We start from the raw sequence: 48,515 nt of genomic DNA, 5'->3' as shown, positions 1-48,515 counted from the left end.
GCTAGGTGTAAAGGGCGTCGTCGATCGCCGCAAGGCTGGACGGCTTCTTCGCAACGATAGCGCGCGACCTCGTGGACAAGGGCGTGAAGCGCCTCGTGGTAGCAGGCGGCGAGACCTCAGGTGCGGTTGTCTCTGCCCTGCAACTAAATGCGTTGACGATTGGCCCGGAAATTGCGGCCGGAGTGCCTGTTGTCACTGGCACCAAATCGTTGGGGCTGGCACTAAAGTCCGGCAATTTCGGCCAGCGGGACTTCTTCGAGCGTGCACTTGCCATCATGGAAGGAAAGCAGCCGGATGGACCTCAGCCATGAACGAAGCAACGATCGGGGGGACCTCGTGATGCTGTCGAGGTCGCTCTTCGAGCGCGGCTATTCGGTCGGATCAGCCAGCGATATCAGCGTCGCCGTCGCCGACGGCATCCTCATTACGCCAACTAATTCATGCCTCGGCTTTATCGATCCTGGCAGGATCGCCAAGCTTGATGCCAACGGGAACCACCTCTCTAGCGATAAGCCATCGAAGGAGGTGTTTCTGCATCGAGCCTTCTATGAGACGCGCGCGCATACCGGAGCGGTCGTGCATCTGCATTCAACCTATGCAACCTCTATATCCTGCCTTTCGGACGTTGATCCAGACGACTGCATCGCACCAATCACTCCTTATGTCGTAATCCGGGTCGGCAAGGTGAAACTGTTGCCTTATGTCAGGTCGGGCGATCCTGCCGTAACCCAAAGATCCTCGAAATCCCCTATTCCCCAGTTGTGTGAGGAGCGCAGTTCATAAAGCTGCAGGCTGATCCCCCAGACACGGTTCGATACGTACATTTTTGAAGCTGCCTGGTGGCAGGATTATCTGGTCCCACTGTGGCGGCAGCAGTGGGGAGGGCATTGCCGCACTATCCCGCGATGTTTCAGATCGCGTAATCTACATTATGGAACTCACCCTAGAGTCATGACCTCCACGTAAACCTGATAGCATGCAAGGAACCTTGCAGCTCTTCCGTACCCAGCAACAACTCGATGCCTCCGCGAAGGATGTCAAAGCCTTGGCCGTGGACGGTATTCCCTATGAAGTGCTTGACCGTGTTGGCTACGGGCCCTGTTCGCAGGCAATAAAGGTTGGCGATCTGCTGTTCGTTTCCGGACAATTGCCGATGGACCCCGCCATCCGTGAGTTCAACTCTGCCGACGCGGTTGAGCACCCGAACAAGGCCCCAAAACCTTGCCGCGGTCGCAAGGGCTGCGGGGTCTGACCCGTCGAAAATTGTCAAGACGGCCGTGCTCCTGGCAGACCTCGGCTTTGCAGGCGTCAATCGCATCTATGCTGGTTTCTTCACAGCACGGTATCCTGCACGCGCATGCTACGAGGTGAACGCCTTGCCGAAGGGCGCGAAAGTAGAAATCGAGGCGGTTATTGCTCTTTGATTAAACGGAGAGCCGCTGCTCAGGGTCGGGTCCGGATTGGGCGATGTTGGCCGGCGCCGATGTGCTCTTTCCAAGTAATTTGTAGATTGCGTCTCGTTCCATTGCGCGAGACACTATTTTCGACTCGGCTACGCGTAGAGGATCACGATGAACGACCAAGGACCTTCACAGACATCCGGCGGGATCGCCGCAATCATCGGCCAGCCAGTAGACCCTCAGACGGTTCTTCATTGGTACGATTTCATCTGTCCTTTTTGTTACATCGGGCAGACGCGCGACGCGATTTTCGAGGATCATGGATTCGCAGTCGTCGATCTCGCATTTGAAATCCATCCGGAAATCCCGATTGGCGGAAAACTCGTGGGTCCGCGGAGCGGAGAGATGTACGAAAGGCTCGAGAAAGAAGCCGACGAGGCGGGCCTGCCGCTAAATTGGCCCGAGCGCCTGCCCAATAGCCGCCTGGCCCTGGCCGTTGCGGAATGGGTCAGGCGGAACCAGCCGACCGCGTTCCGCGATTTTTCAAAATCGCTCTTTGCTGCCCATTTCGCCGAAAGAGAAGATATCGGCAGTCAGGACGTCGTGAGCGCGCGCGCGCGTAGAGCCGGCGTGAGTGTCGATGACATGAGCCGAGCATTGGACGACCAGACCGCCTATCTGTTGGTGAACGAAACGGAGATGCTCGGTAGGCGGGCGGGTGTTCACGGCACTCCGGCATGGCTGGTGGGCGGAAAGATCGTCCCCGGTCTCCTCCCGCGGAACACCTTTGTTCAGATCGCCGAGGAGAACCTGCCTGCCGGTAAACGCTAGAGCGGATATCGCCCAAGACTGCGCACGCTTTTCGGCATGCCGCTCTAGCATCATCGACCAGACCAACCGCTCCTTGATTCACATGGCATTCTTCCTTTCGCGATCCTTTTAGCTCGATCCCGTCCAAGGCGGGACTCGCCGAATTCAAGAGGCTTCCTCTCGCATTCTCGCTCTACCGGATGGGTCGGTGATGTTCGATTTTGGCGGAAAGCAACATGCTGTTCGTCGAAATCGAAGGAATGCTCAAATGCCGACGGAATTGATCACGAACTTGCTGACGGCGGCTGTGGTGTTCAGCACCTCGACATCGCCGGGACATGCCGCGTCTTCCAGCCAAAAGGCCGAAATTGGCTTCGTGGAGGTCACCAAGGACATCACGCTGAGAAGGATGGTCGTCCACTCGGTGAACCCGAAAGGAACAGTGCTCTTTCTTCACGGCTTCCCCGAAACCTTATTCGTCTGGAAGGGCATCTCCATGGCGCTGGGCGACGAATTTGAAGTCCACGCCTTCGACTGGCCGGGATTTGGACAGTCCACAAGACCTGCGGTCGAAAAATTCTCCTATGCGCCGACGGACTACGCGGACGTTCTGAAGGCCTACATCGAGAGGGCCGGCATCGATCGGTCGAAGCTGACGATCTACGCGACGGACATCGGTGCCCTGCCCGCGCTGCTTCTTGCGATTGAAGAGCCGGATATCGCCAAGAACATCGTCGTCGGCGACTTCGCGCCATTCAACCGGCCGGAATACATGTACGAGAGCCTGCAGAACCTGAAGACGGAGCCGTCCGCCTCACAGACCCGTGCCGACATGAACAAGACCAGCGCGGAGATATTGACGAACGCCTACAGGCGAGGCCTGTCGAAGGAGGAGCAGTTTGATCTTCCGGCAGACATCCAGGAAGATATGAACCGTGGGTGGTCCCATGGCGACCTGACTTCAGCCGACGCCTTCTACCACTACTATGCCAAGTTCACACGCGATCAGGACTTCCTCGAGGCCAACCTCGACAAGCTGAAGACTCCGATCAAGGTAGTCTGGGGCGAGAAGGATCTGTACATCGACAAGGGCATGGGCGTCGAGCTCGCCAAGAGAATTGAAGCAAGGCTCGATGTTCTTACAGACACGGGACATTACCCGCATCTTCAGAAGCCGGCGCGGACTGTCGACGAGGTGCGCGCATCAGCCAGATGAGCGCATTGCGTCCGATCGGCCGGCGTTCCCGTAGCTGCCGCTGGTTTCACGAAGCCGCGGCAGCGCCCAGTCGATGAAGGACCGCACCTTCAAGGCGAGCGGGCCCTGTCGGGAGTAGACGATGTGGATTGGTCGGGGCGGCCCGTCATATTCCGTCAGGATCGGTACAAGGTCACCAGATCGTAAGTGTTCCGGGATCTGGTAGTCAAAGAGGCGCGCTACGCCCGCCCCACCCAGCGCTGCGGCGACACAGTTGGCCGCCGTATTGACCTCGAGACGCGTCCGCGGCTGGGCCTCGACAGGAGCCCCGTCAACCTGGAACGTCCAAAAGAACGTGCGGTTGTTGAAGATGATCCCGTCGTGTCCCGGCAGATCGCCAGGATGTGCGGGAATCCCACGCTTCGCTAGGTATCCGGGGCTGGCGCAGGTGAGCAGGCGGAACTCGCCCGCCTTGACAGCATACAAGGAACTGTCCTCAAGGTCGCCGAGACGAATGGCGATGTCGACCTGCTCGTTGACCAGATGAACCGAGCGGTCGAGAGACAACAGGTTCAATGACACCTCCGCGTGCCTCTCCATGTAGCTCAGGACGATCGGGAGGACATATCGGTTTCCGAACTCGAGCGGCATGGTGATCGTCAAGGTTCCACGCGGCGTCTGATATTCCCCTGACGCGCGCCTTTCCGCCTCCTCGAGGTCAGCCATGATCTTTCGTGCAGCGTCGACATATTCGCGCCCGGCGTCGGTAAGCTGCAGGTTCCGGCTTGTACGAACGATGAGGTTTGCGCCGAGGAACCGCTCCAAGTCGGCCACCTTGCGGCTGACGCTGGGCAACGGAGCATTGAGCCTTCTGCTTCCAGCGGAGATGCTCCCGGCGTCCACGACGGCAAGCAGCATCCGCATCGCATCAAGTCTATCCATGACAGCCACCAAGACGATGGATCTGGTTGTAATACAGTTTCGTTTCACTGCAAAGAACGCGGATTCTACGTTACGCCAACTGCTCCGACCCCCCTGCAGCCTAGGCTCGGCGAAGTGCAGGGATATTTACGTCGGAGGAAAATCCGGGGATGAGTAGTTCGCAAGTCAGCGTCTGCGGAGCTCGGAAATGGATCGTATCGATGCAATGAAAGTGTTTGTCACCGCGGTGGACGAGGGTAGCCTTGCAGGCGCCGCTCGCAAGCTGAGACGTTCTCCGACCGCGATCAGCCGGGCATTGAGCTCGCTGGAGGCGCATGTCGGCGTCGAGCTGCTGCATCGTACCACCCGAAGTCTCAAGCTCAGCGAAGCCGGGCAGCGCTATGCTGCTGCCTGCCGGCGCGTGCTCGTCGACCTCGAGGAAGCCGACATGGTTGCCGGAGGGGAGCGCGCGTCGCCCCGGGGCACGTTGACCATCTCCGCGCCCCCAATTCTGGGCGAGGAAGTCCTGCGGCCCATTCTGGACGACTTTCTCGATCTCCATCCCACCGTCTCCGTTCGGTTTTTGATGCTGGATCGGTTCGTAAACCTCGTCGACGAGGGTGTGGACCTTGCGCTTCGCATCGGCAACCTAACCGACTCGTCTCATATTTCGACCCGGATCGGCGGTGACGTCAGGCGTGTGATCGTGGCGTCGCCACGCTACCTCGCCAGCAATCCGAGCATCGGGGAGCCGGCCGACCTTGCCAAGCACCAGATCGTCGCGTTCAGCAACTTCGGGCTGGAGTCCTGGAGCTTCACTCCAGCGAAGGGATCTTCGATTCCGAGAACGGTCCATTTCACGCCGCGCTATGTCGTGAACAGCGTGCGCGCCGCCGCAGCGTCGGCCGCGGCGGGCGCTGGCCTGACGAGGCTATATTCCTATCACGTCGCGAAGTACGTTCGGGACGGCCAGTTGAAGATCGTGCTTGCGGACGACGAGTTTCCTGCGCTTCCTGTCCATCTGCTCACGCCACAGGGCCGCACATCCGTGCCGAAGGTGCGAGCCTTCATAGATTTTGCGGTTCCCCGCCTCCGCGTTGAACTCGCCCGCATAGCGGCCGAAGCAGGTTCAATGCTGTGATTATGCCGAAAATCGGTTGATTGTCTGCCAATCGCCAGCAATTCTCCCGAACATCGTATGCATCTAAATCAGTAGCACCGACGCCGAGGGCGTAGGGCGGCTCCGAAATTTGAGCCGCTGTACTTGAAAGGATGCACATCATGAGCAGTCAACAGAAGGTCGCCATCATCACCGGTGCTTCCCAGGGCATTGGGGAAGGACTGGTTCGGGCATATCGCGAGCGTGCCTATCGTGTCGTTGCGACGGCGCGGTCGATCAAGCAGAGTTCCGACGAAGGCGTTCACACGGTCGTCGGGGATATCGTGAACCCGGAAACGGCGGAGCGCGTCGTTAGCGAAGCGCTGGAGCGCTTCGGACGCGTCGATACGCTTGTCAACAACGCCGGCGTCTTCCTCGCGAAACCCTTTGTCGAGTTCACGCAGGAGGATTTCGACCACAACATCGGCGTCAATGTCGCCGGCTTCTTCCATATCACGCAGCGTGCCGCCAGGGAGATGTTGAAACAGGGCTCCGGCCATATCGTCAACATCACGACGAGCCTCGTCAACCAGCCGATCGCCGGCGTTCCGGCCGCGCTCGCCTCGCTTACCAAGGGCGGTCTGAATGCGGTAACGCAGGGGCTTGCAATCGAGTTCGCGAAGACGGGTGTACGTGTCAACGCTGTTTCGCCCGGCATCATCAAGACGCCGATGCACGCGCCTGAAAAGCACGAATTCCTCTCTGCACTGAATCCGGTCGGCCGTATGGGCGAAATTCGCGACATCGTCGATGCAGTCCTCTACCTCGAGAACGCGAACTTCATCACGGGCGAGATCCTTCATATCGACGGCGGCTCGAACGCCGGCCGCTGGTAGGCTGAACAAGGTGGTGGCCCAGCCTCTGTCCGGACCACCACCACGTGCGGCGCAAGGCGCTTGCGCCAACGCATCACGCTATCAAACCAAAGCTTTCGAAAGGAGAAAGCCATGCCGATCGTCACTGTACAGGTCACCCGCGAGGGAACGACCTCAGACCGAAATTCAGTCACCGCGGAAGAAAAAGCCGCCATCATCGCAGGCGTCAGCCAGGTTCTGCTCGACGTCCTCAACAAGCCTTTGGAATCGACCTATGTCGTGATCGAGGAGATTGATCTCGACAACTGGGGCTGGGGCGGGTTGCCGACCGTGCAGTACCGGAAGCAGCGCGCCGAGGCCTCTGGAACGTAAGACGGTTGTCGCGAAGGATTGATACGGACGAGGTCGCGGCTGAGCCTGCCGCGACCTCGACCGGAAAACGGCAGACGTCGGTATTGGATCTGACGATTGAAGGAAGCCACAAACGGGACGTTGAATTCAACCGGTGCCTTCTTGCCCCCGGAGGAGGATACGAGGGCCGATGCCATGATGACTAGACTGCCTCCTCGTCATTTAACAATTAGGTTATTCGGCGCTACGGTGTAATGGACACGGTTCCGCCTTCTCCGCCTCCCCCGCTGCGCCAGGTATTGCCGAAAGCATCAGCCGCTGAACCATAGCGGGCTGCTGAGGCATGGCTCGGATTTCTAAATGTGGATCGACGGCGGGGTGTGTCCCATTCGCAAAGCGAACGCCAGTGCGGTCATCGCTACGACCAAACCCACAATATAAAACGCAACTTGGACCGAACTTTTGTGCATGACCAAAAGATAGTGATGGGTCTGGAAGTTATCGAAGCGACAGTTTGTCGCCGTCTCCGTGGGATGCATTGGCCAGATGCTGGTTGCCAGGGAGGCGGCGTGCTCAGCCGGGACACTCCGGTTCCTAAACGTTCTCTCAGCCCCATCTTGTCCGCTTACACCGATCAGCGGCCGATATTTTGCTTCAGATATGCCGTATATTCCGCGGGCGCGCGCTTTAGGAAGATAGCCTGGTTACGCACCGAAACCCTGCTTAAGCTATCGCCGGACCTTGCGATCTTGCGCATCTTCCTGAGGACGGTGCCTTGCTGAAATCCCATTCAACACTGGAAAGCTAAGTCGATGAAAAGGACCAGCTTTATACTCTTTGCGGTCATGTTCGCAGTCGAACCCTCGTTCGCAGTCGAGCGATTAAATGCCGGCTCAACGACCTGCGCTACCGCTCAGCAGGTGATCGCTCGCGATGGAGCGGCCATCCTGCGTTATCCATCTCAGAGAGTACCTGGTCTGACGCTTTACAAACGTTATGTTCGCAATAAGTTCCAGTGTGACAGCGATGATCAAACCGTGCTGACGTCAGTCAAGACCGCTGACGAGCCACAATGCCGGTTGGCGCTCTGCAGATCATCTTCACACAATCAATCGCGAACGTCAGGTTCCCGATGACAAATATCTCCTTCTTTGAACGGATCCTGCAATCACCGGACCCACCGTAAATGGCGTTGATGCCAGTATCGAGTCCCATTGAGGCACTTGACGCCGGAGGATCAGGGGGAGCCGCATGAGCCTGGGTGGGCAACGTGGCTGCTGATGGACGGGCTACGCTCGGACCGATTGCCGGGGTCATCGGCAGCTTGGCGTCGCTGTTCGGGCTTGGCCGCTAAACTGGACAGCAGTTTGGCGTCAAGCCATCAATTGCTCGGCGCGGGCTGCAATTCTCTCATAAGCGCGATCGATTGGTTCGCGGGCGTCAGGTATTGGCTCAAGTCCGGGGAGAACCGAACGCATCCCCAGCCGCAGAAGAGCCTTCAGGTGATCCCGTCCGGACTCGAAGCCGGCGACCCGTGCGAATGGCTCCATCGCAAAACCGGCAGGATAGAGGCGTCTGAATTCGGGAAAGTTCGTGAAGCCTTCGTGATTGTTGCCCCAAAGAAGGAAGCTCTCGGCGGGCGCGCCTTCGGCGAGGATCACTTCATGGGTTTCGAGCACCACGTGGAAATATTCAATCACCTCCCCGTCGGCAGGAGGGGCCGGCGCAACGGAGCTCCCATTGACGAGATCCTTCACTGTGATGAGGACGCCATCGATGAACAGAGCATGGCCAGGGGAGAGATAGAGATCCCTGTGAGGGGTCCGATCATCCAGCGCATACCGCGAAATGCGGATCGGCACGACATCGGGATTCCAGGATGGGCCGCTTCGCTTGTAGAGACTACGACCGACCCATTTCACCGGTATGGCTTGGCCGCGCACGGTTTCGACAAGATCGCCGATCTGAAGGTTTTCGACGCAAACCTCGCCTGTTGGTGTCAGAACAGAGGTGCCTCGGAGAAAGCAATTGGACCCGTTTCCGCTACCGCTGCCCTGCTGGGCCAATACCGTCGCCCCAAGGGCACCAATCCCCGCTACTGCACCTATCGCCGCTACTCTAGCACCCGTTGCGGCAGCGAGACCGAGGACTTGACGCCGCGCGTTGTTGACCTGGCTTGACGACATAGCTCTCTCCTTTCGATTGGCGCTGGAGACGAAATGCTACCCGTCATTCTGCATCAGCTTTCCATATTAGAAAATCTGCACATTTTCATGCTCTACGTAGCCATAGGCGCAGCAGCTATACCCAAAGATGAAGGCTGCTCCGCCTTTTGAATGAGGGCATAAGCTTATCCGAGTCAGGCGCCGGACCGGGGTTTCGGGAGAGCATCAAAACGCCGCCTACCATCACAAAGCACCGATGTTGAGCGGATCGACGTTTGGCGACCCGGTAGCTTGTTGAACTAGCCTTTGGGATCGATGGGTACCGGCATAGGGTGCGCGTTCTCGATCACCTCTCCAATTGCGAAGCATAGATCCTCTCGGAATCGCCGTGAAACTATTTGAACGCCGGTCGGTACACTCTCCAGCACCCCAGTCGGAACTGAAAGTCCCGGCACACCCAATACCGCAGGAAGCAGCATCGGGGACTGTGCGTGGAGGATTTCTCGCACCGCCTCCGGCCCACCCTGATCGCGATCGTTCAGGAATGGTGGCTCCCAAGAATTTGGCATGACAACCGCCGCATATTCCTCAAATAGAAGGTCCCAGGCTGCGGCAATCGCAGCACGGCGTTTCATCGCTTGTGAGAAGTCGTAGATGTCAGCTTCCGGCGTGACCTTCAGCCATGCTCCAACGAAATTCCGGAGACGATCGTCTCCAAATTTCTCCATGCCAACGCTCAGCTCTTGCCGACGCTCGTTGATCACGAGGCGAGACCAGAGCTGTGCACCTTCCGCGAAGTGCGGCGGTTCCTTTTCTTCGACGATGTAGCCTGCAGCCATGAGGGCTTTGGCTGCGCTTTCGAGTGCAGCAACGACAGATGGGGCCGGCTTGTAGCCTTCCGCATGCGAGAAGAGTGCGACTTTCAGCTTGCTCGCCGAGCCGGGCCAGTGAAGGGGAGCAGGCGCCCACCAGGGGTCTCCAGGATCATGTGCGGAGAGAGCTTCGAGCCCAAGTCGAAGGTCCGTGATGTTCCTGCCAAGCACACCTTGGACGGCCATCAGCGCTGCACTGATAGGCCCCCCTTGAAGGTTGCGGGAAGGAGTCCTGCCAAATGATGGTCGGATTCCGCAGACGCCACACGCATATGCAGGGTAACGCACAGAGCCGGCGATGTCCGTTCCGTGGGCAAGCGCGCCCATTCCGACCGCGACTGCCGAACCGGCGCCGCCGCTGGAACCACCTGGCGTAAGACGACGATCCCAAGGATTGTACGTTCGGCCATGGAGGTCATTCTCAGTGAACCAACGGAATGACATCGCCGGTGTGTTCGTACGGCCGATGATCACGGCTCCCGCCTTGCGCCAGTTTCGAACCGCGGAACTGTCATCCTCCGCAATTCTGTCCCTATGCGCCACAACGCCTTCGGTCGTCGGGCGTCCCTTGACGTCGACGTTGATCTTTATGGTCACCGGCACGCCATGCAAGCTGCCAACGGCCCTTCCCTCCTTGATGGCAAGATCGGCAATATCGGCTGCAGCCAACGCCTCATCTGCAAGGAGATCGACAATTGCATTGACCTTTGGATTGACGGAAGCGACCCGCTCAAGAGCACTGAGCGTGGCCTCACGGCTACTGATCTCGCGCTCACGTATTGCCGTTGCGAGCTTCGCCGCACTCCAGCTCCAGAGCGCTGCCTCGGAGGCGCCCCTGTCAGTTGATACTCCACTCAGCTCTCGACGATCCGACGACTCACCAGTATCCATGTCTGATCTCCTGCTTAGGCAGGCGGTGTCGAAGCCGCCCTCGCTTACTCAAATCTTTCGGGGCATTTTGTTTGGCAGGTGGCGACCACTCGAGACGCGACACGTGCGCTTGAGACAAAAACAAAACGCTTTCCCTTGGGAGAAGAACACTAGCTCTCGCGTTAAATCCGGTCCAAAACTATAATGGTCGATTTCCATACCGAGGAGGTATAGTAGCGTGGATCTGCGCCAGCTTCGATATTTCGTTGCAGTCGCCCGCGAGCAGAATTTTTCGCGCGCGGCGGACAAACTGCATATTGCCCAGCCACCACTTAGCCGTCAGATTCAGCAGCTGGAGGAAGAGCTTGGCGTCAATCTCCTCGATAGGTCGAAACGACCTCTCTCTCTCACTGAAGCAGGACGATTTCTCTATCAACAAGCGACGAGGACGCTTGTCAATATCGATCATATCAAGGAACAAACCCAGCGGATTGGCCGGTCGCAACGTGAACGGTTCGTCATCGGCTGCGTCGGCTCGACGCTCTATGGTGGTATTCCGGACCTTGTCCGACGCATGCGCGCTCAGTGGCCGGAACTGGACATAGAGATCAGCGAAATGATGTCGACGGAACAGGTCACCGCATTGAAGGATGGGCGAATCGACGTTGGTTTCGGCCGGGTTCGCTTCAACGATCGCGAGGTGGAGCGACTGACGCTTCGTGAAGAGCGACTGGTCGTAGCTTTGCCGAAAGGACATGCAAAATCACTACCGAAGGACCCGATCGCGCTCATCGAGCTGCAGGATGAACCTTTGATTGTCTATCCTTCGACACCCCGGCCAAGCTTTGCCGATGAAATCTTGAACCTCCTTGGCGAGTTGGATGTCGTTCCCGCTTCGGTGGAGGAAGTTCGAGAAATCCAGGCCGCGTTGGGCATGGTCGCGGCGGGCATGGGACTCTGCATCATTCCCGCCGCCTCGCAAAGGCAGAGGCCGGATGATGTCTGCTACAGGATGATCGCGGATGAAAACGCAACGTCCCCGATCATCATGAGCTACCGGCGCGCCGACGCGAATGGAAGGATCAAGCAAGTCAAGCAGCTAATCAGTGAGATGTACGCCGCTAACCCGCCATGGCTGCAACTATCAAATATTCGCTTACCGTCGTCACACTGAGGATGATCTCGCACCGATCACAGCAAGGTGGAGGACAAGCAATCGGATGGCGAACCTATCAGATCTTCTCCCTGTCCACTGCAGCGATCTACTTTGTTTCAAGGGCGCTTTCTTGCCTCGTCTCCAGGTGCCCACAGAGGAAGTTCTGGATCAATTTTGTAACGTCTTGCGAACGTTCGAACGTCGGTATGTGGGAAGCGTTTTTTATCAGCCTGAACTGCGCCCCAGGAATGCTGTCGGCGAGCTGCTTCGCACTCGATATCGGGGTTGCGGTATCCTGGTCACCGACGAGGATCAACGCCGGAATTCGCAACCCTTGAATTTTTGTTGAAAGGTCCGCATCGGCGATTGCTTCGGCCGCCGCTGCATATCCTTCTGGTGCCGTATTCAAGAGCATTGACCTGAGCCGCCGGGTTTCCGGAGCATCGAGGAAAGCCGGCGTTACCCAATGGGCAAGAACGGCATCAACGATCGCAGTCATGCCCGACAGACGGACAGTCCTGGCCCGATCTCGCCAGAGACTAGCAGGGGGAATTGAAGTGGCGGTGTCAGAAAGCACAAGCGAAGCGACAACGTCAGGTGCAGCCGCTGCCAGAGCCTGAGCGACCATGCCTCCGATGGACAGGCCGACGACATGCGCACGCCTGATACCCAGCCGATGCATCGCGGACAATATATCCAGAGCCAGACCCTCGATGCTGTAGGGGCCTGGGGTAGCGGAGGACCTGCCATGGCCACGCAGATCGGGGCGGAGGACGCGGAAATATTGAGAAAGCACCTCTGCCTGCGGATCCCAGACCCCATGATCTGTTCCAAGCGAGTGTAGCATCAAGAGAACCGGTGCCTCCTGCGGGCCATCTGCCCGCAGGTACATGGTGAGATCGTCGAGGTCGATGAGCATGTCGTTCATTCGGCTCTCGACGGCGAAGTTTGGGCGGCTGTGCGGGTAGACCGCGGCGCCTTTGCAAGCATTGCCAATGCAGCGACCAGGGCCGGTAGCGCAGCAACGGCGAAGACCGTGGAAAGGTCCCAGCCAAGCGACAGTAGGACGCCTCCAGTCACCGATCCCAAAATGGACCCTGTACGACCCACCGCATGCGCCCAACTGACACCGGTACCGCGGCTTTCGGTCGGGTAATAGCCGGCAGCGAGCGCGTTGATTCCGACCTGTGCTCCCGCGACCCCGAAACCGGCGCCGAAGATCGCGACGACGAGGAGCCACGGCACCGTCGCGGCGTGGCCGAGGATGACAACAAAAAGACTAGCCACGATGTAGGCTCCGGCCAACACCTTGTGGGGCTCGAAGGCATCCATCATTCTCCCGATCACGATGGCGCCGATGGTACCACCCATCGCAAGCATCGCACCCATTGCAGAAGCGCTTCCCATGGAGAAGCCGGCGGACGTGATCAGAAGCGGCAACCAACTCGATAGCAAATAAAAGACCAGCAGGCTCATGAAGAAGGTCACCCAGATCAGGAAGGTGCCCATGGCCAATCCCTGTCCGAACAACTGCCGGACGGGCGATCCGGGGGCACGAACGGGAACGGCAAACTCCGTCTGTTCAAGATTGGCTGCTGGCACCAGGCGCTTCAGCAATGCGGCGATCCTGTCGGGCGCAGCACCGTGACGTGCGAGATAGCGTGGCGATTCAGGCAGCAATGCCCACAGGAGAAGGAAATGCAGGAGGGGCAGCACGCCGCCAAGGGCAAGAAGCCCCTGCCAGCCCCAAACGGCCATGATATGCGAAGCGGCCAGTCCCGCCGCAGCCGACCCAATGGTGAAGCCGCAGAACATCATTGTCACGAGGGTGGCTCGCCTTGCCTGAGGGCTGATTTCAGCGGTGACTGTCACCGATGCCGGCATCGCCCCGCCAAGACCAAGTCCGGTGATGAAGCGCATGGCCGTCAGCATCTGGATATCTGTGGCAAAGGTCGATGCACAGGTGGCGAGGCCGAAGAACACGGTGGTTACCAAGAGTACCGGCTTTCTGCCGATCCGGTCAGAAAGCGGTCCGAAGATAAATGCCCCCGTCATGAGGCCGAACAGGCCTGCGGCGAAAAGGGGGGCCAATTCAACCGGCGACACGCCCCATTCAGCCTTCAGCATGGGCGCGATAAATCCCACGGCTGCCGTATCAAAGCCGTCTAGAGCGGCAACAAGAAAGCACAGTACAATCACGATCTTCTGGTAGTTCGATAAGGGGTGCGCATCGAACACCTCCTGAACATCGACAATTCTCCGCTGCATAATAGTTCCTCCCTTGGATTGGCTTGCCGTTCACCGATTTTCCTCGGCCAACGAAGTTTCCATTCAGGCATTTATCCGGTATCGCCGCCGCCGACTGGAAGGATGGTTCCAGTCACGTAGGACGCCTCCTCCGATGCCAAAAACAAGATCGCATTCGCCTGCTCTTCAAGCGTACCGTACCGCTTCATCAGGCTGGATTGCGTCGTCTGCTGCACGACCTCTTCCATCCAACGCCGATCGTCTTCCGTCTGGTCATCGCTGTTGCGAGGTATGACGCGTTGCGGCGCTACGGTGCCGCCTGGTGCGATCGCGTTCACCCGGATTCCGCGCTCTGCATTCTCCATGGCAAGCGCAACGGTCAGGGCGTTAACGGCTCCCTTTGCCGCTGAATATGGCGCGCGATTGATCCCGCGTGTGGCAATCGACGAGACGTTTACGATGACACCGCGGCCCGACTTGATCATCGACGGCAGAACGGCGCGACAGCACCATAGCGTCGGAAACAGCGAACGCCTGATTTCCGCCTCGATCTGCCGCTCGTCAAAGTACTCGAATGGCCGCATCCATATCGCCCCACCGACATTGTTCACGAGAACGTCGATGCGGCCGAAGTGTTGCTCTGCATGGGCAATGGCCCGTTGGGCGCCATCCCAATTCTCCAGGTTGCCCAGAATGGCGGTCGCGGTGCCACCGGCGGCCTCGATGCGCCCTGCAACCTTGTGAACGTGATCAGACCGGTCGATAAGTGCGAGGCGCGCGCCCTCGGCCGCGGCGCGGACCGCCACCTCGCGCCCGATGCCCTGGGCTGCACCGGTCACAACCATCACCTTCTCGGCAAAGCGGTCCGACCTCATCACGCTGCCTCGGAAGCATTGAACTTTTCATAATGGAAGGACGCCGGCTTGATGCCGATTATGTCGAAGTGCTTTCGCACGGCTTCGACCATAGGCGGCGGGCCGCACAGATAAACATCGCTGTCGCCACCATGAAAATCTTCCGGTCCGAGATGGTCGGTAACGAAGCCTTTGCGGTCGGCGGTGCTCGCGGCATCGGCGACGCAGACATCGAAGGTGAAGTTGGGGAGTGCCGCGGCGAACTCCTCGAGCCTGCCGACCTCGACCATGTCGGCATCCCTGGTGACGCCGTAGAGCAATCGGATGGGCGGCGTTGAATCGCCCTTGTCGTGCAGGTGGTCGAGCATGGCGAGGAATGGCGCCAGGCCAGTCCCCCCGGCAAGGAACATCGCCGGGCGATTGAGGTCGCGAAGATAAAAGGCGCCGGACGGCCCGTGTATCGTCAGTTGGTCGCCAGGTGTGGCCTGCTCCGAAAGATAGGTGGACATCAGCCCCCCTGGAATATTGCGAACCAGGAAATCGACACGACCGTCACTGAGCCGGGAGGAGAAGGAATATGCCCGGCTTTGCTCCGTGCCCGGAACCGAGACCTTCACGTATTGTCCCGGCAGAAACGAAAGGCTGTCAGGCTCCTCAAGCGCGAGTGTGAAGCCGATCGTTGTATCGGAAAGCCGGCGGACGTCGGCGAGTTGGGTTGCGAAGGTCAGGGCCCCGCTCTTGCATAGCGCCGATGTCGCTGGAATGTTGACGACGCAATCGCTGCGCGGCCGCATCTGGCAGGCAAGCACAAAACCCTGCGCCGCTTCGTCGTCCGTGAGCGCTTCATCAATATAGGAATCCATGTCATAGCTGCCGGATTCGCAGTGGCATTTACAGGTTCCGCAGACGCCATCGCGACAATCCATCGGAATATTGAGCCGCGCGCGGTACGCTGCGTCGACCAGGCGTTCGTTCGTGACGCATTCGACGAAACGTGTAACGCCGTCTTCGAAATTAAGGGCAATCCTGGGCATCGTCGGAACCTCCTCGGACTTCAGACGTGATAGATGTCGATGACGTGATGGATGTAATCGTTGACGAGGACGATCTTCTTTCGGGCGATCTTCATCTCTTCGCCCGCGACTTCGAGCGTATAGAAAGTAGTGCCAAAGTGTGTGTCGGTCGTCTTGTAGCGGAAGCTCTGCGTCATCCAGTTGAAGCGGATCTCAACGCGATCTTCGGTCTGAGACAGGATCTCGACATTTGAGATGTGATGCACCGTGCGGGGTTCCGGCAGGCTTGTGGCGCTCGACCGATCCGTTCGGATCCGAAACACCCTATCTTCAAGCCCCTGCTTGCTGGCGTAATACATCAGCGAGATTTCGGACTCCGGATCCTCGGTCAGCTTGTCGTCATCGTCCCATGCCGGCATCCAGAATTCGACATGCGGTGCATAAAGGGCGAGCCAGTTGTCCCAGTCGCGGTCGTCAAGATAACGGGCCTCGCGATAGAGGAATTCCTCGACCTTCTGGCGTGAAATAGTCATGACATCTCCTCCGGCGGACCGCTCCTCAGCCCGCTCAATCTGGATATTTCGAAATGACGGCGAGGAGCGGCTCTGCTGGCCTCGCAACATTCAGCGCGACGGGTCGCGCCCGATCGCCTTCGCCAATGCGTCTCTCCAGTAGCCATGCTGGATAACGAAGAGACCTTCGTCTTCGGTTTTGGCGCCGGACAGCAATGGCTTCAAGCCGATGGAAGCCGCGCCTTCGTCGGCGCCGTCAATCCAATGTGTCGCACCTCGGCTAAGATCATTCCAAGCCGCATGACGCGCCTGATATCCAATCTGGCAGGATCGGAATTCCTCCAGGTCATCGGGAGTTGCCATGCCACTTGCGTTGAAGAAATCCTCATACTGACGAATGCGGCGCGCACGCGCATCTGCACTTTCACCCTTCGGGGCAATGCAGTAGATCGTCACCTCTGTTTTATCGACGGCGATCGGGCGATACATCCGGATCTGTGAGGAGAATTGGTCCATCAGATAGACGTTTGGATAGAGGCAGAGATTTCGCGATCGGTCGATCATCCAGTCCGCCCAGGCTTGGCCGAAGCGCCCCGTAAGTTCATCACGCTTCTCTGCCAGCGGCCGATCCTCAGGGTTGCTCCAGCGTGTCCAGAGCAAGAGATGGCCATGCTCGAAGGAATAAAAACCACCGCCCTGCTTCGCCCAGTTTCCGGCATCCATCGCGCGGGTAACATCCTGGCCCGCGGCAGCGGCGATCGCATCCTTGCGGTGGTTGGTGGTTGCGGCGTAGTTCCAATGCACAGATGAAACATGGTAACCATCGGCACCGTTTTCGGTCTGCAACTTCCAATTCCCGTCATAGACATAGGTGGAACTGCCGCGCAGCACCTCGAGGCCGTCGGGCGATTGGTCTACGATCATATCGATGATTTTCCGCGCCTCGCCGAGATGCGTTTCGAGGGGCAAGACGTCAGCGTTGAGACTTCCGAACAGGAAGCCGCGGTAGTTCTCGAACCGGGCAACCTTGGTCAGGTCGTGGGAGCCGTTCTTGTTAAACTGTTCGGGATATCCCGCGCCATCCTGGTCCTTTGCCTTCAGTAGCCTGCCGGTGTTGGAGAAGGACCATCCGTGGAACGGACAAGTATACGTCGCCTTGTTGCCACGCTTGTGGCGGCAGATCTGGGCGCCCCGATGCGAACAGGCATTCAGGAAGCAGTGCAGTATGCCGCCGCGATCCCGAGAAATCACAATTGGCTGACGCCCGATATAGCCGGTTAGATAGTCGTTTGGGTTCGGAATCTGGCTCTCGTGAGCAAGATAAATCCAGTTTCCCTCCCAGATATGCTCCATTTCGAGCTCGAATAGATCGGGGTCCGTGAAGATGTCGCGGCGGCACCGATACGTGCCCGCATCTGCATCGTCGACAACAGCGTTGTAGAGTTTTTCCTCAATGCGATCATTCGCGTTCGTGTCGAGCATGGCTCTCCTCCTTTGGCGTCTGGCAAGGCGCCTCCTCAGACGCCTCCCATGGATATTGATCTGACGTTAGGCCACTACGCGTTCGCGTTCGACGATCGTATCGACCAGGCCTTCCGCAGCTGGCGTCAGCACGAAATCGAAGTCGATCGACGCATAGGGGTTCTGCACCTGCTTTTCGGCCATCAGCTTCGGATCGCTGATGCGGGCGACTGGGGGGATCAAGTCGTCACGTGTACCAAAAGCGAAGTCGTCGAAGAGGTAGGGATCGTCTTCGATGTTGATCTGCGTCGTGAGCTGGCGGAAACTTGGGGCTTCAACGAAGAAGTGGATGTGCGCCGGGCGGTTCCCATGGCGGCCGATCGCGGACAGAAGCTGCTCGGTCGAGCCACCCGGAGGCGTGGAATACCCGCTCGGCATGATCGTACGGAATTGATAGCGGCCCTGGGTATCGGTCTCGATGCGGCGACGAAGATTGTACGGCGCTTGCTGCGGGTCAAAATGCGAGTAGTTCCCGCGGGTATTGGCGTGCCAGACGTCGACGATCGCGCCTGGAACCGGCTTGCCGTTCTGGTCGCGCACCTGACCCTGCATGAACAGGACTTCGCCCTCGTCCGATCCGTCGTCGAGGCGCCCGGTTCCGTGACAGATCGGGGCGCCGGCAATATAAAGCGGACCTTCGATCGTCCGCGGCGTACCACCGGCAAGCCCGGCTCGGCGCTCGGCTTCGTCGAGTCGGAGATCGAGGAAGTGTTCAAGTCCGATACCCGGCGCAATGAGCCCGAGTTCGTTGTTCCGGCCGGCCGCACCGAGGTAGCCAACGGCACTCCAGACTTCATTCATGCTGATGTCGAGGTCATCGATGGCCTGGAACAGATCGACGAGAAGCCGATTCATGATCTCCTTGAGGCGCCGGTCACCGCCCTGGATGTCGAGCCCGCTGGCACGACTTGCCAGATCCTCGATAACACGTCTTTCGATGATACCTTTTGCCATTTTCTCCTCCTGTGGCTGGGTAGCCTGACAAAATGTTGGGGCCACCGTGTATTCATTCAGGCTGGCAACCCTGGGGCTGACGGCCGTCGTCTCGATCAGTTTGAATCTTCTGCGATCGCCGATGGGTGCCTGCACAATGGTGTGACCTCGATGGCCATGAACGGAAACAGCGGCAGTGTGGAAAGAATGTCGTGCAGCTCGGCGGTGTCGCTGACGTCGAAGACGCTGACATTCGCGTATCGGCCGGCGATCCGCCAAAGGTGACGCCACTTGCCCGACCGCTGCAGTTCTTGCGCCCGCGCCTTCTCTGTTGCCTTGAGGTTGTCGGCCACATCCTTGGGAAGGTCGTGCGGGAGATTGACAGTCATTTCAACATGGAACAGCATCGCGTTCACCTCGCCATACGCAGATTGGGGACCGGCTGGGCATCGCGCCTGAACCGATCTATTGCTGCTTCGTTCAGGGTGACGCCCAGACCGGGGCCGTCAGGCAACTCAAGCTCGAAGTCGCGATAAACGAGCGGCTCGGTCAGAATTTCCTCGGTTAGAAGTAGCGGTCCGAAGAGTTCCGTGCCCCATTGCAAGTCTTCGACGCCCGCAAACAGATGTGCCGCTGCGATTGTCCCGATGGGTCCCTCGAGCATGGTGCCACCATAAATGCCGATCCCGGCCGCCGCGGCGACTGCGATCACCTGCCATGCCGCAAACAGTCCACCTGCCTGTTCTATCTTTATCGAGAAGACGTCCGCAGCCCGCTCCGACGCTGCTTCGAGCGCACTCTGCGGACCGACCAGGGCCTCGTCGGCCATCAAGGCGATCGAGGAGGCGCGGGCAACCCGCGCGAGGGGTGCAATACCGGATACGGGCTGCTCCACCAATACGCAGCCAACATCTGCAAGAGCGGCCACGGCATTGATCGCTTCACGTTCGCGCCATGCCATGTTGACGTCGACACGCACGGTCGCGTTGTCCGTCAAAGCCTTCCTGATCTGCGCGACATGGCCTATGTCTTCGTCAATCGACTTGCGGCCGATCTTTATTTTGAAATGCTTGTGCCGCTTCAGGTCCAGCATCTGCTGTGCTTCGGCGACGTCGCGGCCGGCGTCTCCCGAAGCGAGCGTCCAAGCCACTGGCAGGCGGTCGCGCTGGCGACCTCCGAGGAGTTCCGACAAGGGAACGTTGAGGCGGCGGGCATGGGCGTCGAGCAGGGCGGTTTCGACAGCGCATTTCGCAAAGTTGTTGCCTTTGACCGATTTGCCGACTTTGCTCATGGCCAGCTGAATACGGGTGGCATCGGCGCCGATTAGACAAGGGGCGATATACTGGTCGATCGTCAGCTTGATGCCTTCCGGGCTTTCTGGCCCATAGGCAAGGCCGCCAATCGTGGTTCCCTCCCCCACGCCCTCGACGCCATCCGAGCAACGCACCCGAACGATCGTCATGCTCTGTCGATTCATGGTCGTCATCGACAAGCGGTGCGGGCGTACGATGGGCAAATCGAGTATAATAGCTTCGATTGCAAGGATGCTGATGTCAGCCGTCACTGTCTTACTCTCCTAGCGGTCCATGGAAACTAGCGTTCTGGACTTGGCTGGTCCAAAACTAAAAAAGTTAAACTTCATACTCTATGGGTATAATCTGAGTGGAGCGCGATGCCCTATGGCGCGGGTCGCAATGTCGCTCTCATCCAGGGAGTTAGTTCAAGAGAAACCGAGAACCTCATTTCCGGGGCCCGTCAGCGCATCCGGTAGAGCTCGAACTCAAGCGGAGACACGGGACGCCGCGTATATTCCCACCGTGCTATTGGCGTGGGATTTGTGTTCGAACCAGAGCCGCGCGGCCTCATTCTTCATCACAAATCGCCCCTTCCGGCCGGTTTTTTTCGGTACGCTAGCAGACTGGAACGTCTGCCGGTGTTGACCGGTTATCAGCATGGCCGCGCGGCGGTCTTCCTGTTAACCGCCAGCGATGAATGACCCTTCGTCGTGGCGCCCGCGCGGTCACCGTTTCCCGAACACTTCGGGAGTGATCAATGAGCGATCCTGATCGATATTCCGGCAGACCTCCACGGCGTACCTTGGGCGTGTGGATATTGATAGCTTTGGCCGTGGCACTGGCGTTTCTGCTTGCTTGGCTGTTCGGCTGGGTGGGCCCACCAGTTTCGCCGCATTAGACCGTGCACTAGGACCTACGTTGGAAGTAGCGCCGGCGCGAGCCTTGTCTGTCCAATGCCTTGGCTGGACGACGATCGCGGTCGGGCTTCTCGGAAGGTCGACTCTTTTTTAGCCCAGAACTGGCTCTGCCTGGCTGCCCTGATGCGCTTTGCTTGGAGACGCGGAGAGTTTATCAATCGACGGGCTTTACTAGGAAGCCATGGAGAATATCCGACAAACAGATGAATTCGTCGCCTTTATATGGGAGGATTAGGGCATGCATGATCAAAGGATAACGGCCGATCGCCTTGCCGCCTTTTCGGATGCGGTCATGGCGGTGATCATCACGATCATGGCCCTGGAACTTAAAGCTCCCGAAGATTCGAGTTTCGATTCTCACGCGCCGCTCTGGCCGACGATCATCGGCTATGGCGTGAGCTACTTCTTCGTTGCGATCATCTGGGTGAACCACCATCATCTATTGCGGTTTGTTCAAGATGCGACGCCGCGGTTGATTTGGATCAACTTCGTCCATCTGTTCGCGGTGTCGCTACTTCCGTTTGCCACTGCCTGGTTGGCGCGATCACATCTGGCCCCAGCGCCCGTCGCGGTTTACGCCGCGATTTTCGTATTTGTCGAAGTGGCTTATCTGGGCTTTGAAAGGGAAGTCTTCGCTCAGGCTGATCCAACCAAAATGCCCGAAAAGGCCCGTCGCCTGGCCCGGCGCCGGTCGATTGCCGCGCTCGCAATATTCGTGGCCGCGGCCTTGATATCGCCGTTCGTTCCCCTGATCGGATTTGGATTGATTTGCTGCGCTCTGATCTTGTACGTGCGGCCTCAGGCTCCTAGCAGATAGGCCCCTGTCTCTATGCGGGCAGTTGCGCCACCGAATTGTGCTTCGGCTTCGGAATGGACCGATCATAACCTTCGCGATAGACTGACGGCTGTTGAGCACTGCAACGCCGAACATTCGTTGCAAGCTTTGGGGGCCAACGATGCTTATGCTGGAGGTTGTTCCGCTGCCTGTCACGGATATCGATCGCGCTCTTGCCTTCTACACGGAGCAGGCCGGCTTCAACCTGGACGTCGACTACCGCCCCTCGCCTGCGTTCCGCGTTGTCCAGCTTACGCCGCCCGGATCGGCATGCTCCGTGCAGTTGGTTGCCGCAGCCTCGTCTGACCGCGTGCATAATCTCTACCTCGTTACCGATGACCTCGAGACCGGGCGCCGGGAGCTGATCAGTCGCGGTGTCGCGGTCGGGAAGATGCGGCACAAGAGCCCGGTGGAAGCCTGGGCAGGCGGGTGGAGCGAAGGACTGGATCCGCAGCGTCGCGACTACGCCAGCTTTGCCGACTTTGCCGATCCGGATGGCAACACCTGGATCTTGCAGGAACGCGGCCACGTCTGACCTCGTCAAATGTCGACCACGACGTCGTTCTGCGGCCGGGAGCAGCAGATCAGAACGTTTCCACTCGCCGGTGGATCAAGTGGATCGGGCATGTAGCTTACGGCGCCTGAGATGAGCCCGCTCTCGCAGTTGTGACAGACGCCGGTACGACAGGACCAGCGCACCGGCGCGTCACACGCTTCCGCCAATTCCAGAATGCTTTGATATAACGAGCCATCCCAATGCGCGGCAATCCCGCTGCGCGCGAATGAGACGAGCGGACCGGTTTTCGCATCGTTTTCGGGAACATGGGGAGGCCGCGTTGCCGCGCGGACGACGCCCGGCGTCAGCGGTTCGCTTCCCTCGAAAACTTCGAGGTAAATCCGAGTAGGCGGGACTCCGAGGCTTGCAAGCGCCCCCTTCATCTCCGACATGAAAGATGCAGGCCCGCATAGGTAAAAATCCCCATCTTGAGGGACGCCGATCTCTCTCAAGACCGATAGCGACAGGTGCCCTGCCGCATCGAAATCTTCGCTCGTTTTCTCGTCCAGTCCAGGTCTGCTGTGATAAATAACACTTCGGCCGTGTGGAAGCGCTCGCATGAGCCGACGAACCTCGCCGGCGAAGGGATGATGCTCGCGATCGCGAGCTCCATGGATCCACATGAGTTGCCTTGCCGATCGCGTGCCAGCCAACTCATGCAGCATTGCAAGCAGTGGCGTCGCGCCGATCCCCGCGCTGATCAGTATAATTGGCCGCTCTCCGGGTTGTAGAAGAAAGTTACCCCGCGGCAGGCTGACGTCGAGAACATCGCCAACCCTGACATGCTCCTTCAGATAGGCTCCGGCCGCTCCGTTCGGCTCAAGTTTGACACTGATGCGATATTCCTTCGTTGAAGGAGAACCAGAGAGTGAATAACTGCGATAGAGCGGTGATCCGCCCGCTCCTTGCAGACGCAGGACGACGTACTGACCTGGTAGCGCCATCTGCAACGGTTGGCCGTCCGAGTTCTTCATCGTCAGCGAGAGCACATCCGCAGATTCCTGATCGGTTGATGTCACAACCAGCCGCCGAAATCCTGATTTGACGGGGTGTGCCGCAGCCGCCGGTATAAGACCAGCATTGCCACTCTCGGCGGGAGAGGTTCCGCTCTGCAAGAGGGCCTCGAACGAGGAACGCCATCCCGGTGAAAGGGCTTCTATCGCGATCGCCCGCTTCAGTTGGTCGCGCGGGTGGTTGGGCGAATAGAGGAGCGCGTTGATCTCCGCAACGGTCATGCGCTCCTTGGCTTCTCCCACCTTGATGATCTCGTCGCCGGCGCCCACCATTCCTTCCTGCAACACACGGAAGTAAAATCCCGGCCGCCCACTGCCGGTCAGCAACGCGGGCATTCGGGGCTCGTTCGTGCGGATACCGACGCGATAGCAGGTGACGCGAGGCTGAGTGACCTCAAACAGCGCGCTTCCGATCTGATAGCGATCGCCGATGCAAACGGTATCGTCGGGCAAGCCTTCGATGGTGAAGTTCTCGCCGAACTCGCCGTGCACGAAGTCAGTCCGTTTCAACTGCTCCTGCCAATATCGATAGGATTCGATCTGATAGACGAAAACGGCGCGCTGCTCCCCGCCATGCCCGGCGAGATCGCCCTGCCCATCTCCTTCAAGATTCAGCTTACCGGCCCGACAGCGGCCGTTCACCGGCTTCTTCCATATCCCTGTATGTACTGTGCGGCCTTTCCACTCGATGTCGCGCGGAAGTCCGACATTTACCGATAATAGTTGAGCCATAGCACCCTTGCTCTCTTGGCGGCTGGCAGCCTCCCCTCACCTCTTATCTTGGCGAAACGTGGGTCAGCATCGCGTACGCCTGTCATGAGCGCGTATGCGGAGGCAGCGCCTCATCGACGGTGAGGTCGCGATCGGGCCCGTGAGGAACCACAGACTGACCCGGCTCAAGACGAAGCTGAACCCCATCGAGCTGAACCGAAAGGATGTCGGGCTCAAACGACACGAAGTCGGAGATGCGGTTGACCTCGCGGTAGGCCTCCCGATAAGACCACGCAGCCCGTTTGGCGTCGCCGATGTCATAGTAGCTGCACAGCCCCTTGTAAGGGCAGAAGGTCTTGAGTTCCACAGCAGTCAAGGCGGATTCGTCCACGTCGGCGCGTGGGACGTACCATCGCGGCGCAAAGCCTGACTCGTACAACGCGAGTGGCTTTTCCGTGTCGGCAATGATGCGGTCTCCCTGACGAACGATCAGCTTACGGGACGTCTGTCGGATGTCGATCCGATGGTAACTGTCGGCGGCATGGCCGAGGATACGTTCGTCTTCCTCGTAGAAAGCGTCCATCGCCGGCCACGCAAAAGCCACCCGCCGCTGCAACTCTTTCGCGTGTTCTGGCAGTTCGACATGCTGCCAAGCGCCCCGCTGAGCACTCTGGTCGCCTAGCCGTACCGTGTACCAAGCCGTGAGCCCTAGGTCGCGATGCCGAGTGGTATGCTCCGTACGCTGGAGGGCGTCAGGAGAGATGTCGCTCTCGGGAAAGTAAGCCACGGGATAACGCCCCGGTTCGAACAGCAGGACGACGTTTTCGCTATCGGCGATCCAGGCGCCGCCAAAGCGCACGCGCATGCGCCGGCGGAGCCGTTCGGCGTACAATAGTCTCTCTGGCAGCGGTTCTGGCAGAAGAAACCGGCCAATTGCTCCTGGAGATAGCGGACCTTGTTGCCAGGACAGTCCCATTGCTCAACCCTCGACAGGATCAACCTGTGGCGATGATGCGTTTAATCGGATCTTGGTTCGACCATGGCACTGGTATGAGATGCTACTCCGGAGGAGGTTCTTGTCAACGCGTTCTGTTTGACATCAAGCGATGCCGAAGAACATCTCAGTCTCACCAGCGAAGAATTCGCCGTCCTACAAGAAATCCGGCCATGGTAGCGATCGAGATCCCGATGGAATACCAGGTTGCCAGAAATAGCGGACTGTCGTCAGGGCAGTGCCAAGCGTAGATGGCAGCGGCGATGCCTCCCGCGGCGAGACCTGCCACGGCGCCCGCCGCTCCCGGGTTTTTCGGAGCACCCTGCTTGAGCGAGTACAGGATGCATGCAAGGGGGGCGATCGAAAGTGTCGGAACGAAGAACAGGCAGAACCCCGAGAAGTGCCCCATCATGCTCGGTCTCCACGCGTCCTGAGGAACTGCCAGAAGCTCGGTAAAAATCCCGACGGCAAGAATCACGAGTGGTAAGGCCAGCGCCATCGCCGCTGATCGGACTGAAGCGTCCGGTCTCCCGATCCTGAATGCCACCCTTGTGGTGACGATCGCAAGAAGCAGGGTCAGGCCGATCTTGAACATGACGCGTGGCGTCTGAATGGCCTGTTCCATGTTAGAACGGACGCCGATCGTGGACAGCAGCAGGACGGCGGATACCAGCACCCCGACGGCCAGCGCGATCAGGAATGCGCGACCGAAGCGGACACGCACGCGCGCATCGTTTGCAAGCAGGTTGATCAAGTCATCCGTTTTCACGTGCTTCGCTCCGATAGAGGGCCGCCAGCCCTTTCAGTGCCCTATGCAGCGCCACCCGCACGGCGCCTTCTGTCATATGTAGCCGCTCGGCCGTCTCCCGGATACCAGCGCCGCCGATCGAGATGGAACGCACGATGTCGCGCTGCGGATTCCTAAGCCCCTCCAGCATGCGATCGACATCGACGCGGTCCGCTCGCTCGTCACGATGATCCGCTTCGAGCGTCTCCATGACATCCTCTATGGGCACGCTAGAACGTCGGCCACGCCGGCGAAGGCTATCGACGAGCTTGTTTCGCACAATGGTCGACAGCCACGGGCCGATCGGGCGCGAAACGTCCCAGGTTCCGCGTTTGAGATGCACTGCTAGTAGAACTTCCTGCACCACGTCCTCGACCTCGCTCGGCGGAGCACCGAACTGATCGCACCGCCGCCGGGCGATCGACCGGAGATATGGTGTCACGGCCTTCAGGAATCGGTCGTAGGCCTGGGTGTCGCCGGCCATCGCCGCGCGCATCCAGGCTGCCCATTCCTCTTCACGGGCCGAATATTTCATCCGCCATTAACCCCTACGCGCGCGGCCACGTGTTTGTTACGGTCGCCTCGAAAATTCTGCTTACACGGCAATGGAGGCGAGGCGGACGTCGGCGCCTATTGAGCGCATTGTAGAACAAACGGCAAGGGGCAGCGCGGCAACAAAACGCAAAGGCCGCCCGGCTCGATTTTGAGCCAGACGACGAGACTATAGCCAGGACCGACGTTCATTCTAAAGATTGGGAGCTCCCGCTGTCCGCGCAATCAGATGGTCGAGCGACAGCCGGCCCGGCCCCCATCGCATTATCGAAAGCGCCATCGCCGCCCAAGTGATGTGGATGGGCCAGCCGTCAGGAACGGTGAGTTCGACGACGAGCGTCATAAACAGCAAACCAAGAGCTGCAAAGCGCGTCCCCAAGCCTAAAACGAGAAGCGTGGAGAAGACGATCTCGCCGCATCCCGACAGAAACGCCATCGTCGCCGGCGCGGGGAAAGGATACGGGCCGCCCGGAAGATGCAGCATGAATTCCTGTGTGAAGAGATCGACAGCGGTGTCGTTCAATTGAAGGAAGCCGTCCCATTTGAGAATGCCTGATCGCCAGAAGGGCACGGCAAGCGCCATGCGGACGACAGCTTGGACGAAGTCGGGCTGAGCGGCGGCCCGGACGAGCCCGCTGGCTGTCGCCACCAGCCTTGCCAAGAAAGAGAAGGCGCCGCGATCGGGCAGGGAATCAAGCGTGTTCGACATCTGAGGTCTCCATCTCGATATTGGAAAAGGCGCCGGCGTCGATCATCTGTCCGATCATTCCGGACAGGTCGAAGTTGGGATTGGCGTCCAGTCCCGCTGCAGCCGCCGTTCCAAGCGACGCCCCGGCGACAAGACTGTTAAGAAAGGCTGCGCCCCCCGGCCGGAGAAGGCGGATGACGACCTCGTCCGCCACGCGCGTGATCAGGCCATCTTCTGGAAGGTCTTCAACCCGGCCGACGGGTCTCGCGTTTCGGTTCATGGCGAAGATGGTCACGGCGGGATCTTCCGACGAAATCACACGCGTAGCCGGATGCGGCTTGAACCTCAGGTCTCCGAGCCGGTCCGGTGAAACGCTTGCAAGCTCTTCCCCTCGCAGGATCGGGGCGTCCGCTGCATGATAGGAATCCAGCCAAGCGCGCTCGATCCTCGCCACGTCGCCAAGCCATGGCATGTCCTGCGCGTACTCGTACCGGTCGATGAAGGCCGGAAACTCCCGGCCGTATTCGAACAGCAGCGGCGAGCGCGGTGGCGTCTCGCGGATATGGAAGCGCGCCATGGCGCGGAAGAACTCCGGCCCGGTGATGCGCTGGACGGCCGGAAAGATGGAGGCGAGCGCCTCGATGAGGCTGACCGTAACGTTGTTGCGGTAGACATTGTAGCGCTTGTCCGCCTGCTTGCCGCGCGGACCCGACACGAGTGCCGGCGCCGGGGCGTCGGGCACCAGCAGCGGGGCCGAGAACTGGCCGGCGAAATCCGGCAACTCCCGGCTGATCTTTATGACTTCAGCCGACGGCATGGGACGTCTTCCTTCGAACCGCGTGTCTGTCGAGAATCGCCTGTGCGGCGAGCGCTTCGGCCCGAAGCACCGGCCAATCGGGGATTTTGCTGTCCCACTCGATCAGCGTCGGGATCGACCCGCAGCTGTTTATGACGATTTCGTGGAGCTGCCAGACCGCATCGGCCACCGGCCCGTCATGACTGTCGATGAGCAGGAGTTCGCCTTCGTCGTCCTCCTGTTCGGCATGGCCGGCGAGGTGGATCTCGCCCACTTTCGACAGCGGGAAGTTCTTCAGATACTCCAGTGCCGAATAACCATGATTGGTCGCAGACACGAAGACGTTGTTGATGTCGAGCAGAAGCCCGCATCCGGTGCGTAGGGAGATTTCCCGGATGAAGTCGGTCTCACTCATCGAGGATTCCGCGAAAAGCACATAGGTCGAAGGATTCTCGAGCAGGATCGGACGACCGATCGCATTCTGCATCTCGTCCACATGATCGCAGACATATGCCAGCGTCGCGCTGGTATAGGGCAGCGGCAGAAGGTCGTTGAGATAGGTGCCCGCGTGCGTCGACCAGGCCAGATGTTCCGAGACCAATGCCGGCTCGTAGCGGTCGACGAGGGACTTGAAGCGGCCAAGATGCGCCCTGTCGAGCGGCTGCGGCCCACCGAGCGACATGCAGACTCCGTGGAGGGATATGGGATAGTCGCGGCGCACCTTTTCCAGAGCTCGGTGGGAAGGGCCGCCGGCGCTCATGTAGTTCTCGGCGTGGACCTCGAAGAAGCCTTGGGGCCTAGCTTCCGCAGCGATTGAGAGGAGATGCTCTGGCTTGAAGCTGGTGCCGGCCTGTCCGGCAACTGAAATCGTCGGAAAGCGGAGGGTGCTTTCCGTCTCCATGGGAAGGTCGGTCGTCACCTTGACGTTGGCCATGTTCGCCTCCGCTTTCCTGATTTTGCCGTTTAGATGTCGCGCGTCAGCGGCTTCGGCGAACCATGGCGGCCGCCAGGCAGTTCAAGCGATGCGCAGGTACCGCCTTGAACGAACTTCCAGGAGTTGCCCTGGAAGTCCTTGACGGAGGTTCCCTGGCAGGTCGTGCCCGGTCCGGCGGCGCAATCGTTCTGGCCCTTGAGCGCAACGCCGTAGCACTTCTCTTTGTGAGCTGCGACCGCGGCGGCGGCTTCGGCTTTGGTCAGTGGCGCGGCGCTTGCCATCGTGGCGAGGGCGGACGTGACTGCGCCGGCAAGAAGGGCGGCGCTGATGGAAGTCTTCAACATTCGTGTACTCCGTTGCTCGTTGACGCCCCTCTTCATTGGGGCACGTCAGCTACTCGCAAGCGGAGAGAGCCTTGTCACAGGCGAGGAGGTAACGAGTGCGTGATGCGCGGTAGTCAATGGCAACCAATACCACAGAGGAAAGCGGTTCCAGTCATCTCGCCGATGTTGGGAGGTCAGCAATGTCAAGTTTAAGGAGGGTTACGGTCCCTAAGACGTGCCTCGATTCTCGAGGAGCAACTCGCGGCGCAAGCCAACAACGGGTTCGCATTTGATAATCCTCGAAGGCGGCCCGCGTTCAAACGCTGCGGCAGTTTCACCGGCCATCTAGTCCTCGATGGCCGGTGATATCCGAGGCTGAGGTAGTCTGCTCAGCGCTCCCGATTATACCTGTGCAAGGCCGCCATCGACGTGAAGGTCGATGCCGTTGACATAGCTGCTCTCGTCGGACGCCAGGAAGTACGCTGCATTCGCAAGCTCTTCCGCACGACCGATACGACCGAGCGGCGTAGCCTCAGCAAAGACCTTCTTCGCGGCCTCGGACGCTGCATCGCTGTCGAATTGACCGCGGATGATGGGAGTTTCGGTAGCACCGGGGCTCAGAGTATTCACGCGGATGCCCTTGCTCTTCAGTTCCTGAACCCAGGTGCGAACCAGTGCGCGGACGCCCGCCTTCGTCGCGGCGTAGATGCCATGCGCCGGAATGCCTTTGACACCCACAACCGAGGCGTTCACGATGATGGAGCCACCCCGGGTCATGAGCGGCAGAGCCTTCTGAACCGTGAACACGACACCCTTGACGTTGATGTCCATGGTCTTGTTGTAGTGCTCCTCGGTGAGGTCGAAGATCTGGGCATGCTCGACGAAACCGGCGTTTGCGAAGACGATATCAACGACGCCCTTCTCGGCCTTCACCTGTGCATACAGCTTGTCCAGGTCAGCCAGATTCTGCACGTCGCCCTGAACGGTTGTTACGTTCTTTCCGATTTCAGCCTTTGCCTTCTCAAGCTCGGCCTGGCGGCGACCCGTGATGAATACATATGCGCCCTCTGCGACAAAGCGCTTGGCGGTTGCCAGGCCAATTCCGCTCGACCCGCCGGTGACGACTGCGACTTTTCCTTCAAGACTAGACACGATTTTCTCCTTTCGGCGCCGCCCGGATGACGGCGGCTGTGGCAACAAATGGAATCTTGAAGGCATGTGCGTAAGACAGGTGACTGGAATGAAAATCATTCCTAGCTGGAATACCGAGCGCGTTGGGTTCGCTGAGAGCGGGCGCTTGAATTGACGCCGAGGCCGAACGCAAAGTCTATCCGAGGTCACTTACCTTAGAAGCCGGTTAGCCTGTGGTCATGTCAGCTTCCCAGGCGTTATCTTGGAAATCCTGAGTGAGTTCCTGCTCGATGAAATTGACGAAGGCTCGTGCCTTTGTACTTACGTTTCGCCCGGTCGGGAAGACTGCCCAAAGGTCAACTGGCGGCAACCGCCAATCATTCAAGACTCGCCGGACCTTGCCAGATTTTATCTCAGGCGCGAACATCCATTCCGATGCGACGGCCAATCCCATACCTGCAAATACCGCTTCCCGAACGCCCTCGGCAGCCGTCAAGCGGACTCGGCCCTTGATGGTAGCAGCACTCTCGGCTGTTCCTTGTGTGAACGTCCAGACGGCTCCTCCCCCGCGAAGATCATAGACGACGGCCTCATGAGCAACGAGTTCTGCAGGCGTCGTTGGCTCGCCAGCAGTCGCGAAATACTCGGGCGAGCCTACGACCACCCGGGGGCTTTGCCCGATTTTCCGTGCCGTCAGCGAGGAATCTTGCAATTCGCCCATACGCAAGGCGACATCGATGCCCGCTTCGACGAGATCTACGTTCCGATCATCGAGAAAGACTTCAATGTCCAGGGCGGGATGCATCGATAGAAACTTGGGCAGGCGGGGAACAACGTAAAGCCTGGAGAAGGTCACCGCACCGCTGATGCGCAGCCGACCACTCAGGGCAGCGCCGGATCCCCTTGCTTTCAGTTCGGCTTCGTCCGCCTCCTCGACAGCCCGCTTGGCGTGTCCATAGAAGTTTTCACCGGCCTCAGTCGGCGTCAGCCCCTGTGTCGTCCGCAGCAGGAGCTTTACTCCGACACGCTCTTCCAGTTGGGCAATCATCTTGGAAACCGCCGGCTGCCCAAGCCGCAATTGTCGAGCCGCCCCGGTAAAGGATCCAGTGTCAACGACACGCACAAACGCGTCCATGGCTGCTAGCCGATTCATCGCCATTCCTCCTTGGAATGAAGCATATGTCCTTCTGCCGCCTACCATCGTCAAGTGCAGACGCGCAAATAGGTTCGATCAACGCCGGCAGATAATCGGCAAATGTGAGACCCGGAATATGTCCCTGAAAGAGAAACTCGCCACGTTGCGCCTCGCGCTCGAGAGCGATCTTCCCTCGGGCGCGCTGACACGGCTACGTTTGGAAGCAGCTGCGTTTGAGCAGCCGGGCGGACGCCAAGTCGCGCTGAGGGCTGGAAATTCGGCACCGGACTTCGAACTCCCGGATGACCTCGGATCGATCGTAGGCCTGCACAAGCTTCTTCAGCGGGGGCCGGTCGTGCTCTGCTTCTATTGGGGAGATTGGTGCGGGTTCTGTCGGCTCGAACTGGCCGCTCTTGCGGAGGTTGCAAGCGAGGTCGAAAGACTGGGCGCCACAATGGTCGCCATTGCACCGCAGCCTGCGCATGACCGTCGGATCACCACGGCGGACGTCTCGTTTCCTCTGCTCGTGGATACAGGAGCAGCCGTCGCCAAACTGTTCGGTATTGCTCTCACGCCGGTCTCCGAGATGGACGAGACTTACGCCGCTCTCGGGCGCCCTGCCCGCGAAAACGATACGACGGACCTGCCGATACCGGCAGTCTACATCGTCGATGACTCGGGAACGATCGTGTTTTCCTACCTGGATAGCGATTTTACCAATCGGATCGAACCACCAGACATCCTCGCCGGGCTGCGTTGCCTACAGCAGGCTGGAAGCAAAACAAGCGTTCGCGGTCTTCATGCAAAGCCTGCGTAGTCCCCCGTTCATTAATAAACACGGAAAGAACACATGATTAAATTGTATGCATTTTCCACACCGAATAGCGTTCGTGTGCCAATTGCGCTTGAAGAGATGGGACTGAGCTACGAGCTCAGACCGGTCAATGTAAGGAAGGGCGAACAGAAGCTTCCCGAGCATCTTGCGATGAACCCTAACGGGAAGGTACCGGTTCTCGTAGACAACGACGGCCCCGGCGGCGAACCAATAACGCTGACGGAGTCAGGCGCGATCCTCGTCTATCTTGCCGAAAAGACCGGCAAGCTTCTGCCGAAGGATGGCGTGGCGCGGGCATGGGTATTCGAGCAGATGTTCTTCCATCTTACAGGGATCGGGCCTGCCTTGGGGCAACTCGGCTTCTTCAAGCGGCAAGCATCGGAGCAGATCCCGTTCGCCATAGCCCGGTTCCAGGCCGAATCGGAACGGGTGCTCGCCGTCCTTGAGGGTGTCCTCGGCCGCCGCAAGTATGTCGCTGGTGATGAATTCACAATTGCCGACATCGTCCATTTTGGCTGGCTCTGGCGCCGCGAATTCGCAGGCATCGATTTCGAGAAAACCCCCAACATCGCTCGCTGGTACAACGAAGTTGATGCCCGACCGGCGGTTAAGCGGGGCGTCGAGCGAGTTACCGCTCTCGTGCCTGCTGCTTAAAGCATCAAAGGCCTCAGCAGCACCTTTGGCCTGACCCATCTCCGGCGAGAGCCGACCGCATGGGCCGGTCCTCCCGACACCAACCACTATTCACAGCAGCGCCACGGCAGGACCCGCGAGCGGGACATTCCATGGCCAAGCATTTTTGTGGAGCGTAACATGCCAGATACGAACCCTCGGCCGATCATCGGGCTCTTGTCCGAGCGTCACGACGGTGAACGTCGTGCCGCGATCGTGCCCGCCGACATCAAACGGATGGCAAATCGCGTGACGTTCATCGTCGAGCGAGGCGCAGGAACCAAATCCGGATACTCCGACGAGGCTTACATGGAGGCAGGTGCCGCCATTGTTGACCGCACCGACTTGAAGTCTTCCTCCGACATTCTCTTGGGCGTGCGCGCGCCCATCGATCTTTCCGACTTGCCCAAGGGAAAAATTCTGATCTCCCTGGGAGGCCGAGACATAGACGTCCTCGACGCCGTTCTGGAAAGGGATATCAAACATCTCGGTCTCGAACGCCTGCCGCGTACGATGCGCGCGCAAGCAATGGATGTCTTGTCATCACAGGCCACTGTGGCTGGCTACGCGGCGGTCATCGAGGGCGCGCGTGAACTCGACGTATTCCTGCCCATGCTGACGACTGCGGCGGGAAGCGTGAAGCCGGCCAAGATGATTGCACTCGGTGCCGGGGTTGCCGGACTGCAAGCGATCGCCACAGCGCGCCGGCTTGGAGCAATGGTGCACGGGTTCGACGTGCGTGAGTCTGCCCGGGAACAGGTCGAGAGCCTTGGCGCGCGGTTTGTTTCCCTTGGCGACGCATTGAAGTCGCAGGAAGTCGCCAACGGCTATGCAGGGGAACAATCCGCTGACCAACAGGCCAGATTGAGGCAGGCACTTGCTCCAACGCTTGCGCAGATGCAACTGATCGTCACCAGCGCGCAGATCCCCGGGCGAACCGCCCCGCTACTGATCGACGACGCAGCGCTATCGTCGCTGACGCCTGGAACAGTCATTGTCGATCTGGCGGCAGAGACGGGCGGCAACACGAGCCGTACAAAGCCGGGCGAAACGATCCGGTTCAATGGCGTCACGATTATCGGGTCGGTGAATTTACCGAGTCAGATGGCCGCTGATGCAAGCAGGCTTTTCAGCGGCAATATTCGCGCTTTGCTCGAATACCTCATCCCCGACGAGACCGGCGTGCTCTTGAAGTCAGAGGATCCGATCGTCGGCCCTCTGCTCGGCGTAGACGCGGTCCTCCGCACGGCAGCGTAAGTAAAGGGCTCTCATATGAACACCACAACTCTCATCCAGCTCTTCGTGTTTCTTTTGGCAGGATTCGTCGGCTTTCAAAGCATCAGCCGCATCCCACCGCTCTTGCACACGCCCCTGATGGCAGCGACTAACGCCATATCAGGGATTTCCCTCGTTGCGTCGCTGGTGTTGGCTGGCTCTGATCACGGACCACTGGCGACTGTTCTCGGGACGGTCGCGGTTGCTGCCGCCATGGCCAACGTCGTTGGCGGATTCCTGATCACAGACCGAATGCTGGCGATGTTCAAGCGCGACAATTCCCAGAACAAGGAGGGCGCATCCAGCGCTTCTGCCCAATGAGCGATACTCTCATCCAAATCGCCTATCTCTTCGCCGCGTTTCTTTTCCTGACCGCATTGCGCGCCCTGGGCAAACCGGACACGGCACGCCGAGGCATGCAACTCGCGGCCTTCGGTATGGCGGTTGCCATTGCGGCAACCCTCTTCAATTCGCGCATCGTCTCTTACGAGTGGATCGCCATCGGCGGCGTTGTCGGAGCGGTCGCGGGCTACCCGCTCGGCAAATGGGTCCCGATGACGGCGATGCCACAGCGCATCGCACTTAGCCATGCACTCGGTGCTCTTGCAGCTACGCTGGTTGGTGTCGGTGAGTATCACAACGGCCTCTCCGTCGGGGAACTCACACGGGGCCATGTGCTGGCGTTGGGGTTCGAGGTGCTGCTCGGCGGCCTCACTGTTACAGGCAGTCTGATGGCATTTGGGAAGCTACAGGACATCTTGCCCGGGCAGCCGATTACCTTTCCCGGACAGAACGCCTTAAACCTCGCCGTCCTTGCGGTTGGTGTTGCGAGCCTCGTGTGGCTTGTCGCAGATCCGATGAACGTGACAGTCGCCGCCGTCATGCTTGCGGTCAGCCTTATCGTCGGTGTTCTTCTGGTTCTTCCTATCGGTGGTGCTGACATGCCCGTTGTCGTCAGTCTTCTCAACTCCTATGCGGGCCTCGCGGCAGTGGCAACGGGCTTCGCCATCGACAATAATATCCTGATAATTGTCGGGGCGCTCGATGGCCTGTCCGGCTTCATCCTTTCCGTTGCAATGAGCAAGGCGATGAACCGGTCTTTCGCCAACGTCTTGTTCGGAGCTTTCGGGTCGGCACCTTCTGCCGACGCGGGCGGACTATCTCCGACGGGCGGTGAAATGGTGCCGATCTCTGCCGAGGACGCTGCACTTCGCATGGCCTATGCCGAGAAGGTCATCATCGTTCCCGGGTATGGCCTTGCGGTGGCGCAAGCCCAGCACCAGGCTCGTGAGCTCGCAGATTTGATCGAAAAGCGCGGTGGCGATGTTCGTTTTGCGATACATCCGGTGGCCGGTCGCATGCCCGGGCACATGAACGTATTGCTCGCAGAGGCAGGCGTCCCATACGACAAGCTGCTCGACATGGAAGACATCAATGACAGATTCGCGGAGGCCGATGTCGCTCTCGTGGTCGGTGCAAATGACGTCGTGAACCCGGCGGCTAGGACAAATCCAAAATCGCCTATCTACGGCATGCCCATCCTGAAGGTAGAAGCGTCCAAGAGCGTCATCGCCATGAAGCGCGGTCGTGGCGCTGGCTTCTCTGGGGTCGAGAACGACCTTTTCGTCAGCCCGAAGACGTCCATGCTTTTCGGCGACGCGAAGCAGTCCCTCATCACCCTCGCCTTGGAAGTCAAGAACGCCTGACCACAGGCCCAACGAAATCGAGAGTGCTAGGACGCGGGCCGCGCGAGTGGCTCGCGTCCTAACCAATTCGAGGATGCGATAAAAAGGCAAAGGAATCGCATGCGGCGGCCGGCTATGGGCAATTCCCCGGCTCCCGGAATTCTTCCAGACCTACCCTGGCATTACCGCGGGAGCTTGGGGGTCTCGCGAGCTTTGGTCCTCCCCTACCCCGATTAACGCGATATTTTCGGCAGATCGGCCATCCAAGGCGACGGGCTAACGGCCGGATAGTGTTCGGCAAGCCGAACCCTCATTCCAATCAGGAATAAAGAATAGTCCGTTCCAACTGCTACAGCGCCGCCAACATTGCTTTTATTTGAAAACCCGGCGCCGGACCGGCGCCTCCTGCGTCGCCACCAATCAGAAGAACGAGGCAGGCCAACGGGTTTTCGAAGGACGATTTAACATGAGCATGAAGTTGGATGGAAAGGTCGCGGTGGTAACCGGGGGCAGTGCCGGTATCGGGCTTGGCATTGCAAAGCAAATGGCGCGCGAGGGCGCCACTGTCTACATTACGGGCCGGCGTCAAAGCGAACTTGACAAGGCGGTCGCCGAAATCGGGCACGGTGCGGTCGCGGTTCAAGCGGATGCTTCGAACTTAAGCGATATCGACCGGGTGTACGACACAGTCCGCAAGAACAATGGTCACATTGACGTGCTCGTCCTCAACGCGGGCTTCTATGAATTCATGAAGTTCGGCGAGATCACTGAAGAGCACTACGACAAAACCTACAACACGAACGTCAAGGGCCTTCTGTTCGCATTCCAGAAGGCACTTCCGCTGCTTCACGACGGCGCTTCCATTATCTTGATCGGGTCTATCGCCGCCTCGAAGGGCATCCCCAGCATGTCCGTCTATTCTTCGACGAAGGCCGCGGTGCGGAATCTCGCGCGCGGCTGGATGATCGATACGAAAGAACGCAGGTTCCGTATCAACATCCTGAGCCCTGGTCATACGCTGACCCCTGGTCTTTCGGGACTACTGCCTGCAGAGGCCCATGAGGGTCTGGTCGGCACAATCCCCCTTGGTCGTCTGGGCACGCCCGAGGATATGGGGAAAGTCGCGGTCTTCCTGGCCTCCGACGACAGCGCCTACATTACCGGCGTCGAGCTGGATGTCGACGGTGGCGTCTCACAGTACTGAGGGGACGACGGGGCGGAGCTTCGACTTCCGCCCCGTCTCGATCCCGATGGCTTTTTAGGCATTTAGCTGCACTGGCTGCCTAAAAGGTTTTCAAGATGCAACAAGGCAGAGCGAAGGTCGCGTTGGTCGCGTCGAGCATCTGTCGGGTAAGGGGACGGGCTTCCTTCATAGTGGGACACGCATGCCATGCTGTTAGCTGCGTGTGGCATAAGGCAGCGCGAACAGACCCGAGTGGCGAAAAGATCAGGTTCTGACGGAAGACCCGCCTTTGCTCTGGAGGGCCGGAAGTTCACGCAGGTCGACGAGTTCCGACCTGAACGCGACATATCCCCTGAGTTCTTGAATGACAGGGTGCCGGTCTTCAAAGGACCAAGCAACGTTGGTACTTACGCCTGATGGAGCAGCGGCGTAGTAATTGACGACATCGGAATCTACAGGTGACTTCCCGCGGACGAGGAAGTCCATTCGGACATCCGTTCGAGGGATGTACTGTACGGGCCTGTGGCCGGCTTCGTAGACCGTGAGCGCATTCTTCGTGTCGGCGATCAGTCGCCCTGAGAGGAAGACCACGACCCGGTCAGGATTAGGCTCGACGGTTATCGGTGCGGCTGAGCCGGGGAGTAAGCGTGCATAAAAGGTGACCTCGTCGTCGCTGCGATCGTCGAACATGGTGATCAAATCCCAATTTTCCCGTGCCTCGGCAGCAAGCGTCCGGCACCATTTCTGAACCAGATCTCAATGTGACTGGGCGCCGTATCCAACGTGGCACTCACATCGCTGCCAATCCTTAACCGACTAGATCCCGAATTATCGGTCAGTTTTCCAGTGTTGGCGGGGGACTAATCTTTATTCCGGTTCGGAATGGGCCGGACATCAAGGCCATGCCGACGTGGCGCCATCTGGGCCGCGATCAATGGCGGCGGTGCTGCTGCGGCAACACAACGCGGACTCAAATAGACGCTGCAGCAAAATGGTCCGTTGCAAAATCCCGCATTATGAGATTCAAGGAGCCCATCGATTAACCGGCGCATCCGGAGAATGAAGTGCAAGCAACGCAAAATGTGGCCGACGGCTTGGCGGCACCGCAGCGCTATTGGGTTATGGTCTGCATCTTGCTTGCGACGACCTTGACGAACCTCGACGCGGCGATCGCAAATGTCGCGCTGCCCACGATCGCCCATGGCTTCGGGACCAGTGAGGGAGCCACTGTTTGGGTGGTCAACATCTACCAGCTGACGGTCGCCGTTTGTCTGCTGCCGGCAGCCGCGATGGGTGAGATCTTCGGATTGAAGCGCGTCTACGTCTTCGGCCTTGTCATGTTCACTGTGGCCTCCTTGGGCTGCGCATTGTCGCCGAACATCGACACCTTGATCGCCGCGCGTCTCTTCCAGGGGATCGGCGGAGCGTGTCTCGCGGCTCTCTCTCCGGCAATGATCCGGTCTATCTATCCACGTCGACTCATTGCCGACGGGTTTGCGCTGCTTGCTCTTATGGTTGCCGTATCAGCGGCTTTAGGCCCGACGGTTGCAGCCCTGATCCTGTCCATCGCGTCGTGGCCTTGGCTGTTTCTGGTCAACGTGCCCTTCTGCCTCATCACCGTGCCCCTCTTCCAGGCGATTGCGCCGGCCACTCGGGGACAGAAGAAGCCGTTCGACTATTCCGGCGCTGTGCTGAACGCCCTGGCTTTCGGGCTGATCGTGGTCGGCGTGGGGAGCCTGAGCGGCGAACACACGGTAGCGAGTCTCCTTCAGATTTGCGCCGGCCTCGTCTGTTTTGCTGTGTTCATCCTTCAACAGCGGCAACGCGTTACGCCGATGCTGCCGCTTGATTTGCTGCGTATTCCGGTGTTCGCGCTGTCGGCGGCCACCTCGGTCTGCTCCTACATCGCACAGATCATGGCGTTCGTTTCCTTGCCCTTCCTTTTCCAGACGGTGCTCCATCGCTCGGCGGTAGCGACGGGACTGCTGATAACACCCTGGCCAGTGCTGGTTGCATTTACCGCCCCCGTCGCCGGACGTCTTTCGACACGCTATCCGGCTTCCGTGCTTGGCAGCATCGGCCTGACGCTCCTTGCTGCAGGGCTTCTGCTCCTGGCCGCCCTGCCGTCCCTCCCCAGCGATCTCGACATTGCCTGGCGTATGGCGCTCTGCGGCGTCGGTTTCGGCCTCTTCCAGACGCCGAACAATACCGCCTTGATGACGGCCGGCCCCGTGACACGCAATGCGGCCGCCAGTGCCATGGTTGCTGTCGCTCGAACGGTCGGATGGTCCTTGGGATCAGCGCTCGTCGCTCTGATCTTCGCGTCAAGGGGGGCCGACGCGGCGTTGGAATGCCTCGGTATCGGTGCTGGGTTTGCTGCTTTAGGCGTTGTCATCAGCGGCGTACGATTGTTCGCTACCCGTCCCGCCTGACCCATTCTTCTGGCAGCACATGTCCCTTGTTCTGCAAGACGGGACGCACAGAGAAAATCTCGGCGGGATTACTCCAAGCCTCGACTTATAGATGCTACGGGCGGGATGCCGTCGACTACTCGCCGGTCCTCAATTTGCTTCCGGCATATTTCAAACAAAAGGCCCGCCGAGGCGGGGCCGAGGCGGGCCTTCATTCAATCCTCGATCAGGTCGATCTCAGGGCTTCCACTTCTGCACGGCACCTGGAAGCCTGCTCCATTCGGCATACCAGGTGTTGAAGAGCTTGAACTGGGCTTCGACATAGCCACGCTGGCTCTCGGTCAGCGCGTCGGTCTCGTTGAAATGGAGCGTGTATTCCTTGTCGCCCTTCAGCACCATCATATGCTTGAAGTAGAGGACGAGATCCGGACCTGCGTCGAATGACGAAAGGACAGCCAGCGCCTGTTCCAATTCCTGAGCGCGTTGACGTGCATCGACATCGCCGGCGGCAGCAGCCTGCGAAAGGCTGCAAAGATGGATCACTTCCTTCGGCAGCACGTTGCCGATGCCGGTGATGGCGCCCGTCGCGCCACAATTGACGAAGCCGTGGAAAACGGCCGTATCGACACCGATCATCAGCGAAACGCCGTCATCGCGGCTGGTGATGTTCTCGGCGGCATAGCGCAAGTCGTCCGGGCCGCCGAATTCCTTGAAGCCTACGAGGTTGGAGTGTTCGGCGCGCAGGGCGAAGAACAGATCGGCCCGCGTGGCAAAGCCGTAATACGGGCTGTTGTAGATGACCGCAGGAAGATCGGGGGCAGCCGACAGGATCGCCTTGAAGTGCGCTTTCTGGGCCGCAATCACCGAGCCACGCGACAGGACGCGCGGAATCACCATCAAACCCTGGGCGCCGACTTTCTGCGCATGTGCCGCATGAGCAACGGCCGAAGCGGTGTTGACGGCGCCGGTGCCGACGATGACCGGAATACCCGCCTTGACCAGGCGCTCCACCCCTTCCATGCGTTGCTGGTCGCTGAGCAGCGGCCAATCCCCCATGGAGCCGCAGTAGACGACGGCAGACATGCCCTGCGTGATGAGTTCCTTGCCCTTGCGCACGAGCCCGTCGAAGTCCGGGCTGCGGTCTTCCTTGCAAGGGGTCATGAGCGCCGGAATGACTCCGGAAAAAATCTTGGCTTTCATTCAAACTCCTATTGGCCTGCCAGCCTGACGATCGTTCACACAGAAAACGGTGCCTCGGATAGGTCATAGCGCCTTGTATTCTATTTGTCGACAAGAAATTCGATGTAAGGCGGATGAGGCGGGCGGATACCTTGACTTCACCTGAGCGTCTGCTTGACTAAGGTGCCCTGGTCGTCGACAAGCTGCCCCGATCCGGTGTTCGTCTCCCATAAAAGAAGAATAGGCTATGGCGCATATCGAACCAGAAGAAAGCGACTTCCGCCGCGCGCGCGGCACCGGCACCCAAAGCGTTTATGCGGCGTTGCGTGGGGAGATCCTAGCCATGACGCTGCCGCCCGGCTGCCCGCTCGACGAAGTCCGGCTTTCGGAGCGTTTCGGCATGTCGCGCACGCCGGTCCGCGAGGCACTCCTGCGGCTCTCCGGCGAAGGCCTGGTCACGACGCTCCCCAACCGCAATTCGATCGTGGCGCCGATAGATTTCGCCGCACTGCCGACCTATTTCGATGCGCTGACGCTGATGTACCGCGTGACCACTCGTGGCGCCGCGCAGCGCGCAACGCCTGCGGCCATGTCCAACATTCGCAAACGGCAGGAGGAATTCGCCGCCGCCGTGGCCGCCCGCGATGCCTTCGCGATGATCGAGGCGAACCGGGAGTTCCACGTGGCGATTGCGGAGCTCGCCGGCAACGCCTATTACACTACCTTCTTTAGCCGGCTTCTTGACGAAGGGCGGCGCATCCTGCGCCTCTATTACCGCACCTTCGACGATCGCCTGCCCCGCCAATATGTCGACGAACACGAAGAGATCATCGGGGCGATCGAGGGACGTGATGTCGAGCTTGCCGACAAGCTTGCCACCAAGCACGCAGAACAGATCGTCAAGCAGGTCCAGGATTATCTCGCCCGCGATCTCTCCGACCCGATCGACCTTTCGGCCCATTGAGGCCATCCCATTTCCTGGAAAAGGAAAGAAACGACTATGCCGCCAAGGACCGACCGGCTTCGGAAGCAATGTCGAAGTGTGACCTGTCGACAATCTGGCGACATGCTCGTATAGAGCGACTCGCCCTCAGGCTCCGCGAAAAGGAAACGTCGACATGTCCTGGTCCCATCCCGTTGCGAAGATCACCGATGATGAGCGGCGCCAGCGCCTTGCGCGCCTTCAGGCCGCGCTCGAAGACAAGGCTCTGGATGGCTGCCTGCTCGGCTCGACGGAGAGCCTTCGCTATTTCACCGGTCTCGACTGGCATCCGAGCGAACGGCTGCTTGGCGCGTTGGTGACGCCGAAGGACATCTGTTACATCGCACCGGGCTTCGAAGAGAGCAGGGTCGAAAGCCTGCCGCATCTACCGGGCGAAATCGTCGTTTGGCAGGAGGAACAGTCAAGCGCGGCGCTGATCGCCTCGATGCTTCCGGCAAATGCCAGACTGGCGCTCGACGATGCCCTACCGCTGTTCGTCTATCACCAGCTTGCAGGCGTCTTCGGCGCCGACCAGCTCGTCGATGGCGGCCGGCTGATCCGCGACCTGCGTCTCAGGAAATCCCAGACCGAAATCGCCCTCATCGACTATGCCATGAGCCTAACACTGGAAGTGCATCGGCGCGCGCATGCCTTCATCAAGCCGGGTGTCAGGGCTTCGGAAGTTGTGCGTCATATCGATGAACAGCACCGGGCACTGGGCGCAGAGGGCGGATCAAGCTTCTGCATTGTTTCCTTCGGGCTGGCGACTTCGCTTCCTCATGGCGCCGATGGCGACCAGATCTATGCACCGGGCGATGTGGTCCTCGTCGATACCGGCTGCCGGCTCGACGGCTATCATTCGGACCTCACCCGCACCTATGTGCTGGAGGAGCCGACGAAGGAATTCGCTGACGCCTGGGCAATCGAGCGCGAGGCCCAGCAGGCCGTGTTCGAGGCGGCCCGCCTCGGCGCTGCCTGCGGCAGTCTGGACGACGCCGCACGCCGGGTATTGGCCAAACATGGCCTCGGTCCAGATTACGCCCTGCCCGGCCTACCACACCGCGCCGGCCATGGCCTCGGGATGGAAATCCACGAAGAGCCCTATATCGTTCGCGGCAACGCCACCATGCTGGAGCCCGGCATGTGCTTCTCCAACGAGCCGATGATTGTCTTCCCCGGTCGCTTCGGCATCCGGCTCGAAGATCACATCCACATGACCGAAACCGGACCTGAGTGGTTCACCAAGCCGGCGAAGGGCCCGACCGAACCCTTTGCGTGATGCGCCTCCGGTCTAAGGCGCGGCCTGGCATCGTCATTTCTCGATCTGCGAAACGTGATTGAGCGCAATCACCCATCTGCCATCGCGCTTGCGCATTAGGCGGGTATTAACGCCCGTCTGGTTGCCGGCGGAACGCACGAGATTGTAGTCGCTGATGAGTTGCGCGGCGTCGGCCGCGAGCATCTCGATGCGGATATTCGAGAAGGCGAGTTGCCCCTGCGACCCCGGAGAACCGCCATAATCGGCGACGTAGTGATCCAGCGTCGCCTGCCAGTCTTTCTGGATGCGGCCGCGCGAAACGAAGACGACATCCGGATTGGCGAACCCTGCCATGTAACCCCCGAAATCCCCCCGGTTCCAGGCCGCCTCCATGTCGGCGATGACGGTGCGGATAGCATTCTGATCTGCATTCACGGACATTTCGAACTCATGCCTCCTCGATAAGGTTTGTTTTGGCGACAGTGTTTTCTTCCTGCCGCTGACGCTTGATCAGAACTTCCTGCGCCGCAGAAACGAGATGCCGGCGCAATGCATTTTCCGCCGCCTTGGGATCCTGGTTGAGGATTGCATCGACGATCTGCTGATGCTCGCTGCAGGAGCGCTTGAGGCGTCCCTTGTCCTTGAGCTGGTACTTGCGGAAGGGCGCAAGCTTCAGCCGCAATGTCTGGGCCGCAGCGATCAGGTCACTGTTATGGCTGCCCTGGAAGAGGAGATTGTGAAAACGAGTGTTGAGCTCGTTATAGGCGGCGTGATCGCCTTCATCGGCGAGCACATTCATCTCGTGATGCATGCTCTCCAGCTCTGCCCGCTCGCTCATCGTCATCCGGTGGGATGCCAGACGACCGCAGGTGGCTTCGAGTTCGGCCATGGCTTCGAACATTTCGTCGATGCGCTGCGCCGAAATCTGCGTGACAACGACCCCCTTGTAGGGCTCCCGTTCGGCAAGCCCGCGCCCGCAGAGAATGTGCAGCGCTTCGCGCACCGGTGTGCGTGATACGCCGAACTGCGCGGCAATCGAGGTCTCGTCGAGACGCGCGCCCGCCGGGATCGCACCGTTGATCACAGCTTCTTCGAGCTGTTCGGCAATGAAATCACTGCGACTTTTCTTAGCGGGAGCCGCTTCATCCAGCATCTTCTCGTCCTTTGCCCCATGGCGCTTTTCCTCCCGCCTGCCCCTTTGATTATGCAAGCGCGCGCAATTTACACAATCCGCTTGCCAAGCGCGTTACGAATATACAATATGTCTACAGAAACCGCGTGACAATGGCGTTTAGCACCTCGACGAGGGCAAAGCACGTATATAATCTGACCTAGATAGCCGAACATTGTCGACAAACTCCAAAAGCGAGATGTCATTCAGGTCGGCGGGCGGCCGATAGGGAGCAGGAATTGAAATGACCTTTACGACGCGTCCGGAACTCAGGGGCACATTCGGCGCTGTCTCCTCCACGCATTGGCTGGCATCTACCGTCGGCATGTCGATTCTCGAAAAGGGCCACACCGCCTTCGACGCAGCGGTCGCGGCCGGCTTCGTGCTGCAGGTCGTCGAACCGCATCTGAATGGCCCCGGCGGCGAAGTGCCGATCATCGTGACGCCGGCCGGTGCCGAAAAGCCGACCGTGATCTCCGGCCAAGGCCCCTCCGCCGCCAACGCGACGGTCAAGTATTTCAAGGATCTCGGCCTCGATATCATTCCCGGAACCGGTCTGCTCGCGGCCTGCATTCCCGGCGCTTTCGGCGCATGGCTGACGCTCTTGCGGGATTACGGCACGGCCGAACTCGAAGACGTGCTGGCGCCTGCAATCTATTACGCCAAGACCGGCCATCCGCTGGTGCCGCGCATCGCCAATACGATTGCGTCGATGCGCGAGCTGTTCGAAACTCACTGGCCGAGCTCGGCCGAGGTCTACCTGCCGGGCGGCGTGGCTCCTCAGTCGGGAAAACTCTTCCGCAACCCGAAGATCGCCGCGCTCTACCAGCAGATCCTCGATCAAGCAAAGTCCGGCAAGAACCGCGAAGCCCGCATCGATGCGGCACTAGATTTCTGGTATCGCGGACCGGTAGCCGAACGCATCGAGGAATATTGCGCGACCGAAGAGGCATGGGACGTCTCGGGCCGCCACCACAAAGGCCTGATTACCGCTCAGGACATGGCGGATTACAAGCCGCTGGTCGAGGAGCCGGTTTCGGTCACTTACGGCAACTACGAGGTCTTCAAATGCGGACCCTGGTCGCAGGGTCCCGTGCTTCTGCAGATGCTGCAGATCCTGAAGGGAACCGATATCGCCGATCTCGACCCGATGAGCGCCGATTTCGTGCATCTCGTCGTCGAGACCGCCAAGCTTGCCATGGCCGATCGTGATTCCTGGTATGGCGACAGCTCGGACGTACCGCTCAAGACACTGCTTTCCTCAAGCTATGCCGACGCCCGACGCGCGCTGATCGGCAGCACAGCCTCGATGGAGGTGCGCCCCGGCTCACCGGACGGCCGCAATCCCAATCTGCCGCCGCTGCGTGCGGTCGGCACCATTCCGCAGCCCGGCCTCGGCGGCGGCGAGCCTACCGTGGCGCGCGAGCCCGTACTACCGAACGACAAAGAAGGCGAACCGGCCCTCACCCGTGAGGGCGCACAGCGTGGCGATACGGTGCAGGTCAGCGCTGTCGACCGCTGGGGTAACATGGTCTCGGCAACACCTTCCGGCGGCTGGTTCCAGTCGAGCCCGGTCATTCCGAGCCTTGGCTTCAGCCTGACAACCCGCGGGCAGATGTTCTGGCTCGAAGAAGGCCTGAATTCCACGCTGATGCCGTCCAAGCGGCCGCGTACGACGCTGACGCCGTCGACGGTCTTCCGCGATGGCCAGCCTTACATGGCCTTCGGCACGCCGGGCGGCGACCAGCAGGAACAGTGGCAGCTGATCATGCTGCTGCGCCACATCCACAACAACATGAATCTGCAGGAGGCGATCGACGCGCCCTCCTTCCACACCGACCATCTGCCGAGCTCCTTCTGGCCACGCGAGATCAGTCTCGGCGCGATCACGCTGGAATCCCGTTTCCCGGAAGCGATGCGGGAGGAACTGGCAGCACGCGGACACAAAATCACCGTTGGCGATGCCTGGTCGGAAGGCAGGCTTTCCGCCGTCGCGAGAGAGATGGACGGCGAGACGCAGCTGGTAAAGGCCGGCGCCAATCCGCGCGGCGTGCAGGGATACGCCGTCGCCCGCTGACTCAGAAATAACCAATCAAAACTAAAGAGAGGGAAGATTGATGAAACCATTGTATCTCGCACTTGCAGCCGGCCTGGCCCTGAGCGGCCTTGCGGTCACCGCTGCTCCGGCCGCGGCCCAGTCGGTTCTGAAGATTGGCCTGCAGGACGATCCAGACACGCTCGATCCCGCCTCCAACTGGAGTTTCGTCGGCCGCCACGTGCTGCAGTCGCTTTGCGACAAGGTCGTCGACATCGACGACAAGGGCCAGATCGTGCCGATGCTTGCGACGAGCTGGGAATGGAACGCAGACAGCACCGCGCTGACGCTCAAACTGCGCAAGGACGCCCTCTTCCACGACGGTACCAAGGTGGATGCGGCTGCGATCAAGTACAATCTCGAACGCGACCTGAACCTCAAGATCTCCCGCCGCAAGGCCGAAATCAGTGCGATCAGCAACGTCGAGGTGGTCGACGACTACACGGTCAAGATCAACCTCAAGGAACCCTCCGTTCCGCTGCTTGCCGCGCTCAGCGACCGCGCCGGCATGATCATCAGCCCGAAGGCCGGCGAGGCGCTCGGCGAGAAGTTCACAGATGCCCCGGTTTGCTCCGGCCCGTACAAGTTCGTGGAACGCGTGACGCAGGACCACATCACTCTTGAGAAATTCCCGCAATATTACGACGCCGACCAGTTCCACTTCGATCAGCTCATCTATCGCGGCATGCCGGACTCCAACGTCCGCCTGCTGAACCTGCGCTCCGGCCAGCTCGACCTGATCGAGCGCCTTGCCGCGACCGACGTGGAAGCGGTCAAGGCCGATAGCGCGCTTGCCGTCGACCCAGTGGTCGGGCTCGGCTATTACGGCATCACCTTCGATATCACCGGTGAAGGCGCAAACCTCGATGCCGGCAAAAAGGCCGCTATCCGTGAAGCTTTCAGCCTCGCGATCGACCGTGACGCGATCAACAGCGTCGTCTTCGACGGTCAGGCAAGCACCGGCAACCAGCCCTTCCCGCCGTCGAGCCCCTTCTATGACAAGAGCTTCCCGGTTCCGGCACGTGACCTCGACGCCGCCAAAAAGAAGATGGAAGAAGCCGGAGTGAAGTCCGTCAACCTCGAACTTCTCGTTCCCACCGATGCGGAGCGCCAGCAGGTAGCCCAGCTCATTCAGGCGATGGTTCAAGAGATCGGCATCAACGTCTCGATCAAGCCGACCGAACTGATGACCCTCCTCGACGTCGCCCGTCAGGGCAAGTTCGAGTCCCACCTCGTGGGCTGGAGCGGTCGCGTCGATCCCGACCTCAACATCACTCCGATGCTGGCCTGTGGCGCTGCCGGCAACGATGCGCATTATTGCAACAAGGATCTCGATGCGATCCTGACCAAGGCCCGCGCGCTCACCGACACCGGGGCCCGCAACGCCGAATACGGCAAGGCTATCGCAATCCTGCTCAAGGATCTGCCGATCGTCTATTTGTACCACTCGCAGTGGATCTTCGCGCACAATTCCAACCTCACCGGCTTCGAGCCCGCTCCGGACGGCATCATCCGTCTCGCCGGCGTCAGCCGTAAGAACTAAGTCGGCAACCAAGCTTCGATGAGCACGCCTCACCATATGGTTCACGACCAGTCAGCCCGATCCAATCGGGCTGACGATCCCGTCCCGTCCGTGCTTGATGTCTCGGACCTGCGCGTCGTCTTCGAGGGCGACACACGGACTGTCACCGCGGTCGACGGAGTGAGTTTTTCTGTCAAGAAGGGCCGCACGCTTGCGATCGTCGGAGAATCCGGCAGCGGCAAGAGCGTCACCTCGCTTGCCGTGATGCGGCTCTTGCCCGAGCACACGGCACGCATTTCCGGCAGCGTCAATTTCGACCGCCGTCAGCTGCTCAATGAAACAAAGAGCGCCATGCGCAGTTTGCGCGGCAACCGGCTGGCGATGATCTTCCAGGAGCCGATGACCTCGCTCAACCCTTCCTACACGGTCGGCGAGCAGATCAACGAAGTCATCCTGCGGCATCGGCGGATGTCCAAAAAAGAGGCGACGGAACGGGCGATCGCCATGCTCCGGCTGGTGCGCATCCCTTCCCCCGAAACCCGTTACTACCAGTATCCGCACAATCTTTCCGGCGGGATGCGTCAGCGCGTGATGATCGCCATGGCGCTCGCCTGCGATCCGGAGCTCTTGATCGCCGACGAGCCGACCACGGCACTGGATGTGACAATCCAGGCGCAGGTGCTCGAGCTGATGCGTGAGCTGCAGCAAAAGACCGGAGCGGCCATTATCCTCATCACCCACGATCTCGGCGTCGTTGCCGAATCCTGCGACGATGTCATCGTCATG

General features: G+C 59.6%; 47 protein-coding genes and 2 pseudogenes. 23 read left to right on the top strand and 26 right to left on the bottom strand.

Annotated features, from left to right (window positions below; all coding sequences use genetic code 11):
• Positions 1–23 precede the first annotated feature (23 nt).
• The 5 genes and pseudogenes from ACPYOI_RS14065 (at position 24) to ACPYOI_RS14045 (ending at position 3,426) form a co-directional block, all read left to right on the top strand.
• Positions 24–311: a nucleotide-binding domain containing protein gene (locus ACPYOI_RS14065; RefSeq protein WP_481416775.1), complete on the top strand. Its 288-nt coding sequence runs from the start codon at positions 24–26 to the stop codon at positions 309–311.
• Positions 295–675 (top strand): annotated as a pseudogene (locus tag ACPYOI_RS14060) (class II aldolase/adducin family protein); the annotation flags it as partial. The gene ACPYOI_RS14065 and the pseudogene ACPYOI_RS14060, both read left to right, overlap by 17 nt.
• A 397-nt stretch (positions 676–1,072) precedes the next feature.
• Positions 1,073–1,424 (top strand): annotated as a pseudogene (locus ACPYOI_RS14055) (Rid family detoxifying hydrolase).
• Between the two features lie 147 nt (positions 1,425–1,571).
• On the top strand, positions 1,572–2,231 hold the full coding sequence (locus ACPYOI_RS14050) for a DsbA family oxidoreductase (protein WP_481416730.1): 660 nt from the start codon (positions 1,572–1,574) through the stop codon (positions 2,229–2,231).
• A 247-nt stretch (positions 2,232–2,478) separates the two neighbouring features.
• A complete protein-coding gene (locus tag ACPYOI_RS14045; RefSeq protein ID WP_481416729.1) occupies positions 2,479–3,426 on the top strand; it encodes an alpha/beta fold hydrolase in 948 nt (315 codons plus the stop codon).
• Here the strand turns inward: ACPYOI_RS14045 and ACPYOI_RS14040 are convergent.
• Positions 3,415–4,347: a LysR family transcriptional regulator gene (locus ACPYOI_RS14040; protein ID WP_481416728.1), complete on the bottom strand. Its 933-nt coding sequence runs from the start codon at positions 4,345–4,347 to the stop codon at positions 3,415–3,417. The genes ACPYOI_RS14045 and ACPYOI_RS14040 overlap by 12 nt on opposite strands.
• 187 nt (positions 4,348–4,534) lie before the next feature.
• Here ACPYOI_RS14040 and ACPYOI_RS14035 point away from each other — a divergent pair, with 187 nt between their 5' ends.
• The 3 genes from ACPYOI_RS14035 to ACPYOI_RS14025 all read left to right on the top strand — a co-directional run bounded on the left by ACPYOI_RS14035 (position 4,535) and on the right by ACPYOI_RS14025 (position 6,672).
• Positions 4,535–5,467: a LysR family transcriptional regulator gene (locus ACPYOI_RS14035; RefSeq protein ID WP_481416727.1), complete on the top strand. Its 933-nt coding sequence runs from the start codon at positions 4,535–4,537 to the stop codon at positions 5,465–5,467.
• A gap of 140 nt (positions 5,468–5,607) precedes the next feature.
• Positions 5,608–6,321, top strand: a complete 714-nt coding sequence (locus ACPYOI_RS14030; protein WP_481416726.1) for an SDR family NAD(P)-dependent oxidoreductase — start codon at positions 5,608–5,610, stop codon at positions 6,319–6,321.
• Between the two features lie 111 nt (positions 6,322–6,432).
• Positions 6,433–6,672 carry a tautomerase family protein gene (locus tag ACPYOI_RS14025; RefSeq protein WP_481416725.1) on the top strand — a complete coding sequence of 80 codons (240 nt, stop codon included), beginning with the start codon at positions 6,433–6,435 and terminating at the stop codon, positions 6,670–6,672.
• A gap of 1,352 nt (positions 6,673–8,024) precedes the next feature.
• Here ACPYOI_RS14025 and ACPYOI_RS14020 read toward each other — a convergent pair.
• Together ACPYOI_RS14020 and ACPYOI_RS14015 are read right to left on the bottom strand one after the other, a co-directional pair.
• On the bottom strand, positions 8,025–8,837 hold the full coding sequence (locus tag ACPYOI_RS14020; protein WP_481422958.1) for a Hint domain-containing protein: 813 nt from the start codon (positions 8,835–8,837) through the stop codon (positions 8,025–8,027).
• A 278-nt stretch (positions 8,838–9,115) separates the two neighbouring features.
• Complete coding sequence (locus ACPYOI_RS14015) at positions 9,116–10,579, bottom strand: amidase (RefSeq protein ID WP_481418082.1); 1,464 nt, start codon at positions 10,577–10,579, stop codon at positions 9,116–9,118.
• Between the two features lie 217 nt (positions 10,580–10,796).
• Between ACPYOI_RS14015 and ACPYOI_RS14010 the strand changes: the two genes are divergently transcribed.
• A complete protein-coding gene (locus ACPYOI_RS14010) occupies positions 10,797–11,732 on the top strand; it encodes a LysR family transcriptional regulator (protein WP_481418081.1) in 936 nt (311 codons plus the stop codon).
• An 88-nt stretch (positions 11,733–11,820) separates the two neighbouring features.
• Here ACPYOI_RS14010 and pcaD read toward each other — a convergent pair whose 3' ends face one another.
• The 9 genes from pcaD to ACPYOI_RS13965 form a co-directional block, all read right to left on the bottom strand.
• Complete coding sequence (pcaD, locus tag ACPYOI_RS14005; RefSeq protein ID WP_481418080.1) at positions 11,821–12,642, bottom strand: 3-oxoadipate enol-lactonase; 822 nt, start codon at positions 12,640–12,642, stop codon at positions 11,821–11,823.
• Positions 12,639–13,982, bottom strand: a complete 1,344-nt coding sequence (locus ACPYOI_RS14000) for an MFS transporter (protein WP_481418079.1) — start codon at positions 13,980–13,982, stop codon at positions 12,639–12,641. The genes pcaD and ACPYOI_RS14000 overlap by 4 nt, the downstream gene beginning before the upstream one ends.
• Positions 13,983–14,053: 71 nt before the next feature.
• On the bottom strand, positions 14,054–14,836 hold the full coding sequence (gene benD, locus ACPYOI_RS13995; RefSeq protein WP_481422957.1) for a benzoate diol dehydrogenase BenD: 783 nt from the start codon (positions 14,834–14,836) through the stop codon (positions 14,054–14,056).
• Positions 14,836–15,849 (bottom strand): benzoate 1,2-dioxygenase electron transfer component BenC, encoded by a 1,014-nt coding sequence (benC, locus tag ACPYOI_RS13990; protein WP_481418077.1) that lies wholly within the window; start codon positions 15,847–15,849, stop codon positions 14,836–14,838. The genes benD and benC overlap by 1 nt, the downstream gene beginning before the upstream one ends.
• 20 nt (positions 15,850–15,869) lie before the next feature.
• On the bottom strand, positions 15,870–16,361 hold the full coding sequence (gene benB / locus ACPYOI_RS13985) for a benzoate 1,2-dioxygenase small subunit (protein WP_481418076.1): 492 nt from the start codon (positions 16,359–16,361) through the stop codon (positions 15,870–15,872).
• Between the two features lie 90 nt (positions 16,362–16,451).
• Positions 16,452–17,822 (bottom strand): benzoate 1,2-dioxygenase large subunit, encoded by a 1,371-nt coding sequence (gene benA, locus ACPYOI_RS13980; RefSeq protein WP_481418075.1) that lies wholly within the window; start codon positions 17,820–17,822, stop codon positions 16,452–16,454.
• 66 nt (positions 17,823–17,888) lie between these two features.
• Entirely contained in the window at positions 17,889–18,815 is a 927-nt protein-coding gene (gene catA, locus ACPYOI_RS13975; protein WP_481418074.1) for a catechol 1,2-dioxygenase, read from the bottom strand.
• A gap of 95 nt (positions 18,816–18,910) precedes the next feature.
• Positions 18,911–19,201, bottom strand: coding sequence for a muconolactone Delta-isomerase (gene catC / locus ACPYOI_RS13970; RefSeq protein ID WP_481418087.1), 291 nt, complete (start codon positions 19,199–19,201; stop codon positions 18,911–18,913).
• Positions 19,202–19,206: 5 nt separating this feature from the next.
• Positions 19,207–20,358 carry a muconate/chloromuconate family cycloisomerase gene (locus ACPYOI_RS13965; RefSeq protein WP_481418073.1) on the bottom strand — a complete coding sequence of 384 codons (1,152 nt, stop codon included), beginning with the start codon at positions 20,356–20,358 and terminating at the stop codon, positions 19,207–19,209.
• 886 nt (positions 20,359–21,244) lie between these two features.
• Between ACPYOI_RS13965 and ACPYOI_RS13960 the strand changes: the two genes are divergently transcribed.
• Positions 21,245–21,823, top strand: a complete 579-nt coding sequence (locus ACPYOI_RS13960; RefSeq protein ID WP_481422956.1) for a TMEM175 family protein — start codon at positions 21,245–21,247, stop codon at positions 21,821–21,823.
• A gap of 139 nt (positions 21,824–21,962) precedes the next feature.
• On the top strand, positions 21,963–22,376 hold the full coding sequence (locus ACPYOI_RS13955; protein ID WP_481418071.1) for a VOC family protein: 414 nt from the start codon (positions 21,963–21,965) through the stop codon (positions 22,374–22,376).
• A 5-nt stretch (positions 22,377–22,381) separates the two neighbouring features.
• Here the strand turns inward: ACPYOI_RS13955 and ACPYOI_RS13950 are convergent, their stop codons facing one another.
• From ACPYOI_RS13950 to ACPYOI_RS13905, 10 genes are all read right to left on the bottom strand, one after another.
• Positions 22,382–24,142: an MOSC domain-containing protein gene (locus ACPYOI_RS13950; RefSeq protein WP_481418070.1), complete on the bottom strand. Its 1,761-nt coding sequence runs from the start codon at positions 24,140–24,142 to the stop codon at positions 22,382–22,384.
• A gap of 82 nt (positions 24,143–24,224) precedes the next feature.
• Positions 24,225–25,013, bottom strand: coding sequence for a DUF427 domain-containing protein (locus tag ACPYOI_RS13945; protein ID WP_481418069.1), 789 nt, complete (start codon positions 25,011–25,013; stop codon positions 24,225–24,227).
• A 235-nt stretch (positions 25,014–25,248) separates the two neighbouring features.
• Positions 25,249–25,884 (bottom strand): NrsF family protein, encoded by a 636-nt coding sequence (locus ACPYOI_RS13940; RefSeq protein ID WP_481418068.1) that lies wholly within the window; start codon positions 25,882–25,884, stop codon positions 25,249–25,251.
• Positions 25,871–26,437, bottom strand: a complete 567-nt coding sequence (locus ACPYOI_RS13935; RefSeq protein ID WP_481418067.1) for a sigma-70 family RNA polymerase sigma factor — start codon at positions 26,435–26,437, stop codon at positions 25,871–25,873. The genes ACPYOI_RS13940 and ACPYOI_RS13935 overlap by 14 nt, the downstream gene beginning before the upstream one ends.
• Before the next feature lie 210 nt (positions 26,438–26,647).
• Positions 26,648–27,163, bottom strand: a complete 516-nt coding sequence (locus ACPYOI_RS13930; protein WP_481418066.1) for a DoxX family protein — start codon at positions 27,161–27,163, stop codon at positions 26,648–26,650.
• A complete protein-coding gene (locus tag ACPYOI_RS13925) occupies positions 27,147–27,959 on the bottom strand; it encodes an HvfC/BufC family peptide modification chaperone (protein ID WP_481418065.1) in 813 nt (270 codons plus the stop codon). The genes ACPYOI_RS13930 and ACPYOI_RS13925 overlap by 17 nt, the downstream gene beginning before the upstream one ends.
• Complete coding sequence (bufB, locus tag ACPYOI_RS13920) at positions 27,946–28,872, bottom strand: MNIO family bufferin maturase (RefSeq protein ID WP_481418064.1); 927 nt, start codon at positions 28,870–28,872, stop codon at positions 27,946–27,948. Before bufB ends, ACPYOI_RS13925 begins: the two co-directional genes overlap by 14 nt.
• Before the next feature lie 29 nt (positions 28,873–28,901).
• Positions 28,902–29,216 (bottom strand): BufA1 family periplasmic bufferin-type metallophore, encoded by a 315-nt coding sequence (locus ACPYOI_RS13915; protein WP_481418063.1) that lies wholly within the window; start codon positions 29,214–29,216, stop codon positions 28,902–28,904.
• A gap of 381 nt (positions 29,217–29,597) precedes the next feature.
• Positions 29,598–30,347: an SDR family NAD(P)-dependent oxidoreductase gene (locus tag ACPYOI_RS13910; protein WP_481418062.1), complete on the bottom strand. Its 750-nt coding sequence runs from the start codon at positions 30,345–30,347 to the stop codon at positions 29,598–29,600.
• A gap of 205 nt (positions 30,348–30,552) precedes the next feature.
• Positions 30,553–31,479 (bottom strand): LysR family transcriptional regulator, encoded by a 927-nt coding sequence (locus ACPYOI_RS13905; RefSeq protein WP_481418061.1) that lies wholly within the window; start codon positions 31,477–31,479, stop codon positions 30,553–30,555.
• A 118-nt stretch (positions 31,480–31,597) separates the two neighbouring features.
• Here ACPYOI_RS13905 and ACPYOI_RS13900 point away from each other — a divergent pair, with 118 nt between their 5' ends.
• From ACPYOI_RS13900 to ACPYOI_RS13875, 6 genes are all read left to right on the top strand, one after another.
• Positions 31,598–32,278 (top strand): peroxiredoxin-like family protein, encoded by a 681-nt coding sequence (locus ACPYOI_RS13900; RefSeq protein WP_481418060.1) that lies wholly within the window; start codon positions 31,598–31,600, stop codon positions 32,276–32,278.
• Between the two features lie 33 nt (positions 32,279–32,311).
• Complete coding sequence (locus tag ACPYOI_RS13895; protein ID WP_481422955.1) at positions 32,312–32,950, top strand: glutathione S-transferase family protein; 639 nt, start codon at positions 32,312–32,314, stop codon at positions 32,948–32,950.
• Positions 32,951–33,109: 159 nt separating this feature from the next.
• A complete protein-coding gene (locus tag ACPYOI_RS13890; RefSeq protein WP_481422954.1) occupies positions 33,110–34,225 on the top strand; it encodes an NAD(P) transhydrogenase subunit alpha in 1,116 nt (371 codons plus the stop codon).
• A gap of 15 nt (positions 34,226–34,240) precedes the next feature.
• Positions 34,241–34,564 (top strand): NAD(P) transhydrogenase subunit alpha part 2, encoded by a 324-nt coding sequence (locus ACPYOI_RS13885; RefSeq protein WP_481418058.1) that lies wholly within the window; start codon positions 34,241–34,243, stop codon positions 34,562–34,564.
• Positions 34,561–35,949: an NAD(P)(+) transhydrogenase (Re/Si-specific) subunit beta gene (locus ACPYOI_RS13880; RefSeq protein ID WP_481422953.1), complete on the top strand. Its 1,389-nt coding sequence runs from the start codon at positions 34,561–34,563 to the stop codon at positions 35,947–35,949. Before ACPYOI_RS13885 ends, ACPYOI_RS13880 begins: the two co-directional genes overlap by 4 nt.
• A 445-nt stretch (positions 35,950–36,394) precedes the next feature.
• The gene (locus ACPYOI_RS13875) at positions 36,395–37,132 is read left to right on the top strand and encodes an SDR family NAD(P)-dependent oxidoreductase (protein ID WP_481418056.1); all 738 of its coding nucleotides are present in this window, start codon (positions 36,395–36,397) and stop codon (positions 37,130–37,132) included.
• Positions 37,133–37,375: 243 nt separating this feature from the next.
• Here ACPYOI_RS13875 and ACPYOI_RS13870 read toward each other — a convergent pair whose 3' ends face one another.
• Positions 37,376–37,801 carry a DUF427 domain-containing protein gene (locus ACPYOI_RS13870; RefSeq protein ID WP_481418055.1) on the bottom strand — a complete coding sequence of 142 codons (426 nt, stop codon included), beginning with the start codon at positions 37,799–37,801 and terminating at the stop codon, positions 37,376–37,378.
• A gap of 374 nt (positions 37,802–38,175) precedes the next feature.
• Between ACPYOI_RS13870 and ACPYOI_RS13865 the strand changes: the two genes are divergently transcribed.
• Complete coding sequence (locus tag ACPYOI_RS13865) at positions 38,176–39,543, top strand: MFS transporter (RefSeq protein WP_481422952.1); 1,368 nt, start codon at positions 38,176–38,178, stop codon at positions 39,541–39,543.
• Between the two features lie 216 nt (positions 39,544–39,759).
• On the opposite strand, the gene ACPYOI_RS13860 is transcribed toward ACPYOI_RS13865, so the two are convergent.
• Positions 39,760–40,722 (bottom strand): dihydrodipicolinate synthase family protein, encoded by a 963-nt coding sequence (locus ACPYOI_RS13860; RefSeq protein WP_481418053.1) that lies wholly within the window; start codon positions 40,720–40,722, stop codon positions 39,760–39,762.
• Positions 40,723–40,948: 226 nt separating this feature from the next.
• Between ACPYOI_RS13860 and ACPYOI_RS13855 the strand changes: the two genes are divergently transcribed.
• On the top strand, positions 40,949–41,665 hold the full coding sequence (locus ACPYOI_RS13855) for a GntR family transcriptional regulator (protein WP_481418052.1): 717 nt from the start codon (positions 40,949–40,951) through the stop codon (positions 41,663–41,665).
• Between the two features lie 154 nt (positions 41,666–41,819).
• The gene (locus ACPYOI_RS13850; RefSeq protein ID WP_481418051.1) at positions 41,820–42,962 is read left to right on the top strand and encodes a M24 family metallopeptidase; all 1,143 of its coding nucleotides are present in this window, start codon (positions 41,820–41,822) and stop codon (positions 42,960–42,962) included.
• A gap of 33 nt (positions 42,963–42,995) precedes the next feature.
• On the opposite strand, the gene ACPYOI_RS13845 is transcribed toward ACPYOI_RS13850, so the two are convergent.
• Positions 42,996–43,382 carry a YybH family protein gene (locus ACPYOI_RS13845; RefSeq protein ID WP_481418050.1) on the bottom strand — a complete coding sequence of 129 codons (387 nt, stop codon included), beginning with the start codon at positions 43,380–43,382 and terminating at the stop codon, positions 42,996–42,998.
• A gap of 7 nt (positions 43,383–43,389) precedes the next feature.
• Positions 43,390–44,094: a GntR family transcriptional regulator gene (locus ACPYOI_RS13840; protein ID WP_481418049.1), complete on the bottom strand. Its 705-nt coding sequence runs from the start codon at positions 44,092–44,094 to the stop codon at positions 43,390–43,392.
• 262 nt (positions 44,095–44,356) lie between these two features.
• Here ACPYOI_RS13840 and ACPYOI_RS13835 point away from each other — a divergent pair, with 262 nt between their 5' ends.
• The 3 genes from ACPYOI_RS13835 to ACPYOI_RS13825 all read left to right on the top strand — a co-directional run.
• A complete protein-coding gene (locus tag ACPYOI_RS13835) occupies positions 44,357–46,189 on the top strand; it encodes a gamma-glutamyltransferase family protein (protein ID WP_481418048.1) in 1,833 nt (610 codons plus the stop codon).
• A gap of 40 nt (positions 46,190–46,229) precedes the next feature.
• Entirely contained in the window at positions 46,230–47,750 is a 1,521-nt protein-coding gene (locus ACPYOI_RS13830; RefSeq protein ID WP_481422951.1) for an ABC transporter substrate-binding protein, read from the top strand.
• A gap of 36 nt (positions 47,751–47,786) precedes the next feature.
• Positions 47,787–48,515: ABC transporter ATP-binding protein (locus ACPYOI_RS13825; protein ID WP_481422959.1), on the top strand; the 729-nt coding region annotated here is incomplete at its 3' end.

The sequence above is a fragment of the Rhizobium sp. SVR5-2C genome (assembly GCF_056755115.1).
The sequence above is the reverse complement of the archived record's forward strand: the minus strand, read 5'-3'. Positions and strand labels throughout refer to the sequence as shown.

Bases quoted from the DNA above. Each gene is read 5' to 3' on its own strand.
- ACPYOI_RS14050 (WP_481416730.1), top strand. From the start codon at position 1,572: ATGAACGACCAAGGACCTTCACAGACATCCGGCGGGATCGCCGCAATC.
- ACPYOI_RS14045 (WP_481416729.1), top strand. From the start codon at position 2,479: ATGCCGACGGAATTGATCACGAACTTGCTGACGGCGGCTGTGGTGTTC.
- ACPYOI_RS14040 (WP_481416728.1), bottom strand. From the start codon at position 4,347: ATGGATAGACTTGATGCGATGCGGATGCTGCTTGCCGTCGTGGACGCC.
- ACPYOI_RS14035 (WP_481416727.1), top strand. From the start codon at position 4,535: ATGGATCGTATCGATGCAATGAAAGTGTTTGTCACCGCGGTGGACGAG.
- ACPYOI_RS14030 (WP_481416726.1), top strand. From the start codon at position 5,608: ATGAGCAGTCAACAGAAGGTCGCCATCATCACCGGTGCTTCCCAGGGC.
- ACPYOI_RS14025 (WP_481416725.1), top strand. From the start codon at position 6,433: ATGCCGATCGTCACTGTACAGGTCACCCGCGAGGGAACGACCTCAGAC.
- ACPYOI_RS14020 (WP_481422958.1), bottom strand. From the start codon at position 8,837: ATGTCGTCAAGCCAGGTCAACAACGCGCGGCGTCAAGTCCTCGGTCTC.
- ACPYOI_RS14015 (WP_481418082.1), bottom strand. From the start codon at position 10,579: ATGGATACTGGTGAGTCGTCGGATCGTCGAGAGCTGAGTGGAGTATCA.
- pcaD (WP_481418080.1), bottom strand. From the start codon at position 12,642: ATGAACGACATGCTCATCGACCTCGACGATCTCACCATGTACCTGCGG.
- ACPYOI_RS14000 (WP_481418079.1), bottom strand. From the start codon at position 13,982: ATGCAGCGGAGAATTGTCGATGTTCAGGAGGTGTTCGATGCGCACCCC.
- benD (WP_481422957.1), bottom strand. From the start codon at position 14,836: ATGAGGTCGGACCGCTTTGCCGAGAAGGTGATGGTTGTGACCGGTGCA.
- benC (WP_481418077.1), bottom strand. From the start codon at position 15,849: ATGCCCAGGATTGCCCTTAATTTCGAAGACGGCGTTACACGTTTCGTC.
- benB (WP_481418076.1), bottom strand. From the start codon at position 16,361: ATGACTATTTCACGCCAGAAGGTCGAGGAATTCCTCTATCGCGAGGCC.
- benA (WP_481418075.1), bottom strand. From the start codon at position 17,822: ATGCTCGACACGAACGCGAATGATCGCATTGAGGAAAAACTCTACAAC.
- catA (WP_481418074.1), bottom strand. From the start codon at position 18,815: ATGGCAAAAGGTATCATCGAAAGACGTGTTATCGAGGATCTGGCAAGT.
- catC (WP_481418087.1), bottom strand. From the start codon at position 19,201: ATGCTGTTCCATGTTGAAATGACTGTCAATCTCCCGCACGACCTTCCC.
- ACPYOI_RS13960 (WP_481422956.1), top strand. From the start codon at position 21,245: ATGCATGATCAAAGGATAACGGCCGATCGCCTTGCCGCCTTTTCGGAT.
- ACPYOI_RS13955 (WP_481418071.1), top strand. From the start codon at position 21,963: ATGCTTATGCTGGAGGTTGTTCCGCTGCCTGTCACGGATATCGATCGC.
- ACPYOI_RS13950 (WP_481418070.1), bottom strand. From the start codon at position 24,142: ATGGCTCAACTATTATCGGTAAATGTCGGACTTCCGCGCGACATCGAG.
- ACPYOI_RS13935 (WP_481418067.1), bottom strand. From the start codon at position 26,437: ATGAAATATTCGGCCCGTGAAGAGGAATGGGCAGCCTGGATGCGCGCG.
- ACPYOI_RS13930 (WP_481418066.1), bottom strand. From the start codon at position 27,163: ATGTCGAACACGCTTGATTCCCTGCCCGATCGCGGCGCCTTCTCTTTC.
- ACPYOI_RS13925 (WP_481418065.1), bottom strand. From the start codon at position 27,959: ATGCCGTCGGCTGAAGTCATAAAGATCAGCCGGGAGTTGCCGGATTTC.
- bufB (WP_481418064.1), bottom strand. From the start codon at position 28,872: ATGGCCAACGTCAAGGTGACGACCGACCTTCCCATGGAGACGGAAAGC.
- ACPYOI_RS13915 (WP_481418063.1), bottom strand. From the start codon at position 29,216: ATGTTGAAGACTTCCATCAGCGCCGCCCTTCTTGCCGGCGCAGTCACG.
- ACPYOI_RS13905 (WP_481418061.1), bottom strand. From the start codon at position 31,479: ATGAATCGGCTAGCAGCCATGGACGCGTTTGTGCGTGTCGTTGACACT.
- ACPYOI_RS13900 (WP_481418060.1), top strand. From the start codon at position 31,598: ATGTCCCTGAAAGAGAAACTCGCCACGTTGCGCCTCGCGCTCGAGAGC.
- ACPYOI_RS13895 (WP_481422955.1), top strand. From the start codon at position 32,312: ATGATTAAATTGTATGCATTTTCCACACCGAATAGCGTTCGTGTGCCA.
- ACPYOI_RS13890 (WP_481422954.1), top strand. From the start codon at position 33,110: ATGCCAGATACGAACCCTCGGCCGATCATCGGGCTCTTGTCCGAGCGT.
- ACPYOI_RS13885 (WP_481418058.1), top strand. From the start codon at position 34,241: ATGAACACCACAACTCTCATCCAGCTCTTCGTGTTTCTTTTGGCAGGA.
- ACPYOI_RS13880 (WP_481422953.1), top strand. From the start codon at position 34,561: ATGAGCGATACTCTCATCCAAATCGCCTATCTCTTCGCCGCGTTTCTT.
- ACPYOI_RS13875 (WP_481418056.1), top strand. From the start codon at position 36,395: ATGAGCATGAAGTTGGATGGAAAGGTCGCGGTGGTAACCGGGGGCAGT.
- ACPYOI_RS13870 (WP_481418055.1), bottom strand. From the start codon at position 37,801: ATGTTCGACGATCGCAGCGACGACGAGGTCACCTTTTATGCACGCTTA.
- ACPYOI_RS13860 (WP_481418053.1), bottom strand. From the start codon at position 40,722: ATGAAAGCCAAGATTTTTTCCGGAGTCATTCCGGCGCTCATGACCCCT.
- ACPYOI_RS13855 (WP_481418052.1), top strand. From the start codon at position 40,949: ATGGCGCATATCGAACCAGAAGAAAGCGACTTCCGCCGCGCGCGCGGC.
- ACPYOI_RS13850 (WP_481418051.1), top strand. From the start codon at position 41,820: ATGTCCTGGTCCCATCCCGTTGCGAAGATCACCGATGATGAGCGGCGC.
- ACPYOI_RS13845 (WP_481418050.1), bottom strand. From the start codon at position 43,382: ATGTCCGTGAATGCAGATCAGAATGCTATCCGCACCGTCATCGCCGAC.
- ACPYOI_RS13840 (WP_481418049.1), bottom strand. From the start codon at position 44,094: ATGCTGGATGAAGCGGCTCCCGCTAAGAAAAGTCGCAGTGATTTCATT.
- ACPYOI_RS13835 (WP_481418048.1), top strand. From the start codon at position 44,357: ATGACCTTTACGACGCGTCCGGAACTCAGGGGCACATTCGGCGCTGTC.
- ACPYOI_RS13830 (WP_481422951.1), top strand. From the start codon at position 46,230: ATGAAACCATTGTATCTCGCACTTGCAGCCGGCCTGGCCCTGAGCGGC.